At 50.1% G+C, this 57,671-nt stretch carries 52 protein-coding genes and 1 other RNA gene (1 of these 53 running past the window's edge); 31 read left to right on the plus strand and 22 right to left on the minus strand.

The window, feature by feature from the left end; all coding sequences use genetic code 11:
• The first annotated feature begins 205 nt into the window (after positions 1–205).
• Positions 206–997: a metallophosphoesterase gene (locus tag BZG72_RS07275; protein WP_077666457.1), complete on the plus strand. Its 792-nt coding sequence runs from the start codon at positions 206–208 to the stop codon at positions 995–997.
• 144 nt (positions 998–1,141) lie between these two features.
• On the opposite strand, the gene BZG72_RS07280 is transcribed toward BZG72_RS07275, so the two are convergent.
• Positions 1,142–2,509, minus strand: coding sequence for a tyrosine-type recombinase/integrase (locus tag BZG72_RS07280; protein WP_077666458.1), 1,368 nt, complete (start codon positions 2,507–2,509; stop codon positions 1,142–1,144).
• 938 nt (positions 2,510–3,447) lie between these two features.
• Between BZG72_RS07280 and BZG72_RS07285 the strand changes: the two genes are divergently transcribed.
• The 6 genes from BZG72_RS07285 to BZG72_RS07310 all read left to right on the plus strand — a co-directional run bounded on the left by BZG72_RS07285 (position 3,448) and on the right by BZG72_RS07310 (position 8,203).
• Positions 3,448–4,050 carry a hypothetical protein gene (locus tag BZG72_RS07285; protein WP_077666459.1) on the plus strand — a complete coding sequence of 201 codons (603 nt, stop codon included), beginning with the start codon at positions 3,448–3,450 and terminating at the stop codon, positions 4,048–4,050.
• A gap of 78 nt (positions 4,051–4,128) precedes the next feature.
• Entirely contained in the window at positions 4,129–4,740 is a 612-nt protein-coding gene (locus BZG72_RS07290) for a hypothetical protein (RefSeq protein ID WP_077666460.1), read from the plus strand.
• Between the two features lie 104 nt (positions 4,741–4,844).
• On the plus strand, positions 4,845–5,597 hold the full coding sequence (locus BZG72_RS07295; protein WP_077666461.1) for a hypothetical protein: 753 nt from the start codon (positions 4,845–4,847) through the stop codon (positions 5,595–5,597).
• A 148-nt stretch (positions 5,598–5,745) separates the two neighbouring features.
• Positions 5,746–6,102, plus strand: coding sequence for a hypothetical protein (locus BZG72_RS07300; RefSeq protein WP_077666462.1), 357 nt, complete (start codon positions 5,746–5,748; stop codon positions 6,100–6,102).
• 27 nt (positions 6,103–6,129) lie between these two features.
• Entirely contained in the window at positions 6,130–7,131 is a 1,002-nt protein-coding gene (locus BZG72_RS07305; RefSeq protein ID WP_077666463.1) for a hypothetical protein, read from the plus strand.
• A 409-nt stretch (positions 7,132–7,540) separates the two neighbouring features.
• Positions 7,541–8,203: an ion transporter gene (locus BZG72_RS07310; protein ID WP_077666464.1), complete on the plus strand. Its 663-nt coding sequence runs from the start codon at positions 7,541–7,543 to the stop codon at positions 8,201–8,203.
• A gap of 909 nt (positions 8,204–9,112) precedes the next feature.
• Here the strand turns inward: BZG72_RS07310 and BZG72_RS07320 are convergent.
• The 6 genes from BZG72_RS07320 to arcA all read right to left on the minus strand — a co-directional run bounded on the left by BZG72_RS07320 (position 9,113) and on the right by arcA (position 14,830).
• The gene (locus BZG72_RS07320) at positions 9,113–9,457 is read right to left on the minus strand and encodes a hypothetical protein (protein ID WP_077578677.1); all 345 of its coding nucleotides are present in this window, start codon (positions 9,455–9,457) and stop codon (positions 9,113–9,115) included.
• Positions 9,458–9,459: 2 nt separating this feature from the next.
• Positions 9,460–9,867 carry a hypothetical protein gene (locus BZG72_RS07325; protein ID WP_338013102.1) on the minus strand — a complete coding sequence of 136 codons (408 nt, stop codon included), beginning with the start codon at positions 9,865–9,867 and terminating at the stop codon, positions 9,460–9,462.
• A gap of 10 nt (positions 9,868–9,877) precedes the next feature.
• Positions 9,878–10,231, minus strand: a complete 354-nt coding sequence (locus BZG72_RS07330; protein WP_077639370.1) for a hypothetical protein — start codon at positions 10,229–10,231, stop codon at positions 9,878–9,880.
• Positions 10,232–10,235: 4 nt separating this feature from the next.
• Positions 10,236–11,507 carry a hypothetical protein gene (locus tag BZG72_RS07335; RefSeq protein WP_198930059.1) on the minus strand — a complete coding sequence of 424 codons (1,272 nt, stop codon included), beginning with the start codon at positions 11,505–11,507 and terminating at the stop codon, positions 10,236–10,238.
• A gap of 744 nt (positions 11,508–12,251) precedes the next feature.
• A complete protein-coding gene (locus tag BZG72_RS07340) occupies positions 12,252–13,382 on the minus strand; it encodes a DUF3103 family protein (RefSeq protein WP_077666466.1) in 1,131 nt (376 codons plus the stop codon).
• Positions 13,383–13,609: 227 nt separating this feature from the next.
• Complete coding sequence (arcA, locus tag BZG72_RS07345; protein WP_077578681.1) at positions 13,610–14,830, minus strand: arginine deiminase; 1,221 nt, start codon at positions 14,828–14,830, stop codon at positions 13,610–13,612.
• 327 nt (positions 14,831–15,157) lie between these two features.
• Here arcA and rraB point away from each other — a divergent pair, with 327 nt between their 5' ends.
• Positions 15,158–15,538, plus strand: a complete 381-nt coding sequence (rraB, locus tag BZG72_RS07350; protein ID WP_077578682.1) for a ribonuclease E inhibitor RraB — start codon at positions 15,158–15,160, stop codon at positions 15,536–15,538.
• A 69-nt stretch (positions 15,539–15,607) separates the two neighbouring features.
• Here rraB and BZG72_RS07355 read toward each other — a convergent pair whose 3' ends face one another.
• Complete coding sequence (locus BZG72_RS07355) at positions 15,608–16,132, minus strand: GNAT family N-acetyltransferase (protein WP_077638567.1); 525 nt, start codon at positions 16,130–16,132, stop codon at positions 15,608–15,610.
• A 296-nt stretch (positions 16,133–16,428) separates the two neighbouring features.
• Between BZG72_RS07355 and BZG72_RS07360 the strand changes: the two genes are divergently transcribed.
• Entirely contained in the window at positions 16,429–17,559 is a 1,131-nt protein-coding gene (locus BZG72_RS07360; RefSeq protein ID WP_077666467.1) for a YjgN family protein, read from the plus strand.
• On the plus strand, positions 17,556–18,557 hold the full coding sequence (locus BZG72_RS07365) for a M48 family metallopeptidase (protein ID WP_077666468.1): 1,002 nt from the start codon (positions 17,556–17,558) through the stop codon (positions 18,555–18,557). Before BZG72_RS07360 ends, BZG72_RS07365 begins: the two co-directional genes overlap by 4 nt.
• Before the next feature lie 63 nt (positions 18,558–18,620).
• Here BZG72_RS07365 and BZG72_RS07370 read toward each other — a convergent pair whose 3' ends face one another.
• From BZG72_RS07370 to pepA, 4 genes are all read right to left on the minus strand, one after another.
• Positions 18,621–19,004 (minus strand): DUF2061 domain-containing protein, encoded by a 384-nt coding sequence (locus BZG72_RS07370; protein ID WP_077666469.1) that lies wholly within the window; start codon positions 19,002–19,004, stop codon positions 18,621–18,623.
• Positions 19,005–19,237: 233 nt separating this feature from the next.
• Positions 19,238–22,096: a valine--tRNA ligase gene (locus tag BZG72_RS07375; protein WP_077666470.1), complete on the minus strand. Its 2,859-nt coding sequence runs from the start codon at positions 22,094–22,096 to the stop codon at positions 19,238–19,240.
• Between the two features lie 18 nt (positions 22,097–22,114).
• Positions 22,115–22,645 carry a DNA polymerase III subunit chi gene (locus tag BZG72_RS07380; protein ID WP_077666471.1) on the minus strand — a complete coding sequence of 177 codons (531 nt, stop codon included), beginning with the start codon at positions 22,643–22,645 and terminating at the stop codon, positions 22,115–22,117.
• A 151-nt stretch (positions 22,646–22,796) separates the two neighbouring features.
• On the minus strand, positions 22,797–24,308 hold the full coding sequence (gene pepA, locus BZG72_RS07385) for a leucyl aminopeptidase (RefSeq protein ID WP_077606071.1): 1,512 nt from the start codon (positions 24,306–24,308) through the stop codon (positions 22,797–22,799).
• A gap of 191 nt (positions 24,309–24,499) precedes the next feature.
• On the opposite strand from pepA, the gene lptF reads away from it, so the two are divergent.
• Together lptF and lptG are read left to right on the plus strand one after the other, a co-directional pair.
• Positions 24,500–25,600 (plus strand): LPS export ABC transporter permease LptF, encoded by a 1,101-nt coding sequence (lptF, locus tag BZG72_RS07390; protein ID WP_046073952.1) that lies wholly within the window; start codon positions 24,500–24,502, stop codon positions 25,598–25,600.
• Positions 25,600–26,673, plus strand: coding sequence for an LPS export ABC transporter permease LptG (lptG, locus tag BZG72_RS07395; protein ID WP_046073953.1), 1,074 nt, complete (start codon positions 25,600–25,602; stop codon positions 26,671–26,673). Before lptF ends, lptG begins: the two co-directional genes overlap by 1 nt.
• 105 nt (positions 26,674–26,778) lie before the next feature.
• Here lptG and BZG72_RS07400 read toward each other — a convergent pair whose 3' ends face one another.
• The 5 genes from BZG72_RS07400 to BZG72_RS07420 form a co-directional block, all read right to left on the minus strand.
• Positions 26,779–28,731: a TonB-dependent receptor domain-containing protein gene (locus BZG72_RS07400; RefSeq protein ID WP_077638563.1), complete on the minus strand. Its 1,953-nt coding sequence runs from the start codon at positions 28,729–28,731 to the stop codon at positions 26,779–26,781.
• A gap of 334 nt (positions 28,732–29,065) precedes the next feature.
• Positions 29,066–29,611, minus strand: a complete 546-nt coding sequence (locus BZG72_RS07405) for a BON domain-containing protein (protein ID WP_046073954.1) — start codon at positions 29,609–29,611, stop codon at positions 29,066–29,068.
• Positions 29,612–29,614: 3 nt separating this feature from the next.
• Complete coding sequence (locus BZG72_RS07410) at positions 29,615–30,205, minus strand: phosphoheptose isomerase (RefSeq protein WP_046073955.1); 591 nt, start codon at positions 30,203–30,205, stop codon at positions 29,615–29,617.
• A gap of 3 nt (positions 30,206–30,208) precedes the next feature.
• Positions 30,209–30,574 (minus strand): YraN family protein, encoded by a 366-nt coding sequence (locus BZG72_RS07415; protein WP_046073956.1) that lies wholly within the window; start codon positions 30,572–30,574, stop codon positions 30,209–30,211.
• Positions 30,571–32,421, minus strand: a complete 1,851-nt coding sequence (locus tag BZG72_RS07420; RefSeq protein ID WP_158075455.1) for a penicillin-binding protein activator — start codon at positions 32,419–32,421, stop codon at positions 30,571–30,573. The genes BZG72_RS07415 and BZG72_RS07420 overlap by 4 nt, the downstream gene beginning before the upstream one ends.
• A gap of 61 nt (positions 32,422–32,482) precedes the next feature.
• Between BZG72_RS07420 and rsmI the strand changes: the two genes are divergently transcribed.
• From rsmI to lpxC, 17 genes are all read left to right on the plus strand, one after another.
• Positions 32,483–33,340: a 16S rRNA (cytidine(1402)-2'-O)-methyltransferase gene (gene rsmI, locus BZG72_RS07425; protein WP_046073958.1), complete on the plus strand. Its 858-nt coding sequence runs from the start codon at positions 32,483–32,485 to the stop codon at positions 33,338–33,340.
• A gap of 54 nt (positions 33,341–33,394) precedes the next feature.
• An RNA gene (gene rnpB / locus BZG72_RS07430) (RNase P RNA component class A) lies at positions 33,395–33,775 on the plus strand.
• 251 nt (positions 33,776–34,026) lie between these two features.
• Positions 34,027–34,485, plus strand: a complete 459-nt coding sequence (gene mraZ / locus BZG72_RS07435; protein ID WP_046073959.1) for a division/cell wall cluster transcriptional repressor MraZ — start codon at positions 34,027–34,029, stop codon at positions 34,483–34,485.
• Between the two features lie 16 nt (positions 34,486–34,501).
• A complete protein-coding gene (gene rsmH / locus BZG72_RS07440; protein ID WP_077666473.1) occupies positions 34,502–35,452 on the plus strand; it encodes a 16S rRNA (cytosine(1402)-N(4))-methyltransferase RsmH in 951 nt (316 codons plus the stop codon).
• Between the two features lie 3 nt (positions 35,453–35,455).
• Positions 35,456–35,785 (plus strand): cell division protein FtsL, encoded by a 330-nt coding sequence (gene ftsL, locus BZG72_RS07445; protein ID WP_077666474.1) that lies wholly within the window; start codon positions 35,456–35,458, stop codon positions 35,783–35,785.
• Positions 35,782–37,548, plus strand: a complete 1,767-nt coding sequence (locus BZG72_RS07450; protein ID WP_077666475.1) for a penicillin-binding transpeptidase domain-containing protein — start codon at positions 35,782–35,784, stop codon at positions 37,546–37,548. Before ftsL ends, BZG72_RS07450 begins: the two co-directional genes overlap by 4 nt.
• A complete protein-coding gene (gene murE, locus BZG72_RS07455) occupies positions 37,541–39,007 on the plus strand; it encodes a UDP-N-acetylmuramoyl-L-alanyl-D-glutamate--2,6-diaminopimelate ligase (protein ID WP_077666476.1) in 1,467 nt (488 codons plus the stop codon). Before BZG72_RS07450 ends, murE begins: the two co-directional genes overlap by 8 nt.
• The gene (locus BZG72_RS07460) at positions 39,004–40,371 is read left to right on the plus strand and encodes a UDP-N-acetylmuramoyl-tripeptide--D-alanyl-D-alanine ligase (RefSeq protein ID WP_077666477.1); all 1,368 of its coding nucleotides are present in this window, start codon (positions 39,004–39,006) and stop codon (positions 40,369–40,371) included. Before murE ends, BZG72_RS07460 begins: the two co-directional genes overlap by 4 nt.
• Entirely contained in the window at positions 40,371–41,453 is a 1,083-nt protein-coding gene (mraY, locus tag BZG72_RS07465; protein WP_046073965.1) for a phospho-N-acetylmuramoyl-pentapeptide-transferase, read from the plus strand. Before BZG72_RS07460 ends, mraY begins: the two co-directional genes overlap by 1 nt.
• A 2-nt stretch (positions 41,454–41,455) precedes the next feature.
• A complete protein-coding gene (murD, locus tag BZG72_RS07470; RefSeq protein ID WP_077666478.1) occupies positions 41,456–42,808 on the plus strand; it encodes a UDP-N-acetylmuramoyl-L-alanine--D-glutamate ligase in 1,353 nt (450 codons plus the stop codon).
• On the plus strand, positions 42,805–44,010 hold the full coding sequence (ftsW, locus tag BZG72_RS07475; protein ID WP_046073967.1) for a cell division protein FtsW: 1,206 nt from the start codon (positions 42,805–42,807) through the stop codon (positions 44,008–44,010). Before murD ends, ftsW begins: the two co-directional genes overlap by 4 nt.
• Positions 44,003–45,064, plus strand: a complete 1,062-nt coding sequence (gene murG, locus BZG72_RS07480; protein WP_046073968.1) for an undecaprenyldiphospho-muramoylpentapeptide beta-N-acetylglucosaminyltransferase — start codon at positions 44,003–44,005, stop codon at positions 45,062–45,064. Before ftsW ends, murG begins: the two co-directional genes overlap by 8 nt.
• Positions 45,065–45,074: 10 nt before the next feature.
• Entirely contained in the window at positions 45,075–46,532 is a 1,458-nt protein-coding gene (gene murC / locus BZG72_RS07485; protein WP_077606080.1) for a UDP-N-acetylmuramate--L-alanine ligase, read from the plus strand.
• Between the two features lie 217 nt (positions 46,533–46,749).
• Entirely contained in the window at positions 46,750–47,526 is a 777-nt protein-coding gene (locus BZG72_RS07490; RefSeq protein WP_077666479.1) for a cell division protein FtsQ/DivIB, read from the plus strand.
• An 11-nt stretch (positions 47,527–47,537) separates the two neighbouring features.
• Positions 47,538–48,794 carry a cell division protein FtsA gene (gene ftsA, locus BZG72_RS07495; protein ID WP_046073971.1) on the plus strand — a complete coding sequence of 419 codons (1,257 nt, stop codon included), beginning with the start codon at positions 47,538–47,540 and terminating at the stop codon, positions 48,792–48,794.
• A gap of 33 nt (positions 48,795–48,827) precedes the next feature.
• Positions 48,828–50,003: a cell division protein FtsZ gene (gene ftsZ, locus BZG72_RS07500; protein ID WP_046073972.1), complete on the plus strand. Its 1,176-nt coding sequence runs from the start codon at positions 48,828–48,830 to the stop codon at positions 50,001–50,003.
• Between the two features lie 117 nt (positions 50,004–50,120).
• Positions 50,121–51,038, plus strand: coding sequence for a UDP-3-O-acyl-N-acetylglucosamine deacetylase (gene lpxC, locus BZG72_RS07505; protein ID WP_046073973.1), 918 nt, complete (start codon positions 50,121–50,123; stop codon positions 51,036–51,038).
• A gap of 105 nt (positions 51,039–51,143) precedes the next feature.
• On the opposite strand, the gene BZG72_RS07510 is transcribed toward lpxC, so the two are convergent.
• Positions 51,144–51,602 (minus strand): DUF721 domain-containing protein, encoded by a 459-nt coding sequence (locus BZG72_RS07510; protein WP_046073974.1) that lies wholly within the window; start codon positions 51,600–51,602, stop codon positions 51,144–51,146.
• A gap of 483 nt (positions 51,603–52,085) precedes the next feature.
• On the opposite strand from BZG72_RS07510, the gene secA reads away from it, so the two are divergent.
• Positions 52,086–54,818, plus strand: a complete 2,733-nt coding sequence (secA, locus tag BZG72_RS07515) for a preprotein translocase subunit SecA (RefSeq protein WP_077606084.1) — start codon at positions 52,086–52,088, stop codon at positions 54,816–54,818.
• 62 nt (positions 54,819–54,880) lie between these two features.
• Entirely contained in the window at positions 54,881–55,276 is a 396-nt protein-coding gene (mutT, locus tag BZG72_RS07520; RefSeq protein WP_077606085.1) for an 8-oxo-dGTP diphosphatase MutT, read from the plus strand.
• Positions 55,277–55,319: 43 nt separating this feature from the next.
• On the opposite strand, the gene yacG is transcribed toward mutT, so the two are convergent.
• The 4 genes in view from yacG to BZG72_RS07540 are tightly spaced (at most 23 nt apart) and all read right to left on the minus strand, a layout consistent with a single transcriptional unit that may run on beyond the window.
• Positions 55,320–55,520, minus strand: a complete 201-nt coding sequence (yacG, locus tag BZG72_RS07525) for a DNA gyrase inhibitor YacG (RefSeq protein WP_069363361.1) — start codon at positions 55,518–55,520, stop codon at positions 55,320–55,322.
• 10 nt (positions 55,521–55,530) lie between these two features.
• Positions 55,531–56,271, minus strand: coding sequence for a cell division protein ZapD (zapD, locus tag BZG72_RS07530; RefSeq protein ID WP_046073978.1), 741 nt, complete (start codon positions 56,269–56,271; stop codon positions 55,531–55,533).
• A gap of 23 nt (positions 56,272–56,294) precedes the next feature.
• Positions 56,295–56,909 (minus strand): dephospho-CoA kinase, encoded by a 615-nt coding sequence (coaE, locus tag BZG72_RS07535; RefSeq protein ID WP_077606087.1) that lies wholly within the window; start codon positions 56,907–56,909, stop codon positions 56,295–56,297.
• Positions 56,909–57,671: the 3' portion of a prepilin peptidase gene (locus tag BZG72_RS07540; RefSeq protein ID WP_046073980.1), read on the minus strand. It continues 107 nt past the right edge of the window; only the last 763 of its 870 coding nucleotides appear in the window; the start codon falls outside the window, past its right edge; it ends in the stop codon at positions 56,909–56,911. The genes coaE and BZG72_RS07540 overlap by 1 nt, the downstream gene beginning before the upstream one ends.

Consider the following 57,671-nt stretch of genomic DNA (forward strand, 5'->3'; position numbering starts at 1 on the left):
CTAAGATTTAGACTAAGATTTAGACACTAAAAGTTAGTGTCTAAATCTTAGTGCCGAAAAATCAAACAAAGCGTCCAATCATTGTCTTCCATGGAAGTTTCACTTTAAGCTACTGATGTTAAAGCACTTAGCGTATGTGCTCACTTCTATAATCTAAAAAACCCTGTACCATGGAGCAGTCAATCAACTTTAAGGTCATGATAGTTTGAAGTTTTACGTTGTTTCCGATCTGCATCTCGACATTCACGGAATACGCCGTGATTTCTGGTATAGCTTCGATAACGAAGCCACTTTAGTCGTTGCAGGTGACACAGCGAACGGCCTCTCAGGCATGGCGTATGTGAAGAATGTACTTTGCCGCCACTTTAAGACTGTGATAATGATTGCAGGAAACCATGAATGGTATAGCAATAAGAGTAAATCCTACCGCCATAGAAGTACGTCCGTTGGGTGCAAATCTAGTGCTAACTCTGACGTTCTCAAAGATTCTAGGGGTTCCGTAATAGCCAAGCTTAAGGCTCATAGTGATACAACTGAAAACCTGTTCTTTTTGAATAATGAGTCAATAGATTTAGATGGATATAGCATTTATGGGGGAACTCTTTGGTTTCCTATTCACACATACTCGTCTGCACTGATTGATGCGTACTCAGAACTGATGAATGATACAAAGTACATAAGCCATCAAATGATTGAAGAGCAGCACAAAGCGTTCGTTAATGATTTCCCAGAAAAAGTGGATCTTGTTGTTTCACATCATCTTCCTTCCAAAGAAGCTTTCGCCGTAGAAGAAAATGCCAACAGTGTTTATGCTCCTTACTACCATGCAGGGCTAAGTAATGAGTTGATCTCAAGAGCTAGGTATTGGGTGGCAGGACATCAACATGATGCTGTAGAGAAAGTCATTGCTGACGGTAGGACCACATTTATTTCTAACCCCAAGGGTTCTGTCCGCTTAACCAATGGGTTACTTACTAACAAAGCTTATTACCTATAAGAGCTAGCCAGCAACAAACTTTGGCATCTGAAAGCCCGTTAGGGCTTTCTCACTGTGATCATTGATCACCTGTATGATCTAGACAAAAACTAGGTTAGTAACAAAATAAACAGAAAGCCCCAGTGGGACTTTCAACAACAATCTTTATTTAAGATTAGCTCTTAGCGACTGAGTACTTTTAATGTCTGGAAAAGGTAACGTTTCAGCGGAAGGTACAGCTGACAACGCTGGTGGAACATACCCAATCAACTCTTTCAATTTACTGCCCCAGGTTTCAAGCCCACCTAACTTATCGTCAAAATAGTCATAGCGATCATAGTGACGTGTACTCACATCTTGCAAGGCGTGATTTTGAATACGATCTCTAACCTCTTTGCTGATTCGGCATGCTCCCATTAAAGTTTTACATGTTCGACGCAAATCTTTAGGTACAAACTTATCGAACCCCACAGCATCACGATAACGAGTCACTGCACGACAAATGGAGCTAGTCTTCATGGGTTCTTCTGCATCTTTGGGGTTTGGAAAAACATATCGTCCACCACCAGAAAGCTCGTATTGTTTCTGAAGTATTTCAAAAGCCAATCCGTTCAACGGTACGATATGATCTTTTTTGTTTTTAGAACGCTCTTTGGTAATGCAGACAAACCTTTCTTTCCAATCAACATTCCACCATTCTAAGGTAATAACTTCATATGGTCGTTGCCCCCCTAGATAGATGCACAGTTGAAGTAAGTGCCTCAAATCTTGTCCAACAGGCACAACATCATAGTTTTCACGAAGGTCTTTTAGCAGGCGTCTTAACTCTCGCCATTCTAGGAATCGCTCACCAATACGCTCACCATCTTTTTGCTTTGGAATTGGTGCTGCTGGGTTGTATTTTATGGAAAATTTCGACTCTAAAGAGAAGTAGCGTGGATCGTTATCAAAGCGCATAGCATGGTTAAACGCCGCCATCACATAACTACGTACTCGATTGCTCTGAGTGATAGCTCCACGCTGGATCATCTTACTAATAACGTATTTAATATCATCCGTCGTTACATCACACGCCTTGGTGTTTTTGTCTATATATGGATAGAACTCTCGTACCAGTGCATTTCGGACCTCTTCATACGTTCTCTTTCCATCTATTTTCATCCGCTCAGTATAGCTATGGAATAGGTCATCAATGGTTCCTAAGCTTTTGCTCTCAGTATCAATTTTTTTCTGCTCACGCTCTTGTTGTTCAAGATGCAATTTAGGATCTTTTCCGTTGAGCAACAGTTGTGAGAAGACTTGGGCTTTCTCGCGAGCTTCTATAAGAGTCATGCTGCCAGCACGTGTGCTGAATAAACCGATAGAGATAAATTTTTCTTTCTGTCGCTGGTAGTAGCGAAAAACGAACTGCTTTTTCCCACTAGTGAAAATTTTTACTCCCAAACGCCCTGTACCTCGTTGACCTGATTGATCCCAGAGATAATAGGAATTTTTACTACTAGTCGCGGATTGAATTTTAGTAACAGTTAACATTCTGATTTGCTCTTGTCTTTTTCGGCGAAGTTAACTTTCTAGGCAAATAGATATAACCTAAAAGCAGCCAAAAATTATGTTGACAGATTTCCTTCCTAAGCAAAGCTAGGTCAGGTAATGGGTCAGACAAGAGAAAGGTGACATGGAAATCAATGCAAACTAACGCAACAAAGGAAAACCTGTAACCTTCTGAATTTACGGGAGATTAATAAGCTTTGCATACTCATAAAAATGAATCTGGTAGGACTCATAATCGATTGGTCCCCAGTTCAAGTCTGGGAGGGGCCACCAGTCATAGAAAGGCCTGAGAGGTTAGTAACCACTCAGGCTTTTTGCTTTTTATTTTGCTGTGTAGCATATATGTAGCAAATTAATCGCTGTTAAACGTCCTTTTGATTCGCACTCCCCACCTGCCATACCCATTCTCAAGTTCGATATCAGTGATAGCTCGCTTAAGCACAGCTTTCGAACAGTCCGCCTTTTGAATCCATCTCACAAAGTATGGCTTATCTAACACTTTGGACAATAGCGCACGAAAACCAAAACAGCCCTTGATACACTAGCCCAAAATCTACCAACTCGATGGCGTGTTAGGTGCCGACAACTGATCGGCGGTAGCATGGCTAAACATTGGATGCTTAACCAGCTTATCAGCTAGAGACTGCCAAAAGCGTGCGCGTTTATCCGTGACCGATTCACACTATCCCAAAACGGATGATTAAAAGAGTCGATAAGTCATGCGGTTACAGCTTGATACTTGGGGATAGTGTGAATACCTGAGTAGTGATAGGCGGCATGCTCACTTTCTCGGGAAAGTAGTATCCATTAGAAGTGAGAAATTCTATTGGTAACAGTTAGTTAGGTAGAAGAGAGTGCGGATAACGGTTTTGGGAAAATCGCGCATGAGCACTAATACAATGTTATATCATGAGGTAAGCATGTCAGAGAATTTAGATGATTTTGAGAATATCTACTTTCCAGAATTAAAGACCAAAGATGATGTTATGAAGTTTATAGAAAAAGGGATGTTCTTTAAGCAGAATCGAATAGAAGAGTTGTTCTATATAAGGTTTGTTGGTCTGAGAAAAAAAATACATAAGCTCCTGACTAATGAGATTTTAGACGATTTTGATTACAATATTTATGTTAATTCCATTCTAGTCGATTGCAGGGCATTATTTTTAGAAAATCCTAGATATAGATTTAATGGTACTTTGCAAAGTACGTACCGGGCTAGGAATCTCGGTGAGTATGCTGAAGGTATTGATGAATTCTTTGATAGAGAAGTTGTTGAAGGAAAATCTTTAAAAGTAGTTATTAAGGACTGGGTAGATAAAAAGTTGGTTCATATCGCTTATCTCGAGCCAGAGGACGAAATTTTATTTTACGAAAACATTCTATCAATTATTAATAGGGAAACTTTAGGCAATATTTTTCATGACATACTCATTATTGCTAGGCAATACGAAGAAATTCGAGAGTTGTATGGGGAGAATGTAGAAGAGCAAGTCGATAGAACCCTGTCGTGGTTGACTGGCTAACTATGATATAACAAATTAATGCAGCCGACCGCTACCGCGTCGGCTGATTAAGGCGTTAAGCATCTAGACGATTAGTTTATGCAAGAGTTGAATTTTCGAGCGCTAGAAAGTTTTTGTACTGCTTGGCTACGAAAAGCGGAACGAATAGACACTGAGCCACTGGAAGGCGTTTTTGATAGATTTTTTACTTTGTGGGTCGTGTTTAACCGGCTGTATGAAGAAGCGGGGAGAACTCTAGCCCATCGAGGTCATCCTATTTATCGTTCGTTCATTAAAAGGCGTGGGCCCAGAGTTTTTGCACCGCCTCCCGACAAAATATCAGCAACCAAGGGGATTACGGTTTTTGTTGGTCACCATCGATTAAGAGCTCACATCCAAGGAGATGCCGAGGCGATGCGTGGACTTGAATATATCCACGATGCAATTCGCAATGGAATGCTTTATTTGCACGAAAACCATGAAACTGGAGAACCTGACACTGAGAAAGATCTCGTTTTAGTAGACAAGGCTATAGGTGGCTGTGTGAAAAGCACTTTAACTCTAATATACCAAGCTCGGTGTAACCTTTTTCATGGTCAAAAGGCATTTACTGAAGCCCAACGGGAGCTTTTGATTGGAATGAGCTCCATATTAATCCAAGTGATTGAGTGCTCATTCTACGCTGTCGCGGAACGTGTGGAGCGTGCTTAACAAGGTGGTCAACGGGACGCCAACTACGTTGCGCTCCGTTGCCGCCCATTACCACTGGTGTTAGCTTTTTTTGGAGTTTGAGATTGATAATGAAGACTTGCTATATGTGTGAGAAACCTGCTGTATCGAGTGAGCATGTTCCTCCTAAATGTATATTCCCCGAATCTAAAGATGTAAAAGGAATAAATTTAAGGCAACACTTAATCACTGTGCCTAGTTGTGACGTCCACAATAGTGCAAAGAGTAAAGATGATGAATTTCTTATGGTTAGTCTGGCAGGAATATTTGGCAACAATTCTATAGGCTTCCAACACAAGTTTTCTAAAGTAAACCGTGCAATTAGGCGTTCTTCAAATCGCTTATTAGACGCCGCATTTACAAAACGTAAGCACTACAAATTGGAGCGAGATAATAAATTTCTTGAAGTTATTTGGGGAACATTCGACCATGTTAGATTGAACGACTGTTTTACTCATATAGCGTATGGACTCCATTTTCATCATTTTGAAAGACGGTTCAAAGGACAAGTTAAGGTAATTATGGGGTATCTGCATAGCAAAGATATGAGTAATAATAACTTTGTTCAGTTCATTAAAGATAGAGCGGCTATTGATTTAAAAGATGTTGAGAGATGTGGTAAAAATCCAGACGTCTTTTACTATCAATTTGTTGCGCCAGACGAACACGGTATATATCTGTTACATATGCGCTTCTATGGGGGGATTGATGTTTATGCTTCATTTTTGCCTGAAGATAAAACTAAGCCATATAACTTAGCACTTGAGTTAATGAATGAAGGCATCGAAACAGTAATAAATCTCGATGGTAAAGAGTACCATGTTAACGTAAAAAGCTAACAAATGAGCATGTGATCAATCACTAATTCTAGGCGAGGTTTTCACCCCACACTACGCCGTCTCTGAGCATCTAAAATTGGACGAATTTTCCGCAGAGCTCCACATTCACCCGTTCGCTTAACTTTAAATGGAAGTCTAAAGATTTAGTATGAAAGTAATATTTAGAAGTATTTTTATTGCAGTGATGGGATTTTCCTTTCTTTATACCAGTGCTGTTTTTTTAAAAATAGACGGCAGTGAATCTACTTTTATTAAGTTTTTGGGAGGGACTAAAAGGTTAGCGATACTAGGCATGTATGCTGGTTTCCTTTTATTGTTTATTTATGTACTTCAAAGACCTGATTCTAGGATAGGTAAAGGCCTAATGTTAGTTTTTGTGGGGGTTACATTTAGTACTTACTATCCAAGCTACATTTTGGATATTACGCCGATTCATATGGTGACTCATGACTTTGAGTCTTCGTTATATCTGTTAAAGCAGGTGTCATTGTTAGCAAGGCGTTAGCTGTAACTAATAAGAGGGATATCGACGATGGGGTGGAAAGGAACAGTTCGTTCAATCGGTGCAGCAGTTCGTGCTGCGGAACGAGATGCGAAAAGAAGACAAAGGGATCTTGAAAGGCAGCATAAGCAATATAAAAAAATGCAAGAATTAGAGCAGGCTGCTTACGAAGTGGAAGTCTATGAAAATCATATTGATGTAATCCAATCAGTCCACAAAGAATGTACCCCACCAATAGACTGGATTAAAATTTCTTCATCTACTCAACCTATCGAACCTCAAAGAAAAAATGATAATGAATCGGAAGCACGTCAATCTTTAGAATCCTATAAGCCTGGATTTATAGATCGTCTTTTCAAACGGGAGGAGAAGAAAAAAGCATTGCTTTCCCAAAAGGTTGATGTGGCTATTAAAAAAGATCAGGCTAACTATAAAGCTAGCGTTTCAAAATGGGAGAAAGAAACAGAGGAATGGAAAGAAAGTGTAGCTATAGCTAAAGCTCTTTTGGATGGCGAGGCAGAGGCAAAAATTGAAGCAATTGACAACCTCCAGCCATTCTCAGAAATATCAAATCTAGGCTCGAGTTTATCAATTTCTGTCCACGACAATGGAATTATAGAAGCAACAATTAATGTTCATGGAACTGAGATAGTTCCATCCGAAGCGAAAAGTTTACTAAAGAGCGGCAAGCTGTCTGTTAGAAAAATGCCAAAGGGAAGGTTTAATGAAATATATCAAGATTATGTATGTAGCTGTGTATTACGGGTAGGTAATGAGCTTTTTTCAGCTATTCCCGACAACCTTGTTATTGTCACGGCTATAGACGACTTGCTTAATTCCCAGACAGGTCACTTAGAGGAGGCTCCAATTCTGTCAGTCGCAGTGTCTCGTAGCACAATTGAACGCCTTAATTTAGGAGCTATTGACCCATCAGATTCTATGGATAACTTTAAACACAATATGTCGTTCAAAAAAACTAAGGGCTTCGAGATAGTTGAACGTATAGATCCAGAGGCGCTAGATTGCGCATAATCCATCAGCTAACAAATTAGTCACCTGACACACTGATCCCAATTGAATTGCTCCGATTATCAACTAGGTAACTAACAGGCATATAGAGTCCTATGACCTTGTTCATCGATTTCACGTTGGACAATGCTCCGCCAACTTGTGCATCGTAATCACATAGTCTCAGCTGAGGACTGAGTAACTATTTGTATAGAAACACTGCTAGGTATCGTTGATACGTTGATTAAGTGTTTGTAGATGGCAAAAACAATTCGTCAGTACAGTTTGGTGAAGTTGAGCCAGGTTGGAAAATGAGTACTAAGATGAAAGTCTATAACTAATCTTTGCTATGGGAAATATAGCTCGCTGATGCTCCTAAATTTCCACATCACCTCGGTGTTAGCTAACATCAACAAGTTACAAGGAAGTGAAAATGATTGAAAGAGGGAATACAGTTTACCAAGTGTTTATGTTGACAATGTCGGTCTATATTTTGTGTGCGCTAACATTAGAAATGTTTGTTGTTGAAGATGACGAAATTAAATCGGTGCTGAGACGTATAGACTTAGTGGTTTGCTTTTTCTTCCTCTTGGATTTCTTTGTCAATCTCTTTTCTGCTGAAAGTAAGAAACAATATCTTAAATGGGGTTGGATAGATTTGGTGGCTTCTATTCCAACTTTGGATACTCTGAGATGGGGCCGTTTGGCAAAAATGGTTAGGATTATTCGTTTCTTACGCTCTTTGAAATCAATAAGGTATATCTATCAATCAGTAAGAACTAGTCGTGTCCAAAGCATTACAGTGTTCGTGTTCTTAGTCTCATTTTTCTCGTTTACAGTTTGTTCAGGATTAATATTACATTTTGAACGAGAGGTTAATGCTGAACTTAGTACTGCATCTGATGCTTTATGGTGGGCTTTTCTTAATATTATGAATGCAAAAATTAGTGTGACACTGGCTCTAACAAGTGCTGGTCAAATAATGACACTTCTACTAAATAAGATCGGCCTTTTGATATTTGCATATTTCAATGGAATCATAATTTCTTGGTTGGTGCAGAAAAGAGTAGAGTTCAAAGGGAACGCTACTAGCTAAAAAAATAAGAATAAGTGTCGCGAAGCCGACACTTTATTTGGGTGTTGAACAAGCCCGTTGCTTTATTAAGTAAATAGCTCGAATGCGCATAGTTAGGCGCTGCCTATGATATTTTTTCAGCGTGTGTATAGGTATCGGTGAGTTTGGTCATCTGATTAGAGGTTTAATAGACACTTCTAAGTACGGATCGACGATTATGTGGTTCTGTGGTGAATCGTAGACACATAACCATGAACCTCCTCTGGCTAGTTATACATCTGCGAAGAAATAAATATAAATGCCAGCCATAAAAAATAACCAATTCAACAACATGAACACATCATTAATGATTTTTTTGTTCCTTCGCCTGTGTCTAACAAATGGATAAACTAGACAGAAGTATGAAAATACACCACCAGCACCTATGCTAACCATAGCAATGTTATTTGTTCTCTTAAATTTTTCTGGGTTTTTAGCTAAGTTATCAACTAAATCATTAACGTGCTTCTTATCGCCTAAAGAGTAAATGATAAGGTGGTAAAAATAGACGAACATCCACACCAAAAAAAACACACCCACACATTGTTTCATGTCTAACATCCCAGCTCCCTCTCCCTAAAAAATAGAGCTAACACTAAAGTCATTGAACCTCTCTTTGTTTATGTACTCTTCGACACTGCCGGAAATGCAGTTTTATATATTAATCTCGGTTTATTCAAGGGTTTGATATAATAAAAAGCATGACTTTCTGGTTGTTACGCAAGTTGACACATTGATACGAAACTGGAATCTGATGCTGTCGCAGTTGAGCTCTGAGGAATCCCCTGACGATTTTATCTAAATCATCAGAGGATTCCTCAGAGCTACGCCACTAACCAAGCCACCGGCAACCGCCAGAACAGGATCTTATGCGGTTACGTCAACCATCATTTAAGTTAAATACTTACCAATCACCATTAACACAAAAGATAAAATGTAACTCCACATACCTAGTGCATTAACCCACATAAACACTTTAAACTTAATGGAGTTAGTTTTTGCACGCTTACGAATGAATGGGTATTTTACCCAATAATGGAATAACCTTGTGCCAATATAAGCAGAAAGCATACACATTCTATTAGCATGCAATTTATCCACATTCTTAGAGAGTTGGTTGTCTATAAAAACGATTCTTTGAGGGTCACCTAAAGAAACCATTGCACTCATAATTGCTCCAGGAACCGACCAAACAATGGCATAGTAAAAGAAAAAAAATGCTACATCCTTAATCATAATTAAGAACTCCAAGCATACATTTCATCTACAAACCATTTGCTAGCAGTTGCTCCAGCGATACCACCAATAGCACCATCAACAACAAAAGAACCGATTGCAGCAATGGCAAGTACAGGGGTAGAAGTTACACCGACAACTCCTAGAACAAGTAATACACCAGAGGTCATCGCTGCACCACCAACCCCTCCTCCATATATACCACCAATAAACCCACCAGCTTTACGGGTTATTGTCTGACCACAATCTCCGGCTCCATCGACCTTGTACGCCTCATAGACATTATCCACACCACTGGCAAAACCGAGCACTAGCCCGACATACCCCAAACCTCTAGCGGCGGAAATCCCTATCGCTATATTGCCAATACGCTTGCCCAACTCTTTCGTCTCTGATTCAAACTTAACCATTTAAGTTAAATCAGAATGAAATTCCTAGGCCTTTCTCAAGGAAGGCGAGAAAGAAAACCATTATCCAACTCCACGTTCCTACTGAATTACCCCACATAAATATTTTAAACTTAATAGAGTCAGTGGTTGCACGCTTACGAATAAATGGATATTTCACCCAATAATGAAACAGTCTTGCATTGATGTAAGCAGATAGCATGCACATCTTATTCGCATGCAATTTATCCACATTCTTAGAAAGTTGATGATCTATAAAAACGATTCTTTGAGGATCTCCCAATGAAATAATAGCCACCATAATTACAGCGGGAATAGACCAAACAAGGGCATACCCCCCAAAAATAACTACTAGCCAATCCAACATAGATTTACCTCAAAGCTGACTCTGCACTCTCATATATAAAGTCCGCCCCCCACTTTCCTGTAGCTGAACCAGCAATTCCACCAATAGCACCACCAACAACAAAAGAGCCTATTGCAGCAATGGCAAGTACAGGGGTAGAAGTTACACCGATCACTCCCAGAACAAGTAATACTCCAGAAGTCATCGCAGCACTACCAACCCCTCCCCCAGATATACCACCAATAAACCCGCCAATTTCACGGGTTGTTGTCTGACCACAATCTCCCGTTCCATCGACCTTGCACGCCTCATAGACATTATCCACACCACTGGCAAAACCGAGCACTAGCCCGACATACCCCAAACCTCTAGCGGCGGAAATCCCTATCGCTATATTGCCAATACGCTTGCCCAACTCTTTCACAAAGCCTGTTTTTAATATTTCATCCGCATTATGAATGACAGACTTCGTGGAGAGTTTTAGATTACGCTTGATTTGCGTGTAAACAGGGAGCTGAACGTTACGCTTGGAGAGTATTGCAAAAGAGCCATCAAGCTTTTTAAACAACGCCGCACGGTCAGCAACAAATGCGCCGTAATTCATGCCTCCAGTACGGCTCGCCATAGCCACTTGAGAAGCATAAAGAGTATTTATTTCTAACAGGACATTTTGAATGTTCTTTAAGTTTTGTTGGACAAGCGCAGACGTTGCCCCAACGCCCGTCGCCACTTGAGCGTAATAATCCGTTGGCAATCCATCTTTACGGATTCTTTCATCTAGTTGATGAGAAAAAAGCTCAAAGTGACGGTTAAGCGTGACCACTTCCTCATCCAGAAGTTTGCCTAATTCAGCACTGGCGATCTTGGCTTCTTCTATCCACTTATCGAGTAACTCCTGCTCGTGTTGTTTTTCTGGTTTCGTTGTTGGCAGTAAAACAATCTCACCCTGACGCACAGGCTCATTGAGGTGTGCATTACACTGCTTGATGGTTTGCTTTTGCTCTGTGGTGGTTTCAGAGGTAAAAAGACTGTTCCACAAGGCAGATTGTGATTGAGTAACCGGTGATTGCATCCAACCTAGCTCAAAGCTGACTTTATTTTGAAGCTGTTGCCATTCCTTTTCTCGTTCTTGAAGCCGCTCTCTACGCTGTCTTTCAACTTTTTCTCTGGGAGATTCTTTGGTGGCGACGGGCTCCTTTACCTCGTTTTTTACTGGCATCAACGAGCCGGTGGGCGCAAAATTGCTAGCCGTCGCGCTTTCTACTGCCGCCTTTGACGCGGCCGATTGCCTAGCCATCTCACAACTCGTACAACGACACACTGACGGGTTGGGATGCATCAAAGGACACCGATGAGGCTTAGAAGGGTCAAAGATATCGGGTAAGCTCATATCACTTTCCACGCAGTTGAAATGAATATGCGCATCGTATCATTACAGAGACGATAAATTGGTGCGTAATATTTTGGACATATGTTAAATGGTCAACATCCCTATCAAAAACGCCTCTTAGAAGCGCCTCAGTATCGCCCTCTACTTGCCCAAACTCATAAGCCATGAGTTCGGTCAGTCGAATTACTTTGTAACCCACTGCATTGTCCGCCAGTCAATAATCATGGCGATGCATTCTACTCCGCAAGCTAGATTTTTGGATACTTTTGTCGTCATCGTTAGGTTAACTCTGACCAAACCGTGAATTGGGTCCAATAGATTTATTGATCGGGCCTTTAATAATCAGCCAAAGCTACGGCGTATACACATGTGGACGACTTATAATGATGCTCTGTATTGCAATAAATGTGGAGAAGTGTTGTGGCTGCCTCAAATTGGCCACGGTGTTAGAGCGTGTGAGAACAGGGAACAGTTCAGCAAAGGCAGAGCAATCAAATTCGATAATTGCGGCTTGATGGTTTTGTAATGGCTTCTGCCCATAGTTCGAACTCCGTATGCATTCCCACGCGGGAGCGTGGGAACGAGTAAAAAAACACATACAAAAAACGCAGCCCCATGGCTGCGTTTTGGCTTTCTATCCCCAGTCCATCATTATTCTGTCGGTTCGATGGTCAGTGGTTCCCAGGTGGCGGTGGTGTTGCCGCCGGCGCTGGGGTGGTCGCGGTATTCGCGGTCTTTGAGTAGGGTGTAGTACACATCCACAAAGTCATCATCGTTGGTGAGCCAGCCGTCGGGGATGGCTTCAATGATTTTGCCGGTGATCTTGGTGATCACGCCATAGGCTTGCACCTCTAAATCTGGAATGGCGGCAATGATGTCGCTCGCCACCTCGTTTAACTTCAAGGCCAATTCTTTGTAGTTGGTGCCGTCGTCTTGCTCCATCAAGATCACGTCCGCCGCGCCCCAGCGATAACGCTCCCAGTGGATCATCACTTGATTAGGGTGATAGGTGGTTTGGTCGTAATCCAAATAAGGCATATCGACAATATCTAGCGTGGGCTCGTCACGGCTGGGGTTCACGCCGGTGACAATCGCGTATACCTCGGCCGCGCCGGAGATCCAAGGCTCTTGGTCGTCTTCAAGGCGGATTGATTTGAGCACTGTGGTGTCAATGGGCTCGGCCGGCCCTTGTGCCATCATTGGCGCGTGACGACGCATACGGGGCGCTGGGGCTTGCTCGGCCAGGGTGCGGCGCATCACTTCTAGGCCAGCTTTAAGTGAGGCTTCACCATTGGCATCAACTACCAAAATAGGACGGTCAGGCAACTGATGAACGTCTAGCCAGTGCACCTTGCCGTTGGTGTCGTAGGCTTCAATCTGGGTCCAGGTTTTATCATCGCCTGCTGGCTCAAAGGCAAACAGTGGGGCTTGGCCAGCTTGCCAGCGTGCGAGCATGCTGGGGTCTGCCAGACGCACTTCAAGCAACTGTTCGGCGACCTCTTCGACCCCTTGTGCCTCTCGCAAGGCACGGTCGGCCGCGCGCAGTTGATCATTAAGCTGATGTGCACGCGTTTGGGTGAGACTTTGTAGCGACGCATTCAGGCCATAGGCATTAATGCTACGGTGGAGCACAGGCGCTAATAGCGCATAATCTTGACTAAGTTGTTTGGCGGTGTCGCGTTTTATATCAACCACTGAATTATCGGCATTGGCCGCAAAAGCGGGAGTCAAAGCTTGGGTGATGCCAGCCAATAATAGGGCAATGAGCGTATTTTTCTTCATCGCGTTTCCTTTTAGTTGTGTTTCCAACTGACGCCAGCGGATGCTGACTAAGGCCATCATGCGACGTAAATGAGAAATAATGCTATTTAGAAAATAATGTGATGTGAGCCGAGTTCATAAAAAAGGCGCAACTGCGGCATGAAATTAGTCACTTTTGGTACCAAAGTGTGCGAGTGGCAAAAAACGCCCGGCCAAGTGGCCGGGCGTTAAAGCGAAAAGGCGTGAGGTTAAATGCCGTCGCGTTCGAGTGGGCAGCTCATACAACGCGCGCCACCGCGGCCACGACCTAGTTGGTCGCCCGGGATCGAGAGCACCTTGATTCCGGCTTTGTCGTATTTCTCGTTGGTGTAGGTGTTGCCTTCATAACCAATCACAACCCCAGGTTTGACCGTGAGCACGTTGTTGGCATCGTTCCATTGTTCGCGCTCAGCAGCATAGCTGTCACCGCCGGTGGTAATGATGTTCAGCGGGCCAACGTCGAGTGCTTTTTCAATCGCGGTGAGGTAGCAAGACTGCGCTTCCACGTTAAGGCTGTCTTCGCCTTTGCGGGTTAGGCGCCAGCATGGCAAGTCGGGACGCATCACAGTGGGGTAAACCGAGAAGGTGTGCACGTCCATGTGGGTCATCACCGTATCTAGGTGCATGCACGAGCGGTTTTTCGGCAGTTGCACTGCAATCACTTCTTTGGCTTGGCCACTAAACAGCAGGCTGCGTGCCAGCTGCTCAACCCCTTGTGGGGTGGTGCGCTCGGACATACCAATTAACACCGCGCCGCGGCCAATAACTAGCACATCGCCGCCTTCAATCATGGCGTTGTCGTAGTCACGTACTTCATCGCCGAGGTAATTAATAAACGGGTTATCGGCAAATTCAGGGTGCCAGCGGTAAATGGCACGTAGGTGGTTGGTTTCACGTTGGCGCGCCGACTTGGCCATGGGGTTGAGTGATACGCCGCCATACACCCAGCACGAGGTGTCGCGGGTAAATAGGTGGTTAGGCAGCGGCTCAATCACAAAGTCGGTCTTATCGTGCATGGCCTGCATCATCGAGGATGATTGCACGGGCAAGTCGATATAGCTTAAACCGCCAAGTAGAATGTCAGCCAGGGTGTTGTGGTCAATGTCCGCCATATAAGCGCGTACATCACTGGCGAACTGATAACCGAGACGATATTGATTGAGTTGGGTGTCGAGCAGCCATTGCTTGGCTTCTGGCACCGCGAGGGTTTCGACCAGTAAATCGTGAAGTAGGTAAACGTGTACGCCTTGGTCGGTCAGTGTGCGGGCGAACATATCATGCTCTTCGCCCGCGCGCTCAACGGCCAATACATCATCAAACAGCAGTTCATGGCAGTTAGATGGCGTCAGGTGGTTCAACGCTCGTTCAGGGCGGTGAAGCAGTACACGCTTCAGTTGCCCAACTTCGGATCCAACGTAAAACTCACTCATGGTAGGTCCTCTTTTTCCTTAATACGGGCCAGGTAATGAGACAAACAGCGCTTTGCACACACGGGAGGTGTACTCACCGGTTAGGTGGGAATGCAGGCCGTTTACACAGGGTGGGCGTGTCTCATCTCCTCCTTGGATGCTCGAATAATGACAACCTTCTCGGGGGAGGTCAATGTTACAAATCACTAACAATCTCGCCGGACTAGCAAGGTCACAGAAATTTCATTAACTTGGCGGTTTTCTCATCAGTGACACTATGATGGAACGTGGCATTTTTTGCTAAACCGTGCCATATTGCGCCCGTATTCATTTTCTGGAGTCGCGTCTATGTCACAGGCTGAACTTATCGAACAACAACACCAAGAAACGCGGATGATCATCGAGGAGCTTCTCGCCGATGGCAGTGATCCTGATGCGCTGTATACCATTGAGCACCACCTGTGTGCCGATACCTTTGAAGCGCTGGAAGATGCGGCGGTAGAAGCCTTTAAAATGGGCTTTGAAGTGGCCGAGGCTGAAGAGCTTGAGCTGGAAGAGGGCGGCACTATTGTTTGCTTTGATGCAGTGATGGAAACGGCCTTGAATGCTGAGCGCATTGATGAGCAAGTTGAAAAGTTGGTGGCGTTAGCGGATAAGCACAACATTGATTACGACGGCTGGGGCACTTACTTCGAATCGGATGAAGACGACGCTCCCGAGAGCGAGTAACGCGCGATCGCCGAATAAAGCATACTGATTAAAGCCACGTTAACGTGGCTTTTTTTGTGCCTAGTGGGGTTAGAGCATCTTTATCATGGTGACTTCACAGCTATCGTGACCGGTGTTGCCCATGCGCGCACACGGGGTAAAGCCGAGTGATTGATACAAGGCAATAGCGGCGGTGAGGTTGGCGGTGGTCTCGAGATAACAGCGTTGATAGCCCCATGCACGGGCTGTTTCCATCGCCTGAATAGCTAATTGTTTCGCCATCCCTTTGCCTCGCAGTGCTGGCAAAAAATACATTTTTTGCAGCTCGCATACGCTATCGTGTCCAGGCAAAGGGGCAATACCGCCACCGCCGAGGATCTCCCCATCGGCTTCAATCACCCAATAGGCCGCTTGCGGGTGCGTATATTGCTCGCTAAGGCAGTCAAGGGTGGGATCAGCGACGCTAAACCCGGCATCGGCACTGAGACCATGCTCGGCAGAGACGCGACGAATCACATCGGCAATCGCCGGGTTATCGTTTGGTGTCATTAAACGCACGGTTAAAGGTGCGTGTGAGCTTGGCTCGTGTAAATCTTGGGGCCTATCCTGGGCCATGAATACACTCCGAATTATATATGTATCAATAAATTACCTCACCAGATGGCTTTTCACAACTGAGTGCCGCCGCAGCAAGATGCGTTTATGGTCGTCTTTTATTATTCCGCCTCATTCTTAAGATTGCCTTGTGTTATTTTTTCAGTGCTCTCTTGTTCTCCCCCCGTTGCGGGATATTGGTTGTATTTCTGTCTATTTTTTTAACCAAAACACTCAAGCTTGTGCCATAATTCCTGCCGGTTTTTTTGGACGTTGTAATGTTAATTAGCATTTATTATTGATTAAGAGATAAGTGAATGGAAAATCAGGTTAAATTTCATGGTCAGGGGAAAGAGTTCTTCGGCATATGGATTGTAAATATATTGTTGTCTTGTGTGACTTTGGGGATTTACTCGGCATGGGCAAAAGTACGAACCAATCAATATTTTTACGGTAATACAGACATTGCGGGCGATCGTTTTGGCTATCACGCCTYACCTAAACAAATTTTGATTGGCCGGATTATCGCAGCGGTGTGTGTATTGGTTTGGGTGATTGCTAATCAGCTTTTCCCCATTGCATCACTGGCTTTGCTAGCGATAGGGGTAGCCTTGATGCCCTGGTTAATTCGCAACAATATGCGCTTTGATGCCAGAATGACCAGCTACCGTAATGTTCGGTTCGACTTTACGGGCAAACTGTCAACCGCGTACCTGGTTTTCTTGGGGCTGCCGGTATTGTGCTATCTCAGCATAGGCGTGGTGTCGTTCTTTGGTGGCTCGCAACTGACTGGTGGCCATTTTGGCTTAGGCATCACACTCCTTTTACTTGCCATTGTGGTTGGCTTTTTGTCTTATGCATGTATTGCCTCGCAAGTCGCACGTTATTACCTCAATCACACTACCTATGGAAATCAACAATTTAAGGCTGAGGTAAGCTGGAAAATATTTGCCAAAACCTATCTGCAAGCCGGCCTTATTTGGTTTGGCCTTTCGGCGGTGGCTGGGATCGCAGTGGCCATTGTGATGGGAACCGATGTCAGTGCCTTCACATCGCCAAGCAGCGGCAGCTTCCAGTTACTAATCATCGGCGCTTACCTATTCTTAGCGCTGACGGTCATCATTATTAACGCTTTTATTCGTACTAGGATCCGCAACTATCTCTTTGGTCAAGTCGAAATCGGCGATAGCCCTGCCTATCAATTGGCGTCTCGCATGACAGTGGGGGGGCTTTTGTACTTACTGATGACGAACTTGGCGTTGCTGATTGTCACCATTGGTATTGCCACACCATGGGTAAAAGTGCGCACTGCGGCCTATCTTGCCAATGTGACCTTTGTTATCGGTGATTTGTCTCAGCTGCACGCTGAAGGCGAGGCGGTGACCAATAACAATGCCGTGGCTGACGAGGTGGCTAATGCCTTTGATTTAGGTGTAGGTATTGGATGAGTTGGCGAGGCATCTATCACCCTCCCCACAGTGCGACAAAGCTCGATGCTGAGCTAACGCTGGCTGATCGCCATGTGTATATCACCACTGAGCAGGGTGAACATGCTTGGCCACTTGCAGACATGGATGTGTCGGTACCGGTGGGAAATCTGCCATTGGTACTGACCTTTCCTGACGGGCAAACATTCATCCCTGATGAGAGTCAGTCTCTGGCCACTGCGCTTGGACCTTCGCGGCGCGGAAAGTGGTTGCATTGGTTGGAGCAGCACAAGTTAGCGATTCTGGCAAGCTTGCTGGTGGTAGTGTTATTGGTGGTGCTGCTGTTTAGCCATGGTTTGCCTGCTCTGAGTCGTAGCTTGGTGCCCTGGGTGCCTGATGAGGTCTCCCGCCAGATTGGTCAGCAAACTCAGGAGACCTTGGATGAGCATATGCTAGCGCCGACTGAGTTGAGTCAGGCAACGCAAGTGCAGGTGCAGCAACAGTTTGACGCTTTGGTCGGGCAGTTGCCGACGCTTCCTGTTGAGCCAAGGCTCGAGTTTCGGCAGTGGGAAGGCACTGCGAATGCGTTAGCACTCTCTGATGGCACTATTATTGTGACCGATGCGCTTGTCGCGTTAGCGGATACCCCCGCACAACTGAATAGCATCTTGTTGCACGAGGTGGGGCATTTGGCATACCAACACTCGCTGAAGTCCCTGGTGCGTGCCGCCCTGATCTCGACCACCGTTGCCTTGCTAACCGGTGAAAGCACGGGGTTAGCTGACAACTTATTGGGAGGTGGCGTGTTTTTGCTGACGCAAGGCTACTCACGCGACGATGAGCGAGAAGCCGATGCGTATGCCCAGCAACATATGACGGCTATCTATGGGAATGCGAATGCGATGAAGGTGATGTTTGAGCGGCTCGGTGAGGCAAATAATACGGGTAAACAGCTAGAGTGGTTAAGTACGCACCCTGGCATGAAAGCGCGGATTGAGGCGATTGAAAACGCGCGTTAAATGCTCGTGAGCAAGCGTAAACAATAAAAAACCATCAGCACCTTCAGCGTGCCGGTGGTTTTTTTAATGATGATGCCCCAAGTGAAGCGGTGCCGGTTTTACCGAATGGCGACGCTGCCACACCTTTTCATGGAAGAAGTACGCCAAGGTGTTGATGCTCGGCTCAACCAGCGCCAGTGCGCCACCGACTAGCCAATCGCCACTGATTAAATAGCCCACCAAAAAGGCAACGTTAAAGTGTATCACCGCAAAGCTGGCCGTTTTGACCGCTGGGCGCGCTTGGCGGCTAAGCTGCCAGAGTTTTTCATGAAGATAAAACGCGCCAGTATTGACGGTGGGCTCGGTCATCGCAATCAGGCTGCCAATGATGATATCGCCCGTTAGCACATAGGCGACGGTAAAGGCGATAGAAAAGTGGATAGCCGCAAAACTGAGTGTCTTCTTCATGGTGTAGCTCCTTATTGGCAACACGCGTTTAATCAACACTGACAGTATGTCGTGTCTTTGTCGATAAATAAAAACGGTTCTCACTATCTTTTAAATAGAGCAGAGCTATCAACGGCGATCAGTGCTAGGGATAACAAGCGTTTAAAAGCTGACCAAGCCAAGGTTGCGCTGAGGTGGGATATAAAAAAAGCCACACCGAGCGGTGTGGCTTGATAGGCTGAGTGAGCCGAGGATTATAGCGCGGCGATCGTCGCTTTTTGCTCGCCAAGCTTGGTGAGGCTCTCACGGTAGCCGTCGAGCTTTTCACGCTCTTTCGCCACCACGGCTTCAGGTGCTTTGGCGACGAAACTTTCGTTGCCCAGCTTGCCTTCAACACGCTTGATTTCACCTTCGACTCTGGCGATTTCTTTATCCAGACGTGCTAACTCGGCGTCTTTATCAATCAAGCCCGCCATCGGGATCAAGATCTCCGAGCTGCCGACCAACGCAGAGGCACACGCAGGCAAGGTTTCGCTACCGTCAAGCACGGTGAAGTTGCCGAGTTTTGCCAAGGCATTCAAGGTGGTGCGGTTGCGGGTGGCACGCTCAGCATCACGGCTATCCGCGGCTTTTAGCATCACTTCAAGCGGCTGGCTTGGCGCAATGTCGTATTCTGCGCGCAGGTTACGGATGCTGACAATAAACTGCTTCACCCATTCAATGTCTTCTGAGGCTTGCGCGTTAACACGGCTGGCATCAAATTGCGGCAACGGCTGGTTCATAATGGTGTCGCCGTCGACACCGTCAACCAGTGGTTTGACGCTCTGCCAAATCGCTTCCGTGATGTAAGGGATCACAGGGTGCGCTAGACGCAAGGTTTTTTCCAAGACGGTGATCAGGGTGAAACGGGTCGCACGTTGCTGTGCGTCGTCACCTTTCCACAGTACGGGCTTGGTGAGCTCTAAGTACCAGTCACAGAACTGGTGCCAGATAAACTCATACAAGACACCGGCCGCCATATCGAGACGATAGTTGTCGAGGTGAGTATTGAAGTCTTTCGCCGCTTGCTGGAACTGAGACTCGATCCACTGATCGGCCAGTGAGAACTGCATCTCGCCGCCGCTCATGCCGCAATCTTGCTCTTCGGTGTTCATCAGCACGTAACGGCTGGCGTTCCACAGCTTGTTACAGAAGTTGCGATACCCTTCAAGGCGCTTCATATCCCAGTTGATGTCACGGCCGGTTGAGGCCAATGCCGCGAGGGTAAAGCGCAGTGCGTCGGTGCCGTGGGCCTCGATGCCATTCTCGAAGGTTTTACGGGTCGCCTTTTCAATCTTTTCTGCCAGCTTCGGCTGCATCATGTTGCCGGTGCGTTTGGCAACCAAGTCATCAACACTGATGCCGTCAATCATATCGAGCGGGTCGAGTACGTTACCCTTGGATTTTGACATCTTGGCGCCACTTTCATCGCGGATAAGACCGGTCATGTAAATGGTCTTAAACGGCACTTGTGGCTTGCCGTTTTCATCTTTGATGAAGTGCATGGTCATCATAATCATGCGCGCCACCCAGAAGAAAATGATATCAAAGCCTGATACCAACACATCGGTGGGGTGGAAGGTTTTCAGTGCATCGGTATTTTCTGGCCAGCCTAGGGTGCCGAACGTCCAAAGCGCGGAGGAGAACCAAGTATCCAACACGTCTTCGTCTTGGCGTAGCGCGACGTCGTCGCCAATCTGGTTATCGCGACGCACTTCGTCTTCGTCACGGCCCACATAGACATTGCCTTGATCGTCGTACCACGCAGGAATGCGGTGACCCCACCAAAGCTGACGTGAAATACACCAATCTTGCACATCACGCATCCACGCGAAGTACATGTTCTCGTACTGCTTAGGCACAAATTGGATATCGCCGTCTTCAACAGCTTTTACCGCCGGCTCTGCTAATGGCGCGGTGCGCACATACCACTGGTCGGTCAGCATTGGCTCAATCACTACGCCGCCGCGATCGCCATACGGCACGGTCAGATCGTGATCTTTAATTTCATCCAATAAGCCCAGCGCATCAAATTCGGCCACGATCGCTTTACGTGCGGCAAAACGCTCCAGACCTTGGTAGTTTTCTGGCAGGGCACTATCGAAAGCATCACTTGGCTGGCCTTTATGGTCAAACACTTCAGCCTGATCGCGAATGTCCGCGTTCAAGGTCAGGATGTTGATCATCGGTAGCTGGTGGCGCTGGCCGACTTCGTAGTCGTTAAAGTCGTGCGCGGGGGTGATTTTCACACAGCCGGTGCCTTTTTCCATGTCGGCGTGCTCATCGCCCACAATTGGGATGCGACGATTGACCACTGGCAGCAATACGTGCTTGCCAATCAGGTCTTTATAGCGCGGGTCTTCTGGGTTGACCGCAACACCGGTATCGCCCAGCATGGTTTCTGGACGGGTGGTGGCCACCACGATGTAGTCTTTGCCTTCGGCAGTTTGGGCGCCATCAGCAAGTGGATAACGGAAATGCCACATGTGGCCTTTCTTATCTTTGTTTTCCACTTCTAAGTCAGAAATGGCCGTGTGCAGCTTAGGATCCCAGTTCACCAGGCGTTTACCGCGGTAAATCAAGTCTTCTTGGTGCAGGCGAACAAACACTTCTTTGACGGCATTGGAAAAGCCTTCATCCATGGTGAAGCGTTCGCGATCCCAGTCGACAGAGGCCCCTAGGCGGCGCAATTGTTGAGTAATGGTGCCACCAGATTCGCCTTTCCATTGCCAAATTTTGTCAACAAAGGCCTCACGACCGTAATCGTGTTTGGTTTTGCCTTCTTCGGCGGCGATCTTGCGCTCCACGACCATCTGCGTCGCGATACCGGCGTGGTCCGTTCCCACTTGCCATAGGGTATTTTTGCCCTTCATCCGTGCGGCACGGGTCAGGGTATCCATAATGGTATCCTGGAACGCGTGGCCCATATGCAGGCTACCGGTCACGTTTGGAGGCGGGATCATGATGCTGAATGCATCTTTGCTGGTATCACCATGAGGTCGGAAATAGCCTTCCTCTTCCCAGCGCTGATACAGCGCTTTTTCGATTGATTGTGGATTATATGTCTTTTCCATAGCGCTCTTGAAAGATCGTCAAGGTTTGGGCGATTGGTCGATGGCCAGGGTATGAAGTTGCAGGCCTGCCAGTCGGTATGCTTTATATCGGTGACGCGCGTGCTGTTTGAGCGTCTCATCGCAAGGGACGAAGTCTACCACTTGTGCAAACGAAGGCGCAAAATTTGATGGCTCTGTCGCCAAATTGATAAGCACGCTGCGATGACCCGTATGACGTACGCCAGGCCAGCCGATTTCCACCGGTGCGCCGCCTCGCGGCCCTTCACCGACCAAGTTATGGGGCAAAAATACATCCGGGTCACGTTGCCACAGTAGATCATCGAGTTGATGCGCTTGGGCTTGGTCGTGCGCGGCCAGGTAAATGCGTTGCCCTTGTTGATAGTAGTAAAAAGCCAGTTCGATAGCGGTTGCTACTATGATTTGTATGTCACGTTGTTGCGTGTCACTGTCTTTGCTTTCACGCGCTTGCTGTTCGGGTGTTAGCCCCGGGCGTTCGGTATCGTCGGCTGAATCAGTCGGCGATAGCAAATAAAAGGTGGCGGTGGGCATATACGCTCCTAAATATGAGAAACGGCCTCCGTCCCAAAAGCAGGGTGTCCGGGTAGCGCGAGCCCAACAACATAGCCGATTGTGCGCACTGACACCAGTATTGAATAAAGCGTGAACAAAAAAAGGAGGCCGGTTGGCCTCCTTGTGTTCGTTACTCTTCCACTTCTAGGCCAGAGCGGTTAAGTAGGAATTGCACCAACAATGGCACGGGGCGGCCGGTTGAGCCTTTTTCTTTACCGCCGCTTTTCCATGCGGTACCCGCGATATCCAGGTGCGCCCAGTTGTATTTCTTGGCAAAGCGTGACAAGAAGCACCCGGCGGTGATGGTGCCGCCACCTTTACCGCCAATATTGGCCATATCGGCAAACGGGCTGTCGAGCTGCTCTTGGAACTCGTCAGTCATTGGCAGACGCCACGCTCGGTCACCGGCTTGCTCTGAGGCGTTAATAATATCGTGCGCCAATGGGTTTTGGTTGGCAATCAAGGCGCTGATGTGGTGGCTCAAGGCCATGATGCACGCGCCCGTTAAGGTCGCCACATCGATCACACACTCTGGCTCATAACGCTCGACATAGGTGAGGGCGTCACACAGTACCAAGCGGCCTTCGGCGTCGGTGTTGAGCACTTCTACTGTCTGGCCTGACATGGTGGTGAGAATATCACCCGGACGATAGGCTTGGCCGTCTGGCATGTTTTCGCAGCCTGCCAGCACCCCAACAACGTTAATCGGTAGGTTGAGCTCGGCCAGCGCGCGCATTACCCCAAACACGGAGGCAGCGCCACCCATGTCGTACTTCATTTCGTCCATGTTGGCGCCAGGCTTGATGGAAATGCCGCCCGAGTCAAAAGTTAGGCCTTTACCCACCAATACAATCGGTTTGGCGTCTGGGTCAGGGTTATTTTTGTACTCCATGATCGACATCATCGACTCATTTTTTGAGCCTCGGCCAACCGCCAAGTACGAATGCATGCCCAGTTTTTCCATTTCTTGCTCGCCGATGATACGGGTTGTGACCGTTTCATAATCGTCGGCAAGGCGACGCGCTTGCGAGGCAAGGTATGCCGGGTTGGCCACGTTCGGTGGCATGTTGCCCAAGTCTTTACAGGCGTTAACGCCAGAGGCAACCGCCAATCCGTGCGCGATGGCGCGCTCACCCAGGTTCAGCTCACGACGCGTTGGCACGTTGAACACCATTTTGCGCAGTGGGCGGCGAATTTCTGGCTTAACGCTTTTGAATTGGTTAAAGGTGTACAGGCTGTCTCTGGTGCTTTCAACCGCTTGGCGCACCTTCCAATAAGTGTCACGGCCTTTAACATGCAGCTCGGTTAAGAAGCAGACCGCTTCCATTGAACCGGTTTCATTGAGGGTGCTGATGGTTTTCTTGATAATTTCTTTATACTGACGTTCACCGAGCTCACGCTCTTTGCCGCAGCCGACCAACAATACGCGCTCTGATAGGACATTCGGGACATGGTGCAGCAGGAGCACTTGGCCGGGTTTACCTTCCAGATCACCGCGGCGCAGCAGGGCGCTGATGTAGCCGTCGCTGATTTTATCAAGCTGCTCGGCCACAGGGGAGAGGCGACGAGGCTCAAACACACCGACGACAATACAGGCACTGCGTTGCTTTTCGGGGCTACCGCTCTTTACACTGAACTCCATTTGTACTCCTAGATCCTAAAGACAATTGAGACCAAATGTTGGATAATGCCGCCTCTATGTTGTTGAACGCTCTAAATGCGCCCGGATTAGCCGGCGGTCAACAAATGGCCGAAAGATTAGAAAACAACTAATTAAACCAGAAACTATAGTTATTCGAGTAAAAAAACAAGTTTTCCATAGGTGCCTTCGCTTTGATAATTGTTCGATATTTGATCCGGGAGACGGTTAAGACGCAAGTTGCAGTCTTATTTGTGTTATTTCTGGTCTTTTTCAGCCAAAAGTTCATCCGTGTGCTGGCCAATGCCACAGAAGGATCGATCCCCAGTGATCAAATTATTACCTTAGTGGGTTTGTACATGCCGTCCATGGCAATGTTGATGTTGCCGCTTAGTTTGTATATCGGGATCTTGATCACTTTTGGTCGTCTGTATGCTGAGAGTGAGATCACCGTGATGAATGCCACCGGGATCGGCAATGAGTTTCTGATCCGCGCGGCGCTTTACTTGGCCATCATTACCGGCTCGGTGGCCGCTTTTAACGCACTCTGGCTAACACCGTGGGCCAATAACCAAGAGTTAGAAGTCATGGAGCAGCTGGAAGCTAAATCAGGGCTTGAGTTGCTGGTGCAAGGACAGTTTCAAAGCGCCCCCTCGGGCGAGGCGGTGATTTTTGTTGATAATATTGAAGATGATGGCCAAACCCTGAATCAGGTATTTGTTGCCCAGCCCGTGCCGCGTGACTCCTTGTTGCCCAACGTGGTGGTGGCGGATAAAGGCTATGTTTCTGAGCTCGACGATGGCCGCCAAGTACTGGACTTGGTCGATGGCACCCGTACTGAGGGGCTGCCGACCCAGCTTAACTATGGCGTGACCACCTACGAGAACTATCAGGTCTTAATTGGTCAACGCGAGGTGCGCGAGAAAAGCCGCGATTGGGACGCGGTGCCTACCTTGCAGCTGTTTGGTGAGTCGAGCTTGAAAGCACGCGCTGAGCTACAGTGGCGTATTTCCTTGGTACTGTGTATTCCATTGATGACCATGATTGTGGTGCCATTGTCGGCGGTGAATCCGCGTCAGGGACGATTTGCCAAGCTCTTCCCCGCTATTTTGATTTACTTGGCGTACTTTTTGTCGATCAGTGCGGCTAAATCAGCGGTCGAAGACGGCGATCTCCCGGCACAAATTGGGCTTTGGAGTGTTAATGTCGCCGCCTTGTTATTGGCCGTCGTGCTTGCCGGTTGGGACTCGCTACCGGTGCGAAAACTCAAAGCTAGCGTAAAAGGATCTGCCTGATGTTTCGCATTCTTGATTGGTATATTGGTCGCACCCTGATTGGCACCTCCTCCTTGTGCTTGGCGACACTGGTGGGATTATCAGCCATCATTAAATTTGTTGAGCAGCTGCGCTCGGTGGGAGATGGTACTTACACCATGGGCAAGGCGATTTTATACGTGGCATTGAGCATGCCGCGCGATATTGAAATGTTCTTCCCGATGGCCGTATTGCTGGGCGCCTTGATTGGCTTGGGGATGCTGGCATCCAGCTCCGAGCTGGTGGTGATGCAGGCAGCGGGGATCTCTAAACTGCAGATTGGCATGTCGGTGCTCAAAACGGCGATTCCCTTGATGCTAATCGTGATGGTGCTGGGCCAATGGGGCGCGCCCGATGCGCAAAAAGCCGCGCGTGAGTTACGTGCCATCGCTAAATCAGGCGGCAATGTGATGTCGGTACGGCGCGGCGTATGGGCGAAAGACGGCAATGACTTTATTTATATCGCTCGTGCCGATGAGCAAGATAATCTCACGGGTGTGAGCATCTGGAAGTTTGACGATCAGCAAAACATGACCAATGTGGTGTTTGCTGAAAGTGCCGATTATCTCAACCAAGATAGCTGGATGCTCAAAGACGTCACCATTACTCGGATGCAAAAGCGCGAAGCGATTTCTAACGTGCAGCAAGATCAACTGGTGTGGAAAACCACCCTCACGCCAGACAAGCTGGCGGTCGTGACGGTAAAACCCGAGGAGTTATCCTTATCAGGCTTGTACAGTTATGTGACTTACTTACGAGCTTCTCAGCAAGATGCCTCACGCTATGAACTCGCCTTATGGCGAAAAGCCGTCCAACCCTTGTCGATTGCGGTCATGATGTTGCTGGCGCTCAGCTTTGTGTTTGGCCCACTGCGGAGCGTTACCATGGGGGCACGCGTGCTCTCTGGGGTGATTTTTGGCTTTGGCTTTTATATTGCCAATGAGGTCTTTGGGCCAATGAGCTTGGTATACAAATTACCGCCAGCGATTGGTGCCATTACCCCAAGTGTGATTTTCTTAGTGATCACCTTACTGCTGCTCCGGCGTAAACTGTAACTGGTCAGGTGCAAATTATCGCTTGGCAGTGAGCCATCGAAAAGGATCTAAAAAGGGCCGACATGCTGTCGGCCCTTTGTGTATCACGGATAGGAGAGTCAATGCTTAGAAGCTGTAGCTCATGCCTAAACGTAGGTCTCGTCCTGGCTCAGGCATGCTACTGCCGCTGCTTAAGGTGAACGAGCTGTGCTCGCTGTATTCCTTGTCGAGCAGGTTGTTGACCGCCAATGAAACCGTGAGCCCTTGGTAGGCCGCTGGCTGCCACTGCGCGCGTACATCATGCACTACATAGCCAGGCTTCTCGTGATCGCCGTCTTGCACATCAGTTAAGCGCTCAACGCCTGTCAGGGTATAACCTAAGCTGACATCCGTATCGACCAATTGATATTGCGTATCCCACACCCAAGTATTACCGACTGATGCGCCGACTGCCATTTCGTCGCCTAGAGGATCGCCGTTTTCATCTTCCATGTTGACATGGCTATAGCTAAGCTGCGTATCGAACTGATTGAGCGCCCAACCCACGCGCGCCTCGATACCTTGGCTCGTGACCTCATCCTCGAGGTTGTAAAGGTAGTGCGGGTCGCTGCCGCGATCATACGCCTGGAAGTTTTCTATGCGGGTATTAAAGCCGGTGACCGCCAGATTCAGGGTGTCTTGCTTGGTCAACATGCCATAGCCTTGCCACTCAACACCGATTTCAGCTTGTTTAGCGTGCTCGGGCTGTAAATCTTTATCTACTTCAACGGCACCGCCAATCAGCAACACTTCCCGCGTTTTGGCACCGCGCACGGCTTCACCGTAGCCAGCATGGAGGCGTAGGTTGTCCGTCGCTTGATAGCTCAGTTGCACGTTAGGTGAAACCTCACTGCCATCGACTTCGCCCGCTTGGCCATAATCGGTGTGGTAGTCATCAAAGCGTGCGCCCCATGCAATGCCAAGATCGCCGACTGTCATTCTATCTTGTAAAAACAGGCCGATATTGCGCGCTTTATCTTGGTTATTAGCGCCGCTGGCTTCATCGTAATCGAGGTTTTCGGTTTTTTGCTCGAACATATCGATACCCGCGGTGAGCGCATGTTGTACCGCGCCGGTATCAAAGCGCATTTGGTTACGAATATCGCCGCCGATTTGACGGGCCCGGCTAAAGGTTTCGCTTTCAATCCGATCCAGATCTAAGGTGTTTTGATACAACTTGGTGGTCAATTCAATCCAGTCAGAATCCGGTGCCCAGCGATGTTGAAAAGAGAGGGTTTCGCGCTCGGTCTCTTGATAGCTGCGAGACTGGCGGCTGAAGTAGGGCATATGAGCACGGACAAAGTAATCGCCCTGATCGGTACGACGCTCGGCACTGACACGGACATCGTGATCGCCGTGATTTAACAGTGATAACTTAACTAGGTAGCTACGTTGTTGGCTCGCCGTTGCCGGCTGCAGATCGCCGCCGCCGTGGCGATAGTCATCACTATTACGGCCTTTCATGTAGGCAAGAATACCGAGCGACTCTCCCAAGCGACCATAGACGGCAGAGCTGCCAGAGGTGGCATTGGCTGCACTTTCAAGACCACCTGAAAGTCGGGCACCGATAGTTTGGCCGGCGCGCAGCATATCTTGTGCGTCTTTGGTTTCAAAACGTACACTGCCGCCCAGCGCGCCGGGGCCACTGTCGGCACTCGCTGGACCTGACTCGACCCCGACTCGCTTGAGAAGCTCGGGCTCAATACTTAAACGTCCTTGGTGGTGGAATAAGTAACCCCCTTGTGCGGCACCATCGACGGTGATGTTGAGGTTAGTGTCTTCAACACCCCGTAGATAGACCTTCTGTCCGGCACCTACGCCACCACCGACGTTGATGCTGGCGTTGTCGCGAAACATGTCTTCCAGATCTTGTGCCTGACGGGCTTCTAGCTCTTCAGCACTGACCGCCATCTTGCCCTGTAGGCTATCGGCGGTGACCGTCACCGTTTCCACGGGCTGTGCGTCTTGGGCGTGTGTGGGGAGGCTTAGCGTGCCTGCCGTGATGAGAGCAAGGGTAAGCGGGTTTAAACGTAAATGCATGTCATACTCCTATGCAAATAGTTCTCATTTGTTTGTGGCGGGACTATATCAGGCGTAAATAGGATTCACTATCAAAAATCCTAATAACAACCATTATCATTAGTGTTTGTAACTGTTTTGTATGTGATTAGGGAAGAGATGTAGCGCTGATGTTTTTTCTTGAAGATAAAAAAGAAAGAAAAGAGTAAAGAGAAAGCAACGCGGTTGACGACAAACAAGATAACGAGTGGGGGAGTGCGAGTGACGCAGCAGTAGAAAACGTCCCGGCGTAAAAAAGCCGGCAACAAGAGGCCGGCTGATAGATAGACCGTTTATCGTGAGTGTGAGGCGCGCCTTATGGCGAGTTGTCGTCACCCACATATTGGAAAGCTTTGATCACGCGCTCAACGCCACGCACATTGCGGGCGATATCCACCGCTTTGTCCGCTTGCGCTTGGGTCACTGCCCCCATTAAAAACACTTCTCTGGCTTCAGTGATCACCTTGATGTTGACCGAACGCAACTGATCATCAGCCACGAATGCTGCTTTGACGCGGGTTGTGAGCCAGCCATCGGTGCTGATATCGGCAAGGCCAATCATCGGTGCGTCGCGCACTTCGTTATAGACTACGTCGACATTATCTAACGCGCGAATCCGCTCAACCAGTTGCTCGGTCAGAGCCGGATCGGTGCTTTGCCCCACCAACAGAGCTTGCCCTTGAAAAGCGGCCGCTTTTGCTCGAATTTTGTTCCTAAACGGTGGCTTGTTGACAATCCCAGCGGTGTTTAGGCCAATTTGCGTGTCCTGCCACTCCTCGCCAGTGGTGCGTGGATCGGAAGAATACACGGTGGAACACGCTTGCAAGGCAAGCGCAAACATCAAGGTGACTATCAGGCGCATGATTTATTCTCCGTGAGAGGGGAAGAGCACCTGATCGATGAGATCGCACAAGCAATGCACAGTGAGTAAGTGCCCTTCCTGGATCCGTGCCGTGCGTTGTGATGGGATACGGATTTCTACATCGCGCTGTCCGAGCAAACCGGCCATCTCTCCCCCGTCTTTGCCGGTCATTGCAATAATCGTCATATCACGGGTAACGGCCGCTTCCATGGCTTTGATGATGTCTTTGCTGTTACCACTAGTGGAAATCGCCAGCAAGATATCGCCAGCTTGTCCCAACGCACGAACTTGCTTAGAAAACACTTCATCATGACTGTAATCGTTGGCCACCGCCGTTAAGGTGGTGGTGTCTGTGGTCAGTGCTAACGCTGGCAAACTCGGACGCTCGGTTTCAAAGCGATTAAGCAGGCAAGAGGCAAAATGTTGCGCGTTGGCCGCGGATCCGCCATTGCCACAGCAAAGAATTTTGTTGCCGTTAAGCAGGCTTTGTACCATCACCTGTGCCGATTGTGACAGATACTCAGGGATCGCTTCGGCAGCAGCAATCTGGGTTTGAATACTTTCGGTAAAGCTCTCTTTGATGCTCTCTAGCATGACTTACCCTTGAACAATGTTTTTAATCCAGTTAACCGCCTCAACACTGCCATCAAAGGTGACGGCGTCAAAGCGAAATTCTGTTTGTGTACTTTTCACCCCGTGGCACTGCATCCAGCGTTCTGCCGCGAGAATTAAACGCTTTTGCTTAGCAGCGGTAATACTGGCCGCTGCGCCACCAAAACCACGTCCGCGGCGAAAACGAACCTCAACAAACACCAAGCAGGTACCGTCTTGCATCACCAGATCGATTTCCCCGCGGCGACTGTGCGCGTTTTTATCTAAAACACGGAGCCCATGACGAGCGAGGTATTGGCAAGCTTGTGCTTCGTAAGCCTGCCCTGTTGCCCTAGTCGGCGAACCTGTCACTGCCCGTCCTGTCTCGTTTGGTGGTTAACCGGCTCGATGTCTGTTTTACCAAAGCGCGCCCAGTCTAGTTGTCGATGAATAACACAGTGCTCAGCGAGTGAGAGCTGACCGGTCTGGCCGCTAAACTGATAACCGGGCTGTGCCTGCATCTGTGGCAACCCTTTTAGTAGGCCGTATGCGTCCATCCCAAGCGCGTGTAAACGTGTGGTGTTATTGCTCGGCGATGGGTGGCGCTTTTGGTAACGCTGGTACGCTGCGCTTTGCGGGCTAATAAGCAGCGGAATATCACTAAACTCTATGCCTTGTAGTTCGGCTAGTTGTCCCATGCCGTCTGCACGGTTGTTGCTGCGCGAGCTCGCGTACAGCTTGGGTGGCTGGACATCTGGGTTGATAGCGACTTCGATAAATGGCTTGAGCAAGGTGAGCTCAGCGGCGCCGGCGACCATATAAACAGCATCAATGTCACGCCGACTGCGCGCTTGCGATTGCAAAGGCAAGTCGGTGAGCTGTTTCATTTGGGCGATTCGGCGCTGGCTGGCGTCTAAGCCGAAAATATCACGGATGCGTGCTTGCATCTTATCACGATCACCCAGCGGTGCGCGCTCTACGTCTGTATCCGTCAATGATTGCCAGCGCGCGGAGAAAGCATCACGCATCCGCTGACCAAAGGCAGAGTCAGGATAGAGCACCAGTGGGAATTGATACCCTTGCTGGTACAAGCGATCAGCCGCTTGCGCCGCCTCTTGTTCGGGCGACAAGGTAAAATAGCATACCCCTTGCTGATAGTTGTCATCCGTGGGTTCATTCAGTGCTAACAAAGGCACTTGCCCAGCAATGGCGTTGCTGACGGCGGCGACTTTATGTTTTTGCAGCGGCCCAACCACAAAATCAACGCCGTCATGGGTAATGCGTTGGGTGAGCGTTTTAACGTCTAGGGCGTTGGTGTCGTAAAAACGGACTTCAGGGCGTTGCTCGCTATCAGCATCTAGCATGGCTTCGACAAAACCATCGCGAATCGCATCCCCTTGCTCGGAGAATTTGTCGGTCAATGGCAGCATCACACCAACACGTGTTGGTTGGGTGATGGTCAATGCTTGGATATCGGCCAAGTTATCAGGGAGATATTGGTTTGCTGGATGCGCAGGATGCGACGCTAAATACGCATCCAGTTGGTTTTGCATCTCAGCCACATCGCCGGTGTAACGGCGAGCGATATCAAGTAAATCAACCCAGCCTATGAGAATGTCATCGTCGCTGCTTTGCAACTGTTTGATTTCACTTTGACTCAGTAGCTGTAAATCTTGCCACAAGGTATTCCATGCCTGCTGCGCGTCATCGGCGTTGGCATAATTCGCTAATTGGTACTGGTTTTTTACCGCGTCGAGCGTCTGATCTTGCTGGCGGGCAATCTTAGCCTTTTGCTGGTAAAAGCGGACATACTGATTGTCGTTAAGTTGCCAGTCAGGTGAAAGCGCCAGCACCTGATTGGCGTCGGCAAGTTGGCCGGTTTGTGCGTAAAAGCGCGCCCGAGCCAGTGTCCACTCAATACGCTGCTCGGTATTGAGTTGGCGTTCTGACAAGCGCTGCAATAGCACGTCCGCTTGGTTAAACTGCTGCTCGTTAATCAGCGCTTTGATCGCCAGTAGATACCAGTCGTTTTGCTTCTCGCCTTGGCTGGTTTCCGCTTGCAACAGGTAAAATGTCGAGTTCTCTGTTGCTGGCTGACTGATGACATCACGCGCGGTTGGCGTGGTGGACGGCGCACTACATGCAGCCAGCGCTAACGCTAGGGCTACAGGGGTGATAAGTCGTGTTACACTTTGACGCTTCTGGGTAAGTTTAACCATGAACATGTTTCAACCGTGACAACGTTGCCCCTATCTTAATCGCCGAAGGGTTGTTAAACAAATGACTGATGCAAATCTATCCGACCATGCTCACCCCACGCTGTACATTGTGCCGACACCGATAGGCAACTTGGCGGATATTACCCAGCGTGCTCTCGATGTATTAGCCAGCGTGGATCTGGTTGCCGCCGAAGATACACGGCATACCGCACGATTGCTTTCGCATTTTTCTATTAATGCCAAAACGTTTGCCTTACATGAGCATAATGAACAGCAAAAAGCGGCAGCGTTATTAGCGCGTTTACAACAAGGTCAGTCGGTCGCACTAGTCTCGGACGCGGGGACACCACTGATTAGCGACCCAGGCTACCACCTTGTCACGCAATGCCGTGAAGCTGGCGTGAGAGTGGTGCCTTTACCTGGCGCTTGCGCGGTGGTCACCGCATTAAGTGCCTCTGGTTTGCCTTCAGACCGCTTTAGTTTTGAAGGGTTCCTGCCCCCGAAAACAAAAGCACGTCAAGATACGTTCCGCGCGTTGGCCGATGATCCTCGCACCTTGATTTTCTATGAATCGCCGCACCGGATTCGCGATAGTTTGGCGGATATGCGTGAAGTGCTGGGTGAGGCGCGCCGCGTGGTATTGGCGCGTGAGTTGACCAAAACCTTTGAGACCATTCATGGGGCGCCATTGGGCGAACTGATTGAGTGGTTAAACGAAGATGCCAATCGGCTTCGCGGTGAAATGGTGTTACTGGTCGCGGGCCACCGCGCCGATAAAAACGCGTTGCCGTCAGCAGCCTGTCACGCGCTGAGTTTATTAGCAGCTGAGTTACCACTCAAAAAAGCAGCGGCATTGGTGGCGGAATTGTATTCGGTTAAAAAGAACGCACTCTATAAATGGGGCCTAGAGAATTTGTAGCTGAGCGTGATTTACCCTGGCTTGCGTGGGTATTCTTCTATATACTCCCCCGCTCGAGTTGGCCGGGTAACCGCTGCTTTATTGATGTCCCACGGGAGACTGATGAAGGGGAGGAAAGTCCGGGCTCCGCAGGGCAGGGTGCCAGGTAACGCCTGGGAGGCGCGAGCCTACGACCAGTGCAGCAGAGAGTAGACCGCCGATGGCTTTTCGGAGCACAGGTAAGGGTGAAAGGGTGCGGTAAGAGCGCACCGCGCGACTGGCAACAGTTCGTGGCACGGTAAACTCCACCCGGAGCAAGACCAAATAGGTCCCTATTGGCGCGGCCCGCGTTTGGGGACGGGTAGGTTGCTGGAGCCTGTGAGCAATTGCAGGCCTAGACGAATGGTTACCGCCGTTTTTACGGTACAGAACCCGGCTTACAGGCCAACTCACCTCATTATCGGGCGAGCCTTTTGGGCTCGCCCTCTCTTTTTCAGCGTTTGAGTCAGACGATTTGGTTATAACCTCATGTAGCAGATTGGCTAACTCAAGGATTAACCCGCTGAAATATCTCTTTAATCTCCCTAAGTGTGATCCTTATCACTGTCATGGCTTGCTTGACTTTCTTTTTACCTGCTACGTACACTTCTGGGTGGGAAAATGTGGTGTAAAGTGGATAATCTTGGTGAAAAAGGGAAAATAGCGCCATGCTACGCGGCGTCAGTGCCATATCGGTCGACAAGAAAGGGCGGCTTGCCCTACCCACTCGCTATCGCGATGGCTTAATTAACCATTGTGACGGCCAGTTTGTGTGCACGATCGATCACCAGCTCCCTTGTTTGGCCTTGTATCCCGTCCCGGAGTGGGAAGTGATAGAAGATAAGCTTGCACAGCTATCGAGCTTTCAGCCAGCAGAACGGCGTTTACAGCGGTTGCTACTCGGTCATGCGTTTGATTGTGAGATGGATAGCCAAGGGCGACTCTTGCTGTCCGCGGCGTTGCGTCAATATGCGGGGCTTGAGGGCAAAGCGATGTTGGTGGGCCAACTCAACAAGTTTGAGATTTGGGATGAGCAAACATGGCAGGCACAAATTCGCCAGGATATGGACACACAGGCGGAATCAACCCCGATGATCAGTGAGCGGTTAGCAGACCTCTCTCTGTAAATAATGAAGTGAACTTATGTCAGAACAATATACCCATGTTTCCGTCCTATTGAACGAATCGGTAGACGGCCTTGCGATAAAGCCAGACGGCATTTATGTCGATGGTACCTTTGGTCGCGGCGGTCATTCCCGTCATATTTTGTCTCAACTGGGTGAGAACGGTCGCTTATACGCCATTGATCGCGACCCTCGTGCGATTGAAGAAGCCAACACCATCGACGATCCCCGCTTTCATATTATCCATGGGCCGTTTTCTGACATTGAAACTTACTTGAGTGAACGTGGCTTGAGTGAAAAAGTCGATGGGATCTTACTCGATCTTGGCGTGTCGTCTCCGCAGTTGGATGATCCTAGCCGCGGATTCAGCTTTATGCATGATGGCCCTTTGGATATGCGCATGGATCCGAGCTCTGGTCAGTCAGCGGCGCAGTGGTTAGAAACTGCCAGCCCAGATGACATTGCATGGGTGTTAAAAGTGTTTGGCGAAGAGCGCTTTGCTCGCCGGATTGCCAATGCGATTGTCCGCCATCGCGAGGACGAGGAGGCGCCGGTGCTGTCTACGACCAACCAACTGGCCAAGTTGATTGATAATGCGGTGCCGTTTCGAGAAAAGAAAAAACACCCGGCGACGCGCAGTTTCCAAGCGATCCGCATTTATATCAACAGCGAGCTCGATGAGATTGAGCAAGCGCTGCAAGGCGCGTTGGCAAGCCTCGCCCCCGGTGGCCGTTTGTCTGTGATCAGCTTTCACTCGTTAGAAGATCGGATGGTGAAGCGCTTTATTCGCAAACAAAGCAAAGGTCCAGACGTGCCTAAAGGGGTGCCTTTAACCGAAGCACAAATTGCCGAGATGGGCTCAGCCGCGATGAAACCGATTGGTAAGGCGGTTAAGCCCTCTGCGAAAGAGGTGGAACACAATGCGCGTGCGCGTAGCTCGGTGTTACGCGTGGCGGAGAAATTAGGGTAAATCATGGAGCCGCGTCCCAGCCTCGCCAAACAAATTCGTCAGGACGTGCTGGTCATCGGTAAGTTGCCGTTGGGTTTGTTGGTCGCGGTGCTGATATCAGCGATCGCTGTGGTGTCAATGACGCAATCGACGCGCAGTTTGATTGCCAAACAAGATGCACTGCTTGAGCAGCGCGAAACGCTTGAAGTGGAGTGGCGAAATCAGTTGCTGGAAGAAAATGCGTTGTCTGAGCACAGCCATGTTGAGTCGGTCGCGCGTGAGGATTTTGGCATGATTCGACCAACCAGTGATAACGAAGTGATCGTAAAACGGTCTTTGAGTAATAGCCGGTGAAAAAACGTTCTAGTAAGCCAGCCAATCGCCGTACGCCAAAAGCGCCACCTGTGCTCATCCAGTGGCGCTTTGGCCTTATTTGCGTGTTTATTGCGTTTGCCTTAGTGGCGTTGGTGGCGCGTGCGGCGTATATCCAAGTGATTGAGCCCGACCGGCTGCGTCATGAAGGGGATTTACGCTCAGTGCGCGTGGAGCAGGTGCATTCCGCGCGTGGGATGATTGAAGACCGACAAGGTGAGCCGTTGGCGGTCAGTGTTCCCGTGCAAGCGGTGTGGGCCGATCCGGTGACTGTGTTTAAACACCAAGGGCTGAACAACGTTGAGCGCTGGTATGCGTTGGCCGACGTGCTGGGTCTAGACCGCCAGGCGTTGATTGACAAGATTCAAGCGAACCGCAAGCGGCGTTTTATTTATTTACAGCGTCAAGTGCGTCCAGCAATGGCCTCGTATGTAAACAAGCTCGACTTGCCCGGTGTGGGACTGAAAGCCGAGTCTCGCCGTTTTTATCCTAGTGCGGAGGTGAGTGCCCACTTAGTTGGAATGACGGGGATTGACGGCCATGGCCTGGAAGGCATTGAACGCCGGTTTGACGACTGGTTGGCCGGTGAGCATGGCAAACGTACCGTGCGTAAAGACAGGTTTGGTCGTGTGGTTGAACATATTGCCACTGAAGACAAAAAAGAAGGCCAATCACTCACGCTCAGTATCGACCAGCGTTTGCAAGCCATTGCCTACCGGGCGATTAAGCAAGCGGTGGCCGACTATCGCGCCACGTCTGGCTCGTTGGTGATGGTGGATGTGAAAACCGGCGAAGTGATGGCGATGGTTAACGCCCCCTCTTATAACCCTAATAATCGTAGCTCGCTGAAAAGTTTTAATATGCGCAACCGCGCGATCACCGATGTGTTTGAGCCTGGATCAACCATGAAGCCCTTTGTGGTGCTTACCGCGTTGGAAAACGGTGTCGCGGATATGGACACCGTAATTGATACCGGCAATGGCATCATGCAAATCGGCGGAAGCCGCGTGCGGGATGTGTCCAAAGTGGGTAAAGCAGATCTCGCGCGGATCCTCAAAAAGTCGAGCAACATTGGTGTGAGTAAGCTGTCCTTAGCGATGCCAGTGGAGACCCTGTTGGGCGAGTACGGTAGCTTTGGCTTGGGAGCCAGTACCGGTGTCGAGCTTGTGGGTGAGTCGGTGGGCCATTTTCCTTCTCGCCGTCGTTGGTCCGATTTTGAACGAGCCACCTTGGCCTTTGGTTATGGCCTGTCGGTGACCCCGACGCAGCTTGTACGCGCTTACGCTACCCTCGGCGCCTTGGGTATCAATCGACCGCTGAGTATTTTAAAGCGTGAAGGGGTGACCGAAGGCAAGCAGGTTGCGTCGCGTGAGAACGTTTATAAAGTGCTGCAAATGTTAGAAGGCGTGACGCAAGAGGGCGGAAGTGCGCGCCGTGCTGCGGTGGACGGTTACCGAGTCGGGGCGAAAACCGGTACGGCCAAAGTGGCGGTAGCGGGCGGTTATGGCGATGAGTATATCGGCTATACCGCGGGCCTTGCGCCTATCAGCAACCCAAGGCTGGCGATGGTGGTGGTGATCAACGAGCCACAAGGTGACAAGTATTACGGTGGCCAAGTGGCGGCGCCGGTGTTTTCGGATGTGATGAAAAGTGCGCTCCAGATCTTAAACATTGCGCCGGACGCGGGCACAGGCCCCGGGCTGCAAGTGGCAAAATATGCAAGTGAAGTGAACCGGAATGAATGATTTAAACCAATGGCTGAGCCCGTGGCTGGCGGATGTGCCCAGCCTCTCGGTCCAGCAAATGACATTAGACAGTCGCCAAGTCGGTGCCGGTGATGTATTTGTGGCGGTTCAAGGTCACCAGGTTGACGGTCGCCAGTTTATTCAAGCAGCGATTGAGGCAGGCGCGGCGGCCGTGGTGCAACAAGGTGAAAACGACCAGATAGCCTGGCGCGATCAGGTGCCAGTGATCAGCTTGCGCGCGTTACCTCATGCCCTCTCGGCGATGGCGGCGCGCTTTTATCAGGATCCTCAGCAACACCTCGGGTTGATTGGTGTCACCGGAACCAACGGCAAAACCACGGTGTCGCAACTGATTGCCCAATGGCTAGACGCTTTAGATCAACGCACAGCCGTGATGGGCACCACAGGGAACGGCTTTATTGGCGCGCTTAAAGCCGCTGACAACACCACTGGGGACGCGATTAGCATTCAAGCCCAATTAGCCGATTTCGTTGAGCAAGGTGCCCGGCATGTGGCGATGGAAGTGTCATCGCACGGTTTGGTGCAAGGGCGCGTGGCCAGCCTTACCTTTGATGCCGCGGTGTTTACAAATTTAAGTCATGATCACCTGGATTATCACGGCACCCTCGACGCCTACGCCGAGGCGAAAAAGCAACTGTTTGAGTTAGGCTCGCCACTTAAAGTCATCAATGCGGATGATACGGTGGGTCGCACTTGGCTCAAGCAATGGCCAGACGCTATCGCTGTCGCCATGACCTCCTCCTCATTAGATGGACATGCAGGCCCGTTTGTGCGCGCAACCTCGGTCGCTTATGCCAGCGACGGTGTGCGGGTACAGGTCGACTCATCGTGGGGGCAAGGCGAGATCCAAGCGGCATTAGTGGGAGATTTTAATGTCAGCAATTTGCTGGTGAGCTTGGCCACCTTATTGGGGCTGGGCTATCCGTTAGCGCCGTTATTGGCCGTGAGCCCGCAGCTGCAAGCTGTCACAGGACGGATGGAGGTTTTTCTCGCCGCTGACAAACCGACAGTCGTGGTTGACTATGCTCACACGCCCGATGCGCTGGAGAAAGCGCTGCTTGCGTTGCGACGTCATTGTAAAGGCGCGCTGTGGTGCATATTTGGCTGTGGCGGAGACCGTGATACACGCAAGCGGCCGTTAATGGCCCGCCTCGCCGAACAGCATGCCGATCATACGGTGTTAACCAATGATAACCCTCGCAGCGAAGCGCCTGAAGCCATTACTCAAGACATGCTTGCGGGCATGGAGGCGCCAGAGCGCGCATGGGTAAAACATGATCGCGCCGACGCGGTGAGCCAGGTTATTCGCCAAGCGAAAGCCGAGGACATTGTTTTGGTCGCAGGCAAGGGCCATGAAGATTATCAAGTTTTGGCGCACGGCAAGGTGCACTATTCCGACCGAGAGACGGTGGCGGCGCAACTCAAGGAGTTATCATGATTCGGACCTCACTCGATACCCTCGCGCACGCGGTGAACGCGACGATTTTACAACGTGAGTTGATACCGGCGAGCCCGCAAGTTGATGCCATTACCACGGATACCCGCGAGCTTGGCGAAGGGGCGATGTTTGTTGCCCTGAAAGGGGAGCGCTTTGATGGCCATGACTTTGCGGCTCAAGCCAAAGAGGCCGGTGCGGCGGCGATAGTGGTCGATCGTCCGCTGGATGTAGCGATCCCTCAATTGCTGGTGGAGGACACGCGTATTGCCCTTGGCCAACTCGGGGCGTGGGTGAAAAGCCAGTGTCAGGTGTCCACCATTGCCATTACCGGCAGCTGCGGTAAAACCACCGTGAAGCAGATGTTGGCGGCGATCCTCGCGCAAAAAGGACCCACGTTAGCCACTGCGGGTAATTTCAATAATGATATCGGTGTGCCGCTGACCCTGTTTCGACTGACGCCAGAGCACCAGTATGCGGTGATTGAGCTGGGCGCGAATCATATTGGCGAAATCGCTTATACCACCGCGTTGGTTAAACCCGATATTGCCATGGTGACTAACTTGGCCGCAGCACATCTTGAGGGATTTGGCTCATTGGAAGGGGTGGCGATTGCCAAAGGAGAGATCTACCAAGGCTTACCAGAAGGTGGCATTGCTCTGGTCAATCAGCACAGCCACGGCGACGAAAAGTGGCAAGCGGTCTTGGCTGACAAGCAGGTGATCCCCGTCACTGACACTGAGGCGGCACCACTGAGGTTGCTAGATAGCACGCTCACTGATTCGGGCTGTTATCACATGACCTTGAGTGACGGCCAGATACAAAGAACCGTGACCTTGCCTCTGCCCGGATTGCACAATATTACCAATGCGCTGATGGCAGGCTGTGCGGCCATGCAATTACCAGGCGTGGCGTTGGACGATGTGGTGAGTGGCTTAGCGGCGATGGAAAATGCTGCGGGACGTACCCAGGTCACTGAGCCTCGATCAGGCTTGAGGTTGATTGATGACACCTACAACGCCAGTGTGCCGGCAATGAAATCCGCGATTGATGTGCTGGCCAGCTACCCAGGCGAAAAGTGGCTCATTGTGGGCGATATGGCTGAGCTTGGGCAATACAGTGAACAAATGCATCGTGAAGTGGGAGAGCATGCCGCGCAAGCGCAGTTACACCAAGTTTTCACGACGGGAAACGATAGCCGTGTGATCAGCGAATGCTGTGGCGGTAACCATTTTGATAGTAAAGAGGCGCTCATTGCGCATGTCGTAGCCATGATAAATACACAGACACCTAACACCATTCTTATTAAAGGCGCTCGCGGGATGGCGATGGAAGCCGTTGTTGCCGCCATCAAGGAGGCTTGCTAATGCTTTTATGGTTAGCGGAAGCGCTACAAAACCTTTTACCCTCGATGCGGTTGTTTGAATACCTGACGTTCCGAGCGATTGTGAGTGCATTAACCGCACTATTGTTCTCGCTATGGGCCGGGCCGCGTTTGATTAAACGCCTGCAATCGATGCAAATTGGCCAAGTGGTCCGTGAAGAAGGCCCTGAATCTCATTTTAGCAAGCGCGGTACACCGACCATGGGCGGGGTACTGATCGTCGCGGCCATCAGTCTGACGGTCTTTTTGTGGGCGGACTTGGCCAACCCATATGTATGGGCGGTGATGGTTGTCCTGCTTGGCTATGGCGCGGTGGGATTTGTTGATGATTACCGCAAAGTGGTACGCAAGAATACGGATGGGCTGGTCGCGCGCTGGAAGTATTTCTGGCAATCCGCCATTGCGTTAGGCGTGGCGTTTGCCCTCTATGCGCACGGCAAGGACACCGCAGCCACTCAGTTGGTGGTACCGTTTTTCAAAGATGTGATGCCGCAACTTGGCCTGTTCTATGTGGTCTTTACCTACTTTGTGATTGTGGGGACCAGCAATGCGGTGAACCTGACGGATGGCCTCGATGGGTTAGCGATTTTGCCCACCGTGATGGTCGCCGGTGGGTTTGCCTTTATTGCTTGGGCGACAGGGAATGTGAACTTTGCCAGCTACCTGCATATTCCGTATATCCAATACAGCAGTGAGCTGGTGGTTGTTTGCGCCGCGATTGTTGGGGCTGGCCTTGGCTTTTTGTGGTTCAACACTTACCCAGCTCAAGTGTTTATGGGGGATGTGGGCTCGCTGGCATTAGGCGGTGCGCTAGGCACGATTGCGGTACTGGTGCGTCAAGAGCTGTTGCTGATCATCATGGGCGGGGTGTTCGTGATGGAGACGGTGTCGGTGATCTTGCAGGTTGGCTCCTATAAATTGCGCGGCCAACGTATTTTCCGTATGGCACCGATTCATCATCATTATGAGCTAAAAGGCTGGCCGGAGCCGCGGGTAATCGTGCGCTTTTGGATCATTTCGTTGATGCTAGTGCTCATTGCACTGGCCACACTTAAGGTACGCTAATCATGCCAGCCGCGAGCCAGCGTTCATTAACCGAGTTTCATCATATCGTGGTGATGGGCTTGGGCGTGACCGGATTGTCAGTGGTGCGCTTTATTGCCCGCCATCATCCCAAGGCATGCATTCGCGTGATGGACTCTCGCACGCAGCCTCCGGGGCAAGACCAACTGCCGGATAACGTCGAGTTGCACACAGGCAGCTGGCAACCCACGTGGTTAGCGGACGCCGACTTGGTCGTCACTAACCCTGGGATATCGCTGCAGACACCCGCCTTGCTGCCAGTCCATGCAGCGGGCACCCCTGTTGTAGGGGATATTGAGTTGTTTGCTTGGTATTGCGACCAGCCCGTGGTGGCGATCACCGGCTCCAACGGCAAAAGTACTGTCACGGCACTAGTGGGCGAAATGGCTCGAGCGGCAGGTATGAATGTTGGCGTCGGCGGCAATATTGGTGTGGCGGCGTTAGACTTGCTCGACCGCGGTCACGAGCTGTATGTGTTGGAGCTGTCGAGCTTTCAACTCGAAACCACCGAGTCGCTGGTTTTAGATGGCGCGGCCTTTTTGAATTTCTCAGAAGATCACATGGATAGATACGACAGCTTGGCCGATTATCGTGCCGCCAAGTGCCGTATTTTCACCCATGCGACTACCCTGATTGCCAATGCCGATGATCCGCAAACGTATGATGACCTGCAAACGAACAGCGCCTCCTCCATGCGTCTGTTTGGTTTCCACCAAGGCGATTATTGCCTTATCAGCCACCAAGGTGAAGCTTGGTTAGCGGCACACGGCCATCCACTGCTTCCCGTCTCTTCGCTGGGGCTGGTGGGCCGTCATAACGTGGCGAATGGGCTGGCGGCCATGGCGCTGGCTGACAGTGTCGGCATCAGCCAACAAGGACAAAAAGCAGCACTCAGTACGTACGCTGGCCTCCCACACCGTTGCCAAAAAGTCGCCGAGCATCAGGGCGTGCTATGGGTCAATGATTCAAAAGCCACCAATGTGGCCAGTACCCTGGCGGCGCTCGATGGTTTGGATCTCGACGGGCGGTTACACCTTTTGGTGGGTGGCGATGGTAAAGGCGCCGACTTTCGCGCTTTACAACCGGCGTTGGCGAAACTCTCGGTATCGCTTTATTGCTTTGGCAAGGATAAAGCCCAGTTAGCACAGCTCGATAAGCAGGCGCACTGTGTCGATACTCTGCAACAAGCGATGACGGCCGCTGCTAATCAAGTGACAGCCGGTGATATGGTGTTGTTATCGCCCGCCTGCTCGAGTCTGGATCAATTTGCTAATTTTGCTGCCCGTGGTGACGCTTTTATCGCGGGCGTAGAATCGATGATTGCGAGGCAGACATGACCGTGCGCAGACTTCCTCAATACTGCTGGCAGTGGCTTCGGACACCGTCTCCTGGCGTGTTATACGACCGCCAGTTAGTGTGGACGTCGTTGCTGTTGATGGTCATCGGGTTAGTCATGGTGACGTCGGCGTCTTTGCCTGTGGGGCTTAGGCTGGCGGATGCGCCTTTTTTGTTTGCCAAGCGTCATGCTTTTTATCTGACCGTCGCCATCGTCGCCGCAGTGGTAGTGATGTACATTCCCGTGCATTGGTGGCAGCGCTATAGCGGCTACATGTTATTGCTCTCGTCGCTATTGTTACTGGCGGTGCTTGCTGTGGGTCGGTCTGTCAATGGTGCCGCGCGCTGGATCTCTGTGGCTGGGATCAATATTCAGCCTGCGGAGATCGCCAAGTTATCCTTGTTTGTCTTTTTAGCCGGTTATCTGGTGCGTCGTCATGGTGAGGTGCGTGAGCATTTCCGCGGCTTTGCCAAACCGCTGGCTGTCTTGTTGCTGTTTGCGAGCTTGCTGTTGGCACAACCTGATTTAGGCTCGGTGGTGGTGATGTTTGTCACCACTGTGGGCATGTTGTTTATTGCAGGGGCCAAGCTGTGGCAGTTTATTGCGCTGCTGATCACCGGGTTGACCTTGGTAGGCGGCTTGATTGTCGCTGAGCCTTACCGAGTGCGCCGTGTCACTGCCTTTTTAGACCCATGGCAAGACCCGTTTGGCAGTGGTTATCAGCTAACCCAGTCTTTGATGGCATTTGGTCGCGGAGATTGGTTTGGACAAGGACTCGGTAACTCCATCCAAAAACTGGAATATCTGCCAGAAGCCCATACTGATTTCGTGTTTGCGGTGATTGCCGAAGAGCTTGGGTTGGTGGGCGTCAGCGTCATTTTGTGTTTGATTTTTTACTTGGTGTTTAAAGCCTTGTTTATTGGTAAGCGTTGCCTCGAGCAAAACCAACTATTTGGTGGCTTTCTTGCCTTCGGGATTGGGATCTGGTTTGCGTTCCAAACCATGGTCAATGTGGGGGCTGCTGCTGGTATGCTTCCGACTAAAGGCTTGACCTTGCCGTTGATCAGTTACGGGGGCTCCAGCTTGGTGATCATGGCGGTGGCCGTGGCGCTGTTATTGCGCATTGATCATGAATATCGCTTAGCCACATCGCAAGCACATCAAAGAAACCCTTATCAAGATAAAGACCCTAACAATGCGTAAAAAACGATTATTAGTGATGGCAGGTGGCACCGGTGGGCATGTTTTTCCGGGGCTCGCCGTCGCCAAGTATTTAGAGAAACAAGGCTGGGACGTTTGTTGGTTGGGCACTGCGGATCGTATGGAGGCCGATTTGGTGCCTAAATATGGCATCGAGATCGCATTTATTCGCGTTAAAGGCTTGATTGGTTCAGGGCTGATGCGCAAGCTACGAGCCCCTTGGATGATTGTCAGTGCGATTTGGCAAGCGCGACAAGTCATTAAACGGGTTAAACCGGATGCTGTGTTAGGCATGGGCGGTTATGTGAGTGGTCCAGGTGGCATTGCGGCGTGGTTAAGCGGTGTGCCCGTTATCTTACATGAACAAAATGCGGTCGCGGGGTTAACTAACCGCTGGTTGGCGAAGGTCGCCAAACAGGTGTTACAAGCGTTTCCTGGCGCATTCGATGGCAAGACAGTGGTGGGTAATCCGGTGCGCCGAGATGTGTGTGATATTCCGGCGCCTGAACACCGTTTGCATGAACGAGCAGGGCCGTTGCGGATTTTGGTGATGGGAGGCAGCCAAGGGGCGCGTATCCTTAACCAAACGGTCCCCGAGGCGGTCGCGCTCACCGAGCAAGCGGTGACGGTTCGCCACCAAGCAGGCAAGCATAACGCCGACCTGACACGGGATGCTTATCAGCAAACCGGTGTTAGCGATGTGGTTGTCAGCGAATTTATTGACGATGTTGCCGAGGCCTATGCGTGGGCCGATGTAGTGATTTGCCGCAGCGGGGCATTGACGGTGTCTGAGCTGGCGGCGGCTGGCGTTGGGGCGATTTTCGTCCCCTTTATGCATGCCGATAGGCAACAAGCACTCAACGGTGATTATTTAGTCGCCCGCGGTGCGGCTTTAATGATTGAACAGCCATCACTGACAGCAAGCACATTGGCTGAGACAATCAACCAGCTTGACCGTCCGCGCTTGTTAGCGATGGCGACGGCAGCGCGAGAGGCGGCCATTATTGATGCAGATGCCCGTGTCGCGGACGTCATCGTCACGCACGCCAACAAATAGAGAATAGAGAATGGGTAAATTGGATAATCAGCAGCTGGAAAAAATTCGCACCATGATCCCGGAAATGCGCCGGGTTAAGCGGATCCACTTTGTGGGGATCGGCGGTGCAGGCATGTGTGGTATTGCTGAAGTGCTGATTAATGAAGGTTACCAAATAACCGGCTCGGATCTTGCACAGAATATCGTCACAGAGCGATTGGCATCCATGGGGGCGCAGATTTTTATCGGTCATCAAGCCAGCCATATTGAACAAGCCAGTGTCGTAGTGGTATCGACGGCCATCAAGCAGGATAACCCAGAGGTGGAAGCGGCAAAGGCGGCGCGTATTCCTGTGGTGCGTCGGGCGGAAATGCTTGCCGAGTTAATGCGCTACCGGCACGGAATTGCCGTTGCCGGTACACACGGCAAAACCACCACCACCGCGATGGTCACACAAATTTTCTCTGAGGCAGGGTTAGATCCCACTTTCGTCAATGGAGGGTTGGTAAAAAGTGCAGGCACCAATGCGCGGTTAGGTAGCAGTCGCTATTTGATTGCCGAAGCAGATGAAAGTGATGCTTCCTTTTTACACTTGCAGCCAATGGTCGCCATTGTCACCAACATAGAAGCGGACCACATGGACACTTATGGTGGTAGCTTCGCGAAGTTGCAGCAGACGTTTATCGACTTTCTCCATAATCTGCCCTTTTACGGATTGGCGGTGGTGTGCATTGATGATCCGGTCGTTCGTGAGCTGATCCCGTCGATTGGACGGCAAGTGATCACTTACGGGTTCTCGCAAGATGCCGATGTATGTTTACATGATTACCAACAGCATGGGCAGTGTGGCGTGTTTAAAGTCACACGCCCTCACCGCGAGACACTGACGATTCGTTTAAATACGCCAGGCCAGCACAATGCGCTCAACGCGGCAGCGGCGATTGCTGTCGCCACAGAAGATGGTGTCGACGATGAGGCTATTTTACGTGCTTTAGCCAATTTTGCGGGTACAGGGCGGCGTTTTGACCAACTCGGTGAGTTTGCCGTGGAGGATGGCACCGCCTTGCTGGTGGATGATTATGGTCATCACCCCAGTGAAGTGGACGTGACCATCAAAGCGGCACGCGCTGGCTGGCAAGACCATCGTTTAGTGATGATTTTTCAGCCACACCGTTACAGCCGTACGCGCGATCTTTATGATGACTTTGCCAATGTGTTGGAAAAAGTGGATGTTTTGCTGATGCTAGATGTGTACTCAGCGGGTGAAACGCCGATTGCGGGGGCTGACGGTAGAAGCTTGTGTCGTAGCATTCGCGCGCGCGGGAAGCTGGATCCTATTTTTGTGCCTAATGCTGAGGCATTACCCCCGGCGTTAGCCAACGTGCTGCAACCTAATGACTTGGTTTTAACACAAGGCGCGGGTGATATTGGTAAAGTAGCAAAAAATTTAGCGGCAAAGCAGCTAGACAAGGCTAAAATGGCGCAATAAAAAGTAGCTGGCGAGATAAAAATAGCGGTCAACATCGGTTGTTGCGAGAATAAACATCGGTTTTTATCGTCTTTGTGGGAAAATGACGCGCAATCGATCCCAGCTTATTGATGAAAGTGCATCTCTAGGTTGGAGAGCGTCACGCGGGATCGCTATAATCAGTCGGTTTTTTCGCTGTGAGTGTCAAGTCGCATCGACACAAGGCGATAAGATAGGTATGAGCATGGTCAATGCCCTGACACGCGTACAAGCAGTGATAAAACTGGATCGGCAAACAGGCGCCTCACTCGCGTTCCTGGTTGGAGTGATCACCCTGATGTTGCTAGGGATCGTCCGTGTGATTGATTGGATGAGTGATGAGCAGCAGCTCCCCTTGTCACAACTGGTGATGGAAGGTGACCAAACACATGTCAGTGTTGATCAAGTTCGCCAAGCGGTGTTGTCAGGCGGCGAGCTAAAAAGCTTTATGCTGCAGGATGTAAATCGCATCCAAGCGAACATTGAGGCGCTCCCATGGGTGAAACAGGTCGCGGTAAGAAAGCAGTGGCCCGACACCTTAAAGGTACATATTACTGAATACCGGGCGAGCGCGATTTGGAATGGGCAAAAGTTGCTGACGCCAGACGGGACGGTATTCAATGGCGCCCCGCAAGATGTCGCCGATAAAAAGCTGGTGTCGCTACACGGCAATACCGGCACGTCGGAAGAAGTATTGCATACGAGTCGAGAGCTCGAACGTACATTACAGCGAATTGGCTTATCGATTCAGGCGTTATCACTCAATAAACGGCGCTCATGGCGTATCGTGACACGAGATGGCGTACGGATTGAGTTAGGGCGAAAGGCGCGACAAGAAAGGCTAGCGCGATTGGTCCGTTTATATCCGCGGATAAAGGCACAAGACAAAGCCATTGCGTATGTCGATTTACGTTATGACACCGGGGCTGCGGTAGGCTGGAAAACAGAGGCAGACGACGCGAATCGCCAAAATTAAGAGATGGTTGAATGAATAAAACGACAGACAAGTCACTGATAGTTGGGCTCGATATAGGGACGTCCAAAGTGTCTACCCTGGTCAGTGAAGTGCTGCCAGATGGCACGATCAACGTGCTGGGTGTGGGAAGTAGTCCCTCTCGCGGCATGGATAAAGGTGGCGTTAACGACTTAGAGTCTGTGGTTAAATCTGTTCAGCGTGCGGTGAATGAAGCCGAGATGATGGCAGATTGCCAAATCAGCTCTGTCTATCTTTCTTTGTCAGGGAAGCATATTCACTGCCAAACTGAGAGAGGGATGGGGACAATATCGGATGAAGATGTTACCCAAGACGACATAGACAATGTGATTCATACCGCGAAGTCGGTCAAAATCAGTGATGAGCAGCGCGTGCTGCATGTGATCCCACAAGAATACAAAATTGATTATCAAGAAGGGATCAAAAATCCGCTCGGGTTATCCGGGGTGAGGATGGAAGCGAGTGTGCACCTCATCACATGTCACAATGACACCGCAAAAAATATTGAGAAAGCAGTCGAACGTTGTGGTCTTAGCGTTGATCAACTGATTTTCTCCGGGCTTTCAGCAAGTCATGCCGTGATCACACCGGATGAGCGAGAGCTAGGTGTCTGTGTCGTCGATATCGGCGGCGGCACCATGGATCTTGCCGTGTGGACAGGAGGTGCCCTCCGCCATGCCGAAGTGATCCCCTATGCGGGCAATGTGATTACCAGTGATATTGCCTATGCCTTTGGCACACCACTGGCCGATGCAGAAGACATTAAAGTGAAATATGGCTGTGCATTGAGTGAGTTGGTGAACAAGGATGCCAAAGTGAATGTCCCAAGTGTGGGAGGACGCCCATCAAGGACATTGCAGCGACAAACCTTGTCAGAGGTGATTGAGCCGCGTTGCTCAGAGCTTTTGGGACTGGTAAACCAAAAGCTGGTCGCTATCCAAGAAAAGCTGCGTAGCGATGGTGTTAAGCATCAAATGGCAGCGGGAATTGTGCTCACTGGGGGCGCATCACAAATGCATGGCTTGGTGGAATGTGCAGAACGCGTATTCCAAAACCAAGTAAGAGTGGGGCAACCTGTGAATGTCACCGGATTGACCGACTATGTGCAAGCGCCTTGTTATGCAACCGCGGTTGGGCTTTTACACTACGGCAAAGAGAGCTTGCTGACAGAAACGAGTGAACCAGAACAAAAGCGGGCTGTGGCTAGCTGGATAAACAAGCTGAGTAGCTGGTTTAAGAAAGAATTTTAACCCTGATGCGAACAGGAAGGACGGAGAGAACTCATGTTTGAACCGATGATGGAAATGTCTGACGATGCGGTGATTAAGGTCGTCGGCATTGGCGGTGGCGGTGGTAACGCCGTTGAGCATATGGTGCGTGAGTCAATCGAAGGGGTTGACTTTATTAGCATTAACACGGATGCCCAAGCACTACGTAAAAGCAGCGTAGGCACGGTCATTCAAATTGGTGGTGATATCACTAAAGGCCTAGGTGCGGGGGCTAACCCACAAGTAGGTCGAGATTCTGCCCTTGAAGATCGCGATGCGATTAAAGCTGAGCTCGAAGGTGCCGATATGGTATTTATCGCAGCCGGAATGGGCGGTGGTACAGGAACCGGCGGAGCCCCCATTATTGCGGAAATCGCGAAAGAAATGGGAATCCTGACCGTTGCTGTGGTCACTAAACCATTCAGCTTTGAGGGTAAAAAGCGACTCGCTTTTGCAGAGCAAGGTATCGAAGAGCTGTCAAAACATGTTGACTCGCTGATTACGATCCCGAACGAAAAACTGCTTAAAGTGCTAGGTCGCGGGATTACATTACTCGATGCCTTTGCCAAAGCAAACGACGTGCTACGCAACGCCGTGCAAGGGATCGCCGAGTTAATCACGCGCCCAGGTCACATCAACGTCGACTTTGCGGATGTCCGCACTGTGATGTCAGAGATGGGACACGCGATGATGGGCAGCGGCGTGGCAACCGGCGAAGATCGCGCGGAAGAGGCAGCAGAAATGGCCATTTCTAGCCCGCTTCTTGAGGACATCGATTTAGCCGGTGCGCGCGGTGTGCTGGTGAATATTACCGCGGGCTTTGATATGCGTCTTGATGAATTTGAGACCGTGGGTAACACCGTCAAAGCGTTTGCATCAGACAATGCGACTGTGGTGATTGGGACATCGATGGACCCAGAGATGAGCGACGAGCTGCGTGTGACTGTCGTGGCCACCGGAATTGGTAATGAGCGTAAGCCAGATATCACCTTGGTGACCAACTCACAGTCTGGGCAAGCACAGGCAGAGCCGAAAAAGGCACAGCCTTTGCAAGAGAAACCTCAGGCGGCAAGTGCAAACCCTGCGGCGAAAGAGCAGCCTGCTGCATCGTCTTCGAATGCAGCACCAAAATCGCAGACCGAGCATGATTATCTCGATATTCCTGCGTTTTTGCGTAAACAAGCTGACTAATCGCAATTGCTTGGTTTGTAGCCAGTGATGTGCTACCATCACGCTCCCCTTGTCTAAGGTGACAGGGTAATGAGTGACGCAGAGCACACTTTTTTGAGAAAAAGTTGAGATAAGCCGATGATTAGACAGCGAACATTGAAAAGTATGGTCCAAACGACTGGTGTGGGTCTCCACTCTGGGCGTAAGGTTACGCTTACTCTGCGTCCGGCTCCTGCCAATACCGGTGTGATTTACCGTCGCACAGACATGGAGCCACCGGTCGATTTTCCGGCTAACCCTGAGGATGTGCGCGACACCATGTTGTGCACCGCCTTAGTCAATGACGCGGGTGTTCGCATCTCAACCGTTGAGCATCTCAGTGCAGCGATTGCAGGCATGGGGATCGATAACATTATTATCGAAGTGGACGCGCCAGAAATTCCAATTATGGATGGCAGTTCAAGCCCGTTCATCTTTTTGCTGCAGTCTGCGGGTATCGACGTCCAAAACGCGCCAAAACGGTTCATTCGCATTAAAAAGCCTGTTCGCATTGAAGACGATGACAAATGGGCGGAGTTGCTGCCGTATAACGGCTTCCGTCTTGATTTTGCTATCGAATTCGACCACCCCGCGATTGAATCTGAGCAACAAAACCTGGTATTAGACTTTTCAAGCCAGTCTTTTATTAAAGACTTGAGCCGGGCTCGTACCTTCGGTTTTATGCGTGACATCGAGTACCTGCAGTCACAAAATTTGTGTCTGGGTGGCAGCTTTGACTGTGCCATCGTGCTGGACGATTATCGTATCTTGAATGAAGAAGGCCTGCGCTTTGACAACGAACTCGTCAAGCATAAGGTGTTGGACGCTATCGGTGACCTTTACATGTGTGGCCACAGTATCCTCGGTGAGATGCGCGCGTACAAATCGGGCCATGCACTGAACAACAAACTGTTGCGCGCGGTCTTGGCCGATCAAGAAGCTTGGGAGTGGGTCACGTTTGAAGAAACCGACACCTCACCGGTCGCATTTGCTGAGCCGGGGATGGTCTTGGCCTAAGCCCTGTCTGATGCGGTAGGCGGTTGCACGGTAAAAGCGCAATGCACCATACTGAGGCAGAATAAACCGCGAATACCCAGAGATTGATAGATAAAAAGCCAGAGCTCACTCTGGCTTTTTTTGATCCTCGGCGAGTTTGGCCAACGCCTCGAACCGTGCTTTTAGTTTGGGAGAGGCATTGTCACCTAGTGCACGCAGTAACTCACCCGAGGCTTGACTAAGGTGGCGGGACGGCGCGGTTTCTTTGTCTTCTCGATCGGCGGCGGCGAGTGCCGGGTTAATTTTCACTTCAATGGTTGTTAGACTTGCCAGCCCTTTTTGACGTAATACCGACAATAAATGCTGTCGTTCGTAGTTCAGCCGCATCGCCCAGGCGGCGCTACCGGCTTCTACCACCAATACGCCATCACGATAATTGGCGACGCGGCAAGCTTTTGATGTCTCACCGGGTAACAAGGCTAAGATCAGCTTGTTTAGCTTGGCGAGCTCCACCGCTCGCTGAGCAATATTATTGGGGTCGCTCTCCAACAGATGGAGGGTAGAGCGGGGACGGTGGTCTCTCATCGCGCAATAACTGCCTTTTTTGTCATCAATTCGGCGCCTGAACGGGCGCACAGCGTCTAATTTTCGCTAATTGATCCCTTGAGTGTTGGATTTGTCATAGGATGTGAAAGTAATTTACCTTATCATACATGCTCCACCTCGGCATGTAGCCTACCGGGTTGATATATCGGTATGTCCTGAGGTGATCACCGTAGAGTGAAAAAACCATTCACAGATAAGTGTCGCATGGGTAAGGCGATGGCGGCGTATTTTTCCGTGCCATCTACCACATTTACATTCAGTCACGTGGAAATCGTTGTGAAGTGGCGTCATCGCCCTTGAATTCTGTCCGATTTGGCTCCACTTAAGATAGATGCGTTTTGGCATCTTGTGTTGAATCGATGAGCTTAAGCCAACCCGCGTTTGAACTGAAACACGCCAGCATAGAGGCAGTGTAGCGGCCGCCCATGTGGGAAAACCATTAAAAAGAGTACCGGCAACGCCATGTTATCGAAAGTCCTGACTAAAGTTATCGGAAGCCGTAATGACCGCACCTTGCGTCGGCTGAGAAAAGTTGTTGATGAAATCAACAAACTCGAACCCCAATTTGAAGCATTGAATGATGATGCGCTGAAAGCGAAAACCGTTGAATTCCGCGAGCGCCTTGATCAAGGTGCCGAGCTTGATGACCTCCTTCCTGAAGCCTTTGCCACTGTACGAGAAGCCTCTAAGCGTGTATTTGGCCTACGCCACTTTGACGTGCAAATGGTCGGCGGTATCGTACTCCACAATGGTCAGATTGCGGAAATGCGCACCGGTGAAGGTAAAACCCTGACCGCGACGCTACCTTCTTATTTGAACGCCCTGACCGGAAAAGCGGTTCACATTGTGACGGTGAATGATTATTTGGCGGAACGTGATGCCGAAACCAACCGTCCGTTGTTTGAGTTTTTAGGGATGACGGTGGGCGTCAATGTCCCCAATATGCCGCCGGAGGCGAAAAAAGCCGCTTATGCGTGTGATGTACTTTACGGTACCAATAACGAGTTCGGCTTTGACTATTTGCGTGACAACATGGCGTTTCGAGCAGAAGACCGTGTGCAACGCGATCGCTATTTCTCGATTGTCGATGAGGTTGACTCGATCCTCATTGATGAGGCGCGTACGCCTCTGATTATTTCTGGGCCAGCAGAAGACAGCTCGGAGATGTATCAGCGTATCAATGCCTTGATCCCAAGCCTGAAACAGCAAGAGCAAGAAGATACCGAAGACTATCAAGGTGATGGCCACTTCACGGTCGATGAAAAAGCCAAGCAAGTGTACATGACCGAAAATGGTCAAGAGTTTGTCGAAGACTTGCTCAAGAAAAACGGCTTGATGGAAGACGGCGATACGCTGTACTCACCGGCAAATATCAGCCTGATTCATCATATTAATGCCGCATTACGCGCGCACGTCTTGTTTGAGCGCGACGTTGATTACATCGTTAAAGACGATGAAGTCATCATCGTGGATGAGCACACTGGGCGTACCATGCCGGGACGTCGTTGGTCAGAAGGCTTACACCAGGCGGTGGAAGCCAAAGAAGGGGTGAAAATTCAAAACGAGAACCAAACGCTGGCCTCGATCACCTTCCAAAACTTCTTCCGTTTGTATGACAAACTCTCAGGCATGACAGGGACCGCGGACACCGAGGCGTTCGAATTCCAGTCTATCTATGGCCTAGACACCGTGGTTATCCCGACTAACCGCCCAATGGTGCGTAAAGATCACGCCGATCAGGTCTACATGACCGAAAAAGAAAAGTTTGCCGCGATTGCGGAAGACATCAAAACACGTGCCAAAGCCGGTCAACCGGTATTGGTCGGAACGGTATCGATTGAAAAATCTGAATTGTTATCGAATGCCTTGAAAAAAGATGGCATCAAGCACCAAGTGCTCAACGCCAAATTCCACGCCCATGAAGCCGATATTGTTGAGCAAGCCGGTTACCCAGGCACGGTAACGATCGCCACTAACATGGCCGGTCGTGGTACCGATATCGTGTTGGGTGGTAGCTGGAAACAAGTGCTGGGTGATGTTGAAAACCCGACCGATGCGCAAGTAGAAGCGGCGAAAGAAAAATGGCAGCAGCTTCATGACCAGGTCGTTGAAGCGGGTGGCCTGCATATCATTGGTACTGAGCGTCATGAATCACGTCGTATCGATAACCAGCTGCGTGGTCGTGCTGGTCGTCAAGGTGACCCAGGCTCAACCCGTTTCTATTTGTCGATGGAAGATTCTTTGATGCGGATCTTCGCCTCTGAAAAAGTCTCTAACATGATGAAACGATTAGGGATGGCCGAAGGCGAAGCCATTGAGCACCCATGGGTCAATAAAGCCATTGAAAACGCACAACGAAAAGTAGAAGGGCGTAACTTTGACATCCGTAAGCAACTGCTCGAATTTGATGATGTCGCCAACGATCAGCGCAAAGTGGTGTACGAGCTGCGTGACGCGTTACTGGTGTCAGAAGATATCAGCGAAATGATCGAGCACAACCGCGAGGATGTGGTTAATAACATTGTGAACCAGTACATTCCGCCACAATCGCTAGAAGAGATGTGGGATATTGCTGGCCTTGAAAAGCGCCTTAAAGCGGATTTTGATCTCGAATTGCCGATTCAGCAATGGCTAGATGAAGACGACAAGCTGTATGAAGAGTTGTTGCGCGAGCGCATTCTGACGGCCTTGATCGAGGTTTATAAAGGCAAAGAAGAGGCGGTAGGGGCAGAAACCCTGCGTAACTTTGAAAAAGCAGTGATGCTGCAAACCTTGGATACGCTTTGGAAAGAGCACCTCGCGGCGATGGATCACCTCCGTCAAGGTATTCACTTACGTGGCTATGCGCAGAAGAACCCGAAACAAGAGTACAAGCGCGAATCGTTTGAGCTGTTTGAGGGCATGCTAGAAGCGCTGAAAACCGATGTGGTGACAACGCTTAGTCGAGTGCGTGTTCAGCAGCCGGATGACGTTGAGCGTATGGAAGCCGAGCGCAAAGCGCGCGCAGAGCAGGCCGCGCAAAAGCAGCAAGTTAACCATGCGCAAGCCGATAACCAGTTTGATGATAGCGACAGCGCCGAACAAGGTGGCAGCGGCAACGAAACCGTGGTGCGTGATGGACGTAAAGTTGGTCGTAATGAGCCTTGTCCTTGTGGATCAGGGAAGAAATTTAAGCAATGTCACGGTAGAATCTAAGCCCTGACCATGCATTATCAAAAAGGCCGTTTATCGGCCTTTTTTTATTATCAGGAGAGACCATGAAACGGGTAAGTATTGCCGCTGGCATTATTGTTAATCCGACACAAGATAAAGTCTTTATCACTCGCCGCCATGCTCACGCGCATCAAGGGGGAAAGTGGGAATTTCCTGGCGGAAAAATTGAGGGGAGTGAAACCCCGCAACGGGCACTGCTGCGTGAATTAAACGAAGAAGTCGGGATTACTGCAAAAGCGGTCAGCCCCTTTATATCGTTGGACTTTGACTTTCCCGACAAAGCATTAAGTTTGGATTTTTTCTTGGTCTGTGACTTTGAGGGTGAGCCCCAAGGCTGTGAGGGGCAAGAGGGTATTTGGGCACCGATTGCCGAATTGGATAACTATCCGTTTCCCGAGGCCAACGATGCGGTATTAGAAAAAATTCGCGCTCGGTTCTGAGCGCGAGAGAGGCGTTGTAGAAAAGTGAACAGGGGCAGAGCGTTTACTCGTGCTGCCCTTCTGACCAGAGATCATCATCAGAAAGATCAGGGGCCCCGGGGATGGCTTTTTCTTCACTGGCCCATTCTCCCAAATCAATCAACTGACAGCGTTTACTGCAAAATGGACGATGTGGGCTGACCTCTCCCCAAACCACAGGCTGTTGGCATGTTGGGCATTTGACAACGGTAGGGGCATCACTCACGTGGATCTCCTTAACAAACACTGATATGAACAGACATATTGTCGGCGACCTCGTGATCGTCGTCAAATGGCATAAAGCGGATCGCGAAGCGGTTTTTGTGCCCAGACACTAACGGGTAAACCCCGAGATCAGGGGATATCTTAAGCCGAATTAAGCAGGCTCCATCCGCCTCTTGCTGGTAAAAGCCTTGTTGGACGGTGGCGGTTCCCCCGTGTGCGCTTTCACGCGTGAGCTGCAGCCAGAACGCCAAAGCGTGGCGTAATGGTGCCAGGGTTTCCATCCATGCCTGAATCGCACTTTGCCGTGCGGCAAGCGGTTGATGGAGCCAGTAATGGAAATTGGGGAGATCAAAGCTACAGCTCCCCCCTGGAATCGAAAAGCGCTGCTTGATGCTGGTTAAAAAGCGATCTTCTTTTAACGCTTGGCCGAAGCGTTTGGCTTGCAATACCGCACGTTGGTGTGCGGCGAGTTGATCGAGTAGCTGGTTGAGCTGTGTCTGATCGACCTGGGGGACGTCAGCCCAGGCTTTGAGTTTTTTCTTGAGTTTGTCCAAATCCTTGGCGAGATCCGCTTTCACTTGCACCTGCTCTAAAATCTCCTGTAGGTCAAACAGGCTGCGGAAAAATTGAATATGGTGGCAGGGCGCAGAAAGCCCGCTCACTTCGTCCAGTTGAGAGAGCAGGTACTCCAGGCGCAAGTAAATTCGCACCTGTTCATTGAGTGGGTGTTCATACAAAGTGAGGCTGGTCATAAGCGTTTAGCTGTCCTGTCCGACTATGGGTCGACGTTTGCCTGGGTTGCCAAGGTTAAATACGTGTGATGTAAGGCATCAACTTGCCGATCAAGTTCCGCTTCGGTTTGCGTATTATCGATCACATCATCGGCGACGGCGAGGCGTTGTGAGCGACTGGCTTGTGCGGCCAAAATCGCGTGAACTTGTTGTTCGCTCACGTGATCACGCGCGAGCGTGCGCGCGATTTGTGTTTGCTCGTCAACATCGACGACCAACACCCGTTGCGCCAATGACGTCAGGTTATTCTCTACTAACAAGGGCACCACAAGCAAACAATACGCTGAACTGGCCTGCGCACAGGCTTGGATCATGCGTTGGCGGATCATGGGATGAAGCAGGTTATCGAGCCATTGCTTGTCGTCTGGATGACTAAACACTCGCTCACGAAGCCAGGCACGATCTAGGCTGCCATCTGGGGTTAATGCCGGCGTGCCAAAACGCGCGACAATCGCGGCCAGACCATCACTACCGGGAGCAACCACCTCACGGGCGATCACATCGGCATCAATAATATCAATGCCCTTGGCGGCAAAACGGTTGGCAACCGTGCTTTTACCACTGCCAATCCCTCCGGTTAACCCGACCACAACGGCCATTAGCGCACTCCTAGAATTTGTGAAAGGTACCAGTGTAACAGGCTATCGCCCCAAAGCAGACTTAGCCAGCCTGCGACAGCAATAAAGGGGCCAAAGGCAAACGCGTGTTGCAGACTTTTTTGTTGTTGGCGCAGTAATAGTGCCCCGACAATGGCGCCACTCAGTGAGGCGAGTAAAATCAGTAGCGGTAAAGCTTGCCAACCGACCCAAGCGCCCAGTGCAGCAAACAGTTTAAAATCCCCATAGCCCATGCCTTCTTTGCCAGTGGTGAGCTTGAATGCCCAAAAGAGGCTCCATAGGCTGAGGTAGCCTGTCATGGCGCCGATGACACTGTCTGTGAGTGAGACAGGGCTGATCCCCAAGAGTGCGAGAGCGATCCCAGCCCAAAGGAGTGGCAGGGTAAGCTGATCGGGCAGCAACAGGGTTTCCCAATCAATGAGGGTCAGCGCCAGCAAAGTGAGGCTGGCCGCCATCACCGCGACGGCCCACGCCGGTGAGGAAATAAGCCATGCCGGTAACACACAGACAATAGCACTGGTGACCTCGACCAGTGGGTAGCGCGGACTAATCATCGTGCCACACTGACGGCAGCGGCCTTTTAACATCAGCCAACTGAGCAAAGGAATATTATCGTACCACGCAATCGGCTGCTGACAATCTGGGCAGTGTGAGGCGGGAAGACACAAATCAAAGCGCTGCGCGTTAGGGGCGTCAATATTAGCATCGGGAAACGTGGCCAAGCATTCTTGCCGCCAACGCCGC

The sequence above is a fragment of the Salinivibrio sp. PR6 genome (assembly GCF_001995955.1).
Taxonomy (GTDB): Bacteria; Pseudomonadota; Gammaproteobacteria; order Enterobacterales; family Vibrionaceae; genus Salinivibrio; species Salinivibrio siamensis.

Coding starts and splice junctions, on each gene's coding strand:
- coaE (WP_077606087.1), bottom strand. CDS start 56,909: ATGGCCGTTGTGGTCGGGTTAACCGGAGGGATTGGCAGTGGTAAAAGC.
- rraB (WP_077578682.1), top strand. CDS start 15,158: ATGTCACAGGCTGAACTTATCGAACAACAACACCAAGAAACGCGGATG.
- BZG72_RS07330 (WP_077639370.1), bottom strand. CDS start 10,231: ATGTTGGATTGGCTAGTAGTTATTTTTGGGGGGTATGCCCTTGTTTGG.
- ftsZ (WP_046073972.1), top strand. CDS start 48,828: ATGTTTGAACCGATGATGGAAATGTCTGACGATGCGGTGATTAAGGTC.
- BZG72_RS07370 (WP_077666469.1), bottom strand. CDS start 19,004: ATGAAGAAGACACTCAGTTTTGCGGCTATCCACTTTTCTATCGCCTTT.
- BZG72_RS07280 (WP_077666458.1), bottom strand. CDS start 2,509: ATGTTAACTGTTACTAAAATTCAATCCGCGACTAGTAGTAAAAATTCC.
- BZG72_RS07290 (WP_077666460.1), top strand. CDS start 4,129: ATGCAAGAGTTGAATTTTCGAGCGCTAGAAAGTTTTTGTACTGCTTGG.
- ftsA (WP_046073971.1), top strand. CDS start 47,538: ATGAATAAAACGACAGACAAGTCACTGATAGTTGGGCTCGATATAGGG.
- BZG72_RS07340 (WP_077666466.1), bottom strand. CDS start 13,382: ATGAAGAAAAATACGCTCATTGCCCTATTATTGGCTGGCATCACCCAA.
- BZG72_RS07355 (WP_077638567.1), bottom strand. CDS start 16,132: ATGGCCCAGGATAGGCCCCAAGATTTACACGAGCCAAGCTCACACGCA.
- mutT (WP_077606085.1), top strand. CDS start 54,881: ATGAAACGGGTAAGTATTGCCGCTGGCATTATTGTTAATCCGACACAA.
- pepA (WP_077606071.1), bottom strand. CDS start 24,308: ATGGAGTTCAGTGTAAAGAGCGGTAGCCCCGAAAAGCAACGCAGTGCC.
- mraZ (WP_046073959.1), top strand. CDS start 34,027: ATGCTACGCGGCGTCAGTGCCATATCGGTCGACAAGAAAGGGCGGCTT.
- BZG72_RS07305 (WP_077666463.1), top strand. CDS start 6,130: ATGGGGTGGAAAGGAACAGTTCGTTCAATCGGTGCAGCAGTTCGTGCT.
- BZG72_RS07410 (WP_046073955.1), bottom strand. CDS start 30,205: ATGCTAGAGAGCATCAAAGAGAGCTTTACCGAAAGTATTCAAACCCAG.
- BZG72_RS07310 (WP_077666464.1), top strand. CDS start 7,541: ATGATTGAAAGAGGGAATACAGTTTACCAAGTGTTTATGTTGACAATG.
- BZG72_RS07300 (WP_077666462.1), top strand. CDS start 5,746: ATGAAAGTAATATTTAGAAGTATTTTTATTGCAGTGATGGGATTTTCC.
- BZG72_RS07510 (WP_046073974.1), bottom strand. CDS start 51,602: ATGAGAGACCACCGTCCCCGCTCTACCCTCCATCTGTTGGAGAGCGAC.
- rsmI (WP_046073958.1), top strand. CDS start 32,483: ATGACTGATGCAAATCTATCCGACCATGCTCACCCCACGCTGTACATT.
- BZG72_RS07285 (WP_077666459.1), top strand. CDS start 3,448: ATGTCAGAGAATTTAGATGATTTTGAGAATATCTACTTTCCAGAATTA.
- BZG72_RS07295 (WP_077666461.1), top strand. CDS start 4,845: ATGTGTGAGAAACCTGCTGTATCGAGTGAGCATGTTCCTCCTAAATGT.
- arcA (WP_077578681.1), bottom strand. CDS start 14,830: ATGAGTGAGTTTTACGTTGGATCCGAAGTTGGGCAACTGAAGCGTGTA.
- zapD (WP_046073978.1), bottom strand. CDS start 56,271: ATGACCAGCCTCACTTTGTATGAACACCCACTCAATGAACAGGTGCGA.
- BZG72_RS07335 (WP_198930059.1), bottom strand. CDS start 11,507: ATGGCTAGGCAATCGGCCGCGTCAAAGGCGGCAGTAGAAAGCGCGACG.
- BZG72_RS07365 (WP_077666468.1), top strand. CDS start 17,556: ATGAGTTGGCGAGGCATCTATCACCCTCCCCACAGTGCGACAAAGCTC.
- murE (WP_077666476.1), top strand. CDS start 37,541: ATGAATGATTTAAACCAATGGCTGAGCCCGTGGCTGGCGGATGTGCCC.
- lpxC (WP_046073973.1), top strand. CDS start 50,121: ATGATTAGACAGCGAACATTGAAAAGTATGGTCCAAACGACTGGTGTG.
- secA (WP_077606084.1), top strand. CDS start 52,086: ATGTTATCGAAAGTCCTGACTAAAGTTATCGGAAGCCGTAATGACCGC.
- BZG72_RS07420 (WP_158075455.1), bottom strand. CDS start 32,421: ATGGTTAAACTTACCCAGAAGCGTCAAAGTGTAACACGACTTATCACC.
- BZG72_RS07320 (WP_077578677.1), bottom strand. CDS start 9,457: ATGATTAAGGATGTAGCATTTTTTTTCTTTTACTATGCCATTGTTTGG.
- BZG72_RS07375 (WP_077666470.1), bottom strand. CDS start 22,096: ATGGAAAAGACATATAATCCACAATCAATCGAAAAAGCGCTGTATCAG.
- rsmH (WP_077666473.1), top strand. CDS start 34,502: ATGTCAGAACAATATACCCATGTTTCCGTCCTATTGAACGAATCGGTA.
- murC (WP_077606080.1), top strand. CDS start 45,075: ATGGGTAAATTGGATAATCAGCAGCTGGAAAAAATTCGCACCATGATC.
- ftsW (WP_046073967.1), top strand. CDS start 42,805: ATGACCGTGCGCAGACTTCCTCAATACTGCTGGCAGTGGCTTCGGACA.
- BZG72_RS07325 (WP_338013102.1), bottom strand. CDS start 9,867: ATGGTTAAGTTTGAATCAGAGACGAAAGAGTTGGGCAAGCGTATTGGC.
- ftsL (WP_077666474.1), top strand. CDS start 35,456: ATGGAGCCGCGTCCCAGCCTCGCCAAACAAATTCGTCAGGACGTGCTG.
- murD (WP_077666478.1), top strand. CDS start 41,456: ATGCCAGCCGCGAGCCAGCGTTCATTAACCGAGTTTCATCATATCGTG.
- lptG (WP_046073953.1), top strand. CDS start 25,600: ATGTTTCGCATTCTTGATTGGTATATTGGTCGCACCCTGATTGGCACC.
- BZG72_RS07460 (WP_077666477.1), top strand. CDS start 39,004: ATGATTCGGACCTCACTCGATACCCTCGCGCACGCGGTGAACGCGACG.
- mraY (WP_046073965.1), top strand. CDS start 40,371: ATGCTTTTATGGTTAGCGGAAGCGCTACAAAACCTTTTACCCTCGATG.
- murG (WP_046073968.1), top strand. CDS start 44,003: ATGCGTAAAAAACGATTATTAGTGATGGCAGGTGGCACCGGTGGGCAT.
- BZG72_RS07490 (WP_077666479.1), top strand. CDS start 46,750: ATGAGCATGGTCAATGCCCTGACACGCGTACAAGCAGTGATAAAACTG.
- BZG72_RS07380 (WP_077666471.1), bottom strand. CDS start 22,645: ATGCCCACCGCCACCTTTTATTTGCTATCGCCGACTGATTCAGCCGAC.
- BZG72_RS07400 (WP_077638563.1), bottom strand. CDS start 28,731: ATGCATTTACGTTTAAACCCGCTTACCCTTGCTCTCATCACGGCAGGC.
- BZG72_RS07405 (WP_046073954.1), bottom strand. CDS start 29,611: ATGCGCCTGATAGTCACCTTGATGTTTGCGCTTGCCTTGCAAGCGTGT.